The 55,387-nt window shown below is 70.0% G+C and carries 56 protein-coding genes and 3 rRNA genes (2 of these 59 running past the window's edge); 34 read left to right on the top strand and 25 right to left on the bottom strand.

The features are described 5' to 3' along the window. The 4 genes from ACU6WY_RS12350 to ACU6WY_RS12335 form a co-directional block, all read left to right on the top strand. Positions 1-513: ribosomal RNA gene (locus tag ACU6WY_RS12350) — 16S ribosomal RNA — on the top strand; it begins 1,009 nt to the left of the window's first position. 405 nt (positions 514-918) lie between these two features. After that, positions 919-4,029, top strand: a 23S ribosomal RNA gene (locus ACU6WY_RS12345). A gap of 99 nt (positions 4,030-4,128) precedes the next feature. Next, positions 4,129-4,245: ribosomal RNA gene (rrf, locus tag ACU6WY_RS12340) — 5S ribosomal RNA — on the top strand. The 16S, 23S and 5S rRNA genes sit together here, the layout of an rRNA operon. A 295-nt stretch (positions 4,246-4,540) precedes the next feature. After that, entirely contained in the window at positions 4,541-5,863 is a 1,323-nt protein-coding gene (locus ACU6WY_RS12335; protein WP_483819935.1) for a flavin monoamine oxidase family protein, read from the top strand. A 1-nt stretch (position 5,864) separates the two neighbouring features. Here the strand turns inward: ACU6WY_RS12335 and ACU6WY_RS12330 are convergent, their stop codons facing one another. Together ACU6WY_RS12330 and ACU6WY_RS12325 are read right to left on the bottom strand one after the other, a co-directional pair. Further along, positions 5,865-6,773 (bottom strand): sulfurtransferase, encoded by a 909-nt coding sequence (locus tag ACU6WY_RS12330; protein WP_483819934.1) that lies wholly within the window; start codon positions 6,771-6,773, stop codon positions 5,865-5,867. Continuing rightward, positions 6,770-7,060, bottom strand: coding sequence for a DUF4287 domain-containing protein (locus ACU6WY_RS12325; RefSeq protein ID WP_483819933.1), 291 nt, complete (start codon positions 7,058-7,060; stop codon positions 6,770-6,772). The genes ACU6WY_RS12330 and ACU6WY_RS12325 overlap by 4 nt, the downstream gene beginning before the upstream one ends. A 41-nt stretch (positions 7,061-7,101) precedes the next feature. Here ACU6WY_RS12325 and ACU6WY_RS12320 point away from each other — a divergent pair, with 41 nt between their 5' ends. Together ACU6WY_RS12320 and ACU6WY_RS12315 are read left to right on the top strand one after the other, a co-directional pair. Then, the gene (locus ACU6WY_RS12320; protein ID WP_483819932.1) at positions 7,102-7,578 is read left to right on the top strand and encodes a GNAT family N-acetyltransferase; all 477 of its coding nucleotides are present in this window, start codon (positions 7,102-7,104) and stop codon (positions 7,576-7,578) included. Further along, positions 7,578-9,440 (top strand): S16 family serine protease, encoded by a 1,863-nt coding sequence (locus tag ACU6WY_RS12315; RefSeq protein WP_483821924.1) that lies wholly within the window; start codon positions 7,578-7,580, stop codon positions 9,438-9,440. The genes ACU6WY_RS12320 and ACU6WY_RS12315 overlap by 1 nt, the downstream gene beginning before the upstream one ends. Positions 9,441-9,459: 19 nt before the next feature. Here ACU6WY_RS12315 and ACU6WY_RS12310 read toward each other — a convergent pair whose 3' ends face one another. Beyond that, a complete protein-coding gene (locus tag ACU6WY_RS12310) occupies positions 9,460-10,242 on the bottom strand; it encodes a siderophore-interacting protein (protein ID WP_483819931.1) in 783 nt (260 codons plus the stop codon). An 82-nt stretch (positions 10,243-10,324) separates the two neighbouring features. On the opposite strand from ACU6WY_RS12310, the gene ACU6WY_RS12305 reads away from it, so the two are divergent. Genes ACU6WY_RS12305 through ACU6WY_RS12290 form a run of 4 tightly spaced genes read left to right on the top strand, consistent with a single transcriptional unit; the run spans position 10,325 to position 13,991 of the window. Beyond that, positions 10,325-11,299, top strand: coding sequence for a siderophore ABC transporter substrate-binding protein (locus ACU6WY_RS12305; RefSeq protein ID WP_483819930.1), 975 nt, complete (start codon positions 10,325-10,327; stop codon positions 11,297-11,299). Position 11,300: 1 nt separating this feature from the next. Then, positions 11,301-12,242, top strand: coding sequence for an ABC transporter permease (locus ACU6WY_RS12300; protein ID WP_483819929.1), 942 nt, complete (start codon positions 11,301-11,303; stop codon positions 12,240-12,242). Continuing rightward, the gene (locus ACU6WY_RS12295) at positions 12,235-13,236 is read left to right on the top strand and encodes an iron chelate uptake ABC transporter family permease subunit (protein WP_483819928.1); all 1,002 of its coding nucleotides are present in this window, start codon (positions 12,235-12,237) and stop codon (positions 13,234-13,236) included. Before ACU6WY_RS12300 ends, ACU6WY_RS12295 begins: the two co-directional genes overlap by 8 nt. After that, positions 13,233-13,991 (top strand): iron ABC transporter ATP-binding protein, encoded by a 759-nt coding sequence (locus tag ACU6WY_RS12290; RefSeq protein WP_483819927.1) that lies wholly within the window; start codon positions 13,233-13,235, stop codon positions 13,989-13,991. Before ACU6WY_RS12295 ends, ACU6WY_RS12290 begins: the two co-directional genes overlap by 4 nt. Positions 13,992-14,022: 31 nt before the next feature. Here the strand turns inward: ACU6WY_RS12290 and ACU6WY_RS12285 are convergent, their stop codons facing one another. The 3 genes from ACU6WY_RS12285 to ACU6WY_RS12275 form a co-directional block, all read right to left on the bottom strand. Next, entirely contained in the window at positions 14,023-14,244 is a 222-nt protein-coding gene (locus tag ACU6WY_RS12285) for a hypothetical protein (protein WP_483819926.1), read from the bottom strand. 84 nt (positions 14,245-14,328) lie between these two features. Next, positions 14,329-15,318, bottom strand: a complete 990-nt coding sequence (locus tag ACU6WY_RS12280; RefSeq protein ID WP_483819925.1) for a DNA-3-methyladenine glycosylase family protein — start codon at positions 15,316-15,318, stop codon at positions 14,329-14,331. Between the two features lie 64 nt (positions 15,319-15,382). Beyond that, positions 15,383-16,144, bottom strand: a complete 762-nt coding sequence (locus ACU6WY_RS12275) for a winged helix-turn-helix domain-containing protein (protein ID WP_483819924.1) — start codon at positions 16,142-16,144, stop codon at positions 15,383-15,385. A 434-nt stretch (positions 16,145-16,578) separates the two neighbouring features. On the opposite strand from ACU6WY_RS12275, the gene ACU6WY_RS12270 reads away from it, so the two are divergent. The 7 genes from ACU6WY_RS12270 (at position 16,579) to ACU6WY_RS12240 (ending at position 23,496) form a co-directional block, all read left to right on the top strand. After that, entirely contained in the window at positions 16,579-16,869 is a 291-nt protein-coding gene (locus tag ACU6WY_RS12270; RefSeq protein ID WP_483819923.1) for a GNAT family N-acetyltransferase, read from the top strand. Positions 16,870-16,959: 90 nt separating this feature from the next. Beyond that, positions 16,960-17,169 carry a hypothetical protein gene (locus tag ACU6WY_RS12265; protein ID WP_483819922.1) on the top strand — a complete coding sequence of 70 codons (210 nt, stop codon included), beginning with the start codon at positions 16,960-16,962 and terminating at the stop codon, positions 17,167-17,169. 1 nt (position 17,170) lies between these two features. Beyond that, the gene (locus ACU6WY_RS12260) at positions 17,171-17,488 is read left to right on the top strand and encodes a hypothetical protein (RefSeq protein ID WP_483819921.1); all 318 of its coding nucleotides are present in this window, start codon (positions 17,171-17,173) and stop codon (positions 17,486-17,488) included. Between the two features lie 71 nt (positions 17,489-17,559). After that, positions 17,560-18,714 carry an exonuclease SbcCD subunit D gene (locus tag ACU6WY_RS12255; protein WP_483819920.1) on the top strand — a complete coding sequence of 385 codons (1,155 nt, stop codon included), beginning with the start codon at positions 17,560-17,562 and terminating at the stop codon, positions 18,712-18,714. Then, positions 18,711-21,710, top strand: a complete 3,000-nt coding sequence (locus tag ACU6WY_RS12250) for an AAA family ATPase (RefSeq protein ID WP_483819919.1) — start codon at positions 18,711-18,713, stop codon at positions 21,708-21,710. Before ACU6WY_RS12255 ends, ACU6WY_RS12250 begins: the two co-directional genes overlap by 4 nt. Positions 21,711-21,756: 46 nt before the next feature. Then, positions 21,757-21,939 (top strand): hypothetical protein, encoded by a 183-nt coding sequence (locus ACU6WY_RS12245; protein WP_483819918.1) that lies wholly within the window; start codon positions 21,757-21,759, stop codon positions 21,937-21,939. Positions 21,940-22,008: 69 nt separating this feature from the next. Further along, positions 22,009-23,496, top strand: coding sequence for an MFS transporter (locus ACU6WY_RS12240; protein WP_483819917.1), 1,488 nt, complete (start codon positions 22,009-22,011; stop codon positions 23,494-23,496). A gap of 13 nt (positions 23,497-23,509) precedes the next feature. Here ACU6WY_RS12240 and ACU6WY_RS12235 read toward each other — a convergent pair whose 3' ends face one another. From ACU6WY_RS12235 to ACU6WY_RS12220, 4 genes are all read right to left on the bottom strand, one after another. Further along, positions 23,510-24,067, bottom strand: a complete 558-nt coding sequence (locus tag ACU6WY_RS12235; RefSeq protein WP_483819916.1) for a phosphorylase family protein — start codon at positions 24,065-24,067, stop codon at positions 23,510-23,512. Between the two features lie 30 nt (positions 24,068-24,097). Beyond that, a complete protein-coding gene (locus tag ACU6WY_RS12230) occupies positions 24,098-25,042 on the bottom strand; it encodes an aldo/keto reductase (protein ID WP_483819915.1) in 945 nt (314 codons plus the stop codon). Between the two features lie 71 nt (positions 25,043-25,113). After that, positions 25,114-25,254: a hypothetical protein gene (locus ACU6WY_RS12225; RefSeq protein WP_483819914.1), complete on the bottom strand. Its 141-nt coding sequence runs from the start codon at positions 25,252-25,254 to the stop codon at positions 25,114-25,116. Then, positions 25,251-25,448 (bottom strand): hypothetical protein, encoded by a 198-nt coding sequence (locus tag ACU6WY_RS12220; RefSeq protein WP_483819913.1) that lies wholly within the window; start codon positions 25,446-25,448, stop codon positions 25,251-25,253. Before ACU6WY_RS12220 ends, ACU6WY_RS12225 begins: the two co-directional genes overlap by 4 nt. Positions 25,449-25,560: 112 nt before the next feature. On the opposite strand from ACU6WY_RS12220, the gene ACU6WY_RS12215 reads away from it, so the two are divergent. Beyond that, positions 25,561-26,058, top strand: coding sequence for a DUF427 domain-containing protein (locus tag ACU6WY_RS12215; protein ID WP_483819912.1), 498 nt, complete (start codon positions 25,561-25,563; stop codon positions 26,056-26,058). 2 nt (positions 26,059-26,060) lie between these two features. Here the strand turns inward: ACU6WY_RS12215 and ACU6WY_RS12210 are convergent, their stop codons facing one another. Continuing rightward, positions 26,061-28,121 carry an NAD(+) synthase gene (locus ACU6WY_RS12210; RefSeq protein ID WP_483819911.1) on the bottom strand — a complete coding sequence of 687 codons (2,061 nt, stop codon included), beginning with the start codon at positions 28,119-28,121 and terminating at the stop codon, positions 26,061-26,063. Positions 28,122-28,185: 64 nt separating this feature from the next. Continuing rightward, positions 28,186-28,653, bottom strand: coding sequence for a hypothetical protein (locus ACU6WY_RS12205; protein ID WP_483819910.1), 468 nt, complete (start codon positions 28,651-28,653; stop codon positions 28,186-28,188). Between the two features lie 154 nt (positions 28,654-28,807). Here ACU6WY_RS12205 and ACU6WY_RS12200 point away from each other — a divergent pair, with 154 nt between their 5' ends. Beyond that, a complete protein-coding gene (locus ACU6WY_RS12200) occupies positions 28,808-32,395 on the top strand; it encodes a TM0106 family RecB-like putative nuclease (RefSeq protein ID WP_483819909.1) in 3,588 nt (1,195 codons plus the stop codon). Here the strand turns inward: ACU6WY_RS12200 and upp are convergent. Next, on the bottom strand, positions 32,341-32,973 hold the full coding sequence (gene upp / locus ACU6WY_RS12195; RefSeq protein ID WP_483819908.1) for a uracil phosphoribosyltransferase: 633 nt from the start codon (positions 32,971-32,973) through the stop codon (positions 32,341-32,343). The two genes, ACU6WY_RS12200 and upp, sit on opposite strands and share 55 nt — an antisense overlap. Before the next feature lie 86 nt (positions 32,974-33,059). Here upp and tadA point away from each other — a divergent pair, with 86 nt between their 5' ends. Beyond that, a complete protein-coding gene (tadA, locus tag ACU6WY_RS12190) occupies positions 33,060-33,494 on the top strand; it encodes a tRNA adenosine(34) deaminase TadA (RefSeq protein ID WP_483821923.1) in 435 nt (144 codons plus the stop codon). Between the two features lie 5 nt (positions 33,495-33,499). Here tadA and ACU6WY_RS12185 read toward each other — a convergent pair whose 3' ends face one another. Both ACU6WY_RS12185 and ACU6WY_RS12180 read right to left on the bottom strand, forming a co-directional pair. After that, on the bottom strand, positions 33,500-34,429 hold the full coding sequence (locus tag ACU6WY_RS12185; protein WP_483819907.1) for an LLM class F420-dependent oxidoreductase: 930 nt from the start codon (positions 34,427-34,429) through the stop codon (positions 33,500-33,502). A gap of 10 nt (positions 34,430-34,439) precedes the next feature. Next, positions 34,440-35,552, bottom strand: a complete 1,113-nt coding sequence (locus tag ACU6WY_RS12180; RefSeq protein WP_483819906.1) for an alpha/beta fold hydrolase — start codon at positions 35,550-35,552, stop codon at positions 34,440-34,442. A 99-nt stretch (positions 35,553-35,651) separates the two neighbouring features. Here ACU6WY_RS12180 and proC point away from each other — a divergent pair, with 99 nt between their 5' ends. After that, positions 35,652-36,497 carry a pyrroline-5-carboxylate reductase gene (gene proC, locus ACU6WY_RS12175; protein ID WP_483819905.1) on the top strand — a complete coding sequence of 282 codons (846 nt, stop codon included), beginning with the start codon at positions 35,652-35,654 and terminating at the stop codon, positions 36,495-36,497. An 8-nt stretch (positions 36,498-36,505) separates the two neighbouring features. Here proC and ACU6WY_RS12170 read toward each other — a convergent pair whose 3' ends face one another. Together ACU6WY_RS12170 and ACU6WY_RS12165 are read right to left on the bottom strand one after the other, a co-directional pair. Continuing rightward, entirely contained in the window at positions 36,506-37,177 is a 672-nt protein-coding gene (locus tag ACU6WY_RS12170) for a potassium channel family protein (protein WP_483819904.1), read from the bottom strand. Continuing rightward, on the bottom strand, positions 37,170-38,585 hold the full coding sequence (locus ACU6WY_RS12165) for a TrkH family potassium uptake protein (protein WP_483821922.1): 1,416 nt from the start codon (positions 38,583-38,585) through the stop codon (positions 37,170-37,172). Before ACU6WY_RS12165 ends, ACU6WY_RS12170 begins: the two co-directional genes overlap by 8 nt. Before the next feature lie 95 nt (positions 38,586-38,680). On the opposite strand from ACU6WY_RS12165, the gene ACU6WY_RS12160 reads away from it, so the two are divergent. From ACU6WY_RS12160 to ACU6WY_RS12135, 6 genes are all read left to right on the top strand, one after another. Continuing rightward, positions 38,681-39,076 (top strand): ArsR/SmtB family transcription factor, encoded by a 396-nt coding sequence (locus ACU6WY_RS12160; RefSeq protein ID WP_483819903.1) that lies wholly within the window; start codon positions 38,681-38,683, stop codon positions 39,074-39,076. A 139-nt stretch (positions 39,077-39,215) separates the two neighbouring features. Beyond that, positions 39,216-39,407 (top strand): helix-turn-helix domain-containing protein, encoded by a 192-nt coding sequence (locus ACU6WY_RS12155; RefSeq protein WP_056224003.1) that lies wholly within the window; start codon positions 39,216-39,218, stop codon positions 39,405-39,407. 84 nt (positions 39,408-39,491) lie between these two features. Then, on the top strand, positions 39,492-39,590 hold the full coding sequence (locus tag ACU6WY_RS12150; RefSeq protein ID WP_003792170.1) for a 30S ribosomal protein bS22: 99 nt from the start codon (positions 39,492-39,494) through the stop codon (positions 39,588-39,590). Positions 39,591-39,678: 88 nt separating this feature from the next. Continuing rightward, positions 39,679-39,972, top strand: a complete 294-nt coding sequence (locus ACU6WY_RS12145) for a rhodanese-like domain-containing protein (protein ID WP_483819902.1) — start codon at positions 39,679-39,681, stop codon at positions 39,970-39,972. A 30-nt stretch (positions 39,973-40,002) separates the two neighbouring features. Continuing rightward, on the top strand, positions 40,003-40,281 hold the full coding sequence (locus ACU6WY_RS12140; RefSeq protein ID WP_483819901.1) for a glutaredoxin family protein: 279 nt from the start codon (positions 40,003-40,005) through the stop codon (positions 40,279-40,281). Further along, positions 40,278-40,580: a Dabb family protein gene (locus ACU6WY_RS12135; protein ID WP_483819900.1), complete on the top strand. Its 303-nt coding sequence runs from the start codon at positions 40,278-40,280 to the stop codon at positions 40,578-40,580. Before ACU6WY_RS12140 ends, ACU6WY_RS12135 begins: the two co-directional genes overlap by 4 nt. A 22-nt stretch (positions 40,581-40,602) precedes the next feature. On the opposite strand, the gene ACU6WY_RS12130 is transcribed toward ACU6WY_RS12135, so the two are convergent. The 5 genes from ACU6WY_RS12130 to ACU6WY_RS12110 all read right to left on the bottom strand — a co-directional run bounded on the left by ACU6WY_RS12130 (position 40,603) and on the right by ACU6WY_RS12110 (position 46,175). Beyond that, positions 40,603-41,658 carry an ABC transporter ATP-binding protein gene (locus ACU6WY_RS12130; protein WP_483819899.1) on the bottom strand — a complete coding sequence of 352 codons (1,056 nt, stop codon included), beginning with the start codon at positions 41,656-41,658 and terminating at the stop codon, positions 40,603-40,605. Between the two features lie 72 nt (positions 41,659-41,730). Next, positions 41,731-43,071, bottom strand: a complete 1,341-nt coding sequence (aspS, locus tag ACU6WY_RS12125; protein ID WP_483819898.1) for an aspartate--tRNA(Asn) ligase — start codon at positions 43,069-43,071, stop codon at positions 41,731-41,733. Positions 43,072-43,111: 40 nt separating this feature from the next. Next, the gene (locus tag ACU6WY_RS12120) at positions 43,112-43,990 is read right to left on the bottom strand and encodes a carbohydrate ABC transporter permease (protein WP_483819897.1); all 879 of its coding nucleotides are present in this window, start codon (positions 43,988-43,990) and stop codon (positions 43,112-43,114) included. A gap of 2 nt (positions 43,991-43,992) precedes the next feature. Next, positions 43,993-44,940 carry a carbohydrate ABC transporter permease gene (locus ACU6WY_RS12115; protein ID WP_483819896.1) on the bottom strand — a complete coding sequence of 316 codons (948 nt, stop codon included), beginning with the start codon at positions 44,938-44,940 and terminating at the stop codon, positions 43,993-43,995. Then, on the bottom strand, positions 44,937-46,175 hold the full coding sequence (locus tag ACU6WY_RS12110; protein ID WP_483819895.1) for a sugar ABC transporter substrate-binding protein: 1,239 nt from the start codon (positions 46,173-46,175) through the stop codon (positions 44,937-44,939). Before ACU6WY_RS12110 ends, ACU6WY_RS12115 begins: the two co-directional genes overlap by 4 nt. Before the next feature lie 207 nt (positions 46,176-46,382). On the opposite strand from ACU6WY_RS12110, the gene ACU6WY_RS12105 reads away from it, so the two are divergent. Next, positions 46,383-47,372: a nucleoside hydrolase gene (locus ACU6WY_RS12105; protein WP_483819894.1), complete on the top strand. Its 990-nt coding sequence runs from the start codon at positions 46,383-46,385 to the stop codon at positions 47,370-47,372. 12 nt (positions 47,373-47,384) lie between these two features. Here the strand turns inward: ACU6WY_RS12105 and ACU6WY_RS12100 are convergent, their stop codons facing one another. Genes ACU6WY_RS12100 through ACU6WY_RS12090 form a run of 3 tightly spaced genes read right to left on the bottom strand, consistent with a single transcriptional unit; the run spans position 47,385 to position 50,706 of the window. Further along, a complete protein-coding gene (locus ACU6WY_RS12100) occupies positions 47,385-48,683 on the bottom strand; it encodes an amidohydrolase family protein (RefSeq protein WP_483819893.1) in 1,299 nt (432 codons plus the stop codon). Further along, positions 48,680-49,939, bottom strand: a complete 1,260-nt coding sequence (locus tag ACU6WY_RS12095) for an adenosylhomocysteinase (RefSeq protein WP_483819892.1) — start codon at positions 49,937-49,939, stop codon at positions 48,680-48,682. Before ACU6WY_RS12095 ends, ACU6WY_RS12100 begins: the two co-directional genes overlap by 4 nt. Next, the gene (locus ACU6WY_RS12090) at positions 49,936-50,706 is read right to left on the bottom strand and encodes a hypothetical protein (protein WP_483819891.1); all 771 of its coding nucleotides are present in this window, start codon (positions 50,704-50,706) and stop codon (positions 49,936-49,938) included. The genes ACU6WY_RS12095 and ACU6WY_RS12090 overlap by 4 nt, the downstream gene beginning before the upstream one ends. 67 nt (positions 50,707-50,773) lie before the next feature. On the opposite strand from ACU6WY_RS12090, the gene ACU6WY_RS12085 reads away from it, so the two are divergent. From ACU6WY_RS12085 to resB, 6 genes are all read left to right on the top strand, one after another. After that, positions 50,774-51,163 carry a hypothetical protein gene (locus tag ACU6WY_RS12085; protein WP_483819890.1) on the top strand — a complete coding sequence of 130 codons (390 nt, stop codon included), beginning with the start codon at positions 50,774-50,776 and terminating at the stop codon, positions 51,161-51,163. Positions 51,164-51,260: 97 nt separating this feature from the next. After that, a complete protein-coding gene (locus tag ACU6WY_RS12080; RefSeq protein ID WP_483819889.1) occupies positions 51,261-51,947 on the top strand; it encodes a DedA family protein in 687 nt (228 codons plus the stop codon). Between the two features lie 87 nt (positions 51,948-52,034). Then, on the top strand, positions 52,035-52,679 hold the full coding sequence (locus tag ACU6WY_RS12075) for a histidine phosphatase family protein (RefSeq protein ID WP_483819888.1): 645 nt from the start codon (positions 52,035-52,037) through the stop codon (positions 52,677-52,679). Next, positions 52,679-53,272: a TlpA family protein disulfide reductase gene (locus tag ACU6WY_RS12070; RefSeq protein ID WP_483819887.1), complete on the top strand. Its 594-nt coding sequence runs from the start codon at positions 52,679-52,681 to the stop codon at positions 53,270-53,272. The genes ACU6WY_RS12075 and ACU6WY_RS12070 overlap by 1 nt, the downstream gene beginning before the upstream one ends. Continuing rightward, complete coding sequence (locus ACU6WY_RS12065; protein ID WP_483819886.1) at positions 53,269-54,018, top strand: cytochrome c biogenesis CcdA family protein; 750 nt, start codon at positions 53,269-53,271, stop codon at positions 54,016-54,018. The genes ACU6WY_RS12070 and ACU6WY_RS12065 overlap by 4 nt, the downstream gene beginning before the upstream one ends. A gap of 13 nt (positions 54,019-54,031) precedes the next feature. After that, positions 54,032-55,387, top strand: the 5' portion of a protein-coding gene (gene resB / locus ACU6WY_RS12060) for a cytochrome c biogenesis protein ResB (RefSeq protein WP_483819885.1). 354 nt of this gene lie beyond the right edge of the window; only the first 1,356 of its 1,710 coding nucleotides appear in the window; the start codon lies at positions 54,032-54,034; its stop codon lies off the right edge, out of view.

Below are 55,387 nucleotides of genomic sequence, written 5' to 3'. Positions count from 1 at the left end.
GACACTCGTAAACAGGTGGTGCATGGTTGTCGTCAGCTCGTGTCGTGAGATGTTGGGTTAAGTCCCGCAACGAGCGCAACCCTCGTTCTATGTTGCCAGCACGTAATGGTGGGAACTCATGGGATACTGCCGGGGTCAACTCGGAGGAAGGTGGGGATGACGTCAAATCATCATGCCCCTTATGTCTTGGGCTTCACGCATGCTACAATGGCCGGTACAAAGGGCTGCAATACCGTGAGGTGGAGCGAATCCCAAAAAGCCGGTCCCAGTTCGGATTGAGGTCTGCAACTCGACCTCATGAAGTCGGAGTCGCTAGTAATCGCAGATCAGCAACGCTGCGGTGAATACGTTCCCGGGTCTTGTACACACCGCCCGTCAAGTCATGAAAGTCGGTAACACCTGAAGCCGGTGGCCCAACCCTTGTGGAGGGAGCCGTCGAAGGTGGGATCGGTAATTAGGACTAAGTCGTAACAAGGTAGCCGTACCGGAAGGTGCGGCTGGATCACCTCCTTTCTAAGGAGCATCTGACGCCCTGTGATGGGGTTGTTCAGGCGCCGGATCAGACCGAATGTGTCTGCCGGTTAGCTCATGGGTGGAACGTTTGATGAGGTGCTGGTTGGGTTTGCCTGGTCTTTAGTACGCCGTTTGCGGTGGGAATGAGATGGGGTGGGTCTGGTTGGTACATGCACGCTGTTGGGTCCTGAGGGGCCGGGCGCTGATCGCATCTTTGGGTGTGGTTGGTGGTTGTTCCTCTTGGGCCTTGTGCTGCTGCCGGTTGGTGGTGGTGTGGGGTACCGCCCGTACTTTGAGAACTACACAGTGGACGCGAGCATCTTCGACATGATCCTTTTGGGGATGGTGTCGTGAAGATGATCTTAAAGATCATTAGTCAATTTTTTGACGATTCAACTCATGTGATTTCAAGTCTTTAAGAGCAAACGGTGGATGCCTTGGCATCTGGAGCCGAAGAAGGACGTAGCAATCTGCGATAAGCCTCGGGGAACTGATAAGCGAGTTTTGATCCGAGGGTGTCCGAATGGGGAAACCCCGCCAGGGCGCGTGCGTGCCTGGTGACTCCCGCCTGAATATATAGGGCGGGTAGAGGGAACGTGGGGAAGTGAAACATCTCAGTACCCACAGGAAGAGAAAGCAAAAGCGATTCCGTGAGTAGTGGCGAGCGAAACCGGAAGAGGCTAAACCTAGCGTGTGTGATAGCCGGCAGGTGTTGCATGTTGGGGGTTGTGGGACTTTTCTGATTGTTCTGCCGAGCAGTCGACGTGACAAGAGGGTATAGACGAACGGTTTTGAATGGCCGGTCATAGAGGGTGCGAACCCCGTAGTCGAAATGCCTGTTCTTGGCGTGAAGAGTATCCCAAGTAGCACGGGGCCCGAGAAATCCCGTGTGAATCTGTCAGGACCACCTGATAAGCCTAAATACTCCCAGATGACCGATAGCGGACAAGTACCGTGAGGGAAAGGTGAAAAGTACCCCGGGAGGGGAGTGAAATAGTACCTGAAACCGTTTGCTTACAAACCGTTGGAGCCTCCTTAGTAGGGGTGACAGCGTGCCTTTTGAAGAATGAGCCTGCGAGTTAGCGATACGTGGCGAGGTTAACCCGTGTGGGGTAGCCGTAGCGAAAGCGAGTCTGAATAGGGCGATTCAGTCGCGTGTCCTAGACCCGAAGCGAAGTGATCTATCCATGGCCAGGTTGAAGCGACGGTAAGACGTCGTGGAGGACCGAACCCACTTAGGTTGAAAACTGAGGGGATGAGCTGTGGATAGGGGTGAAAGGCCAATCAAACTTCGTGATAGCTGGTTCTCTCCGAAATGCATTTAGGTGCAGCGTTGCGTGTTTCTTGCCGGAGGTAGAGCTACTGGATGGCCGATGGGCCCTACAAGGTTACTGACGTCAGCCAAACTCCGAATGCCGGTAAGTGAGAGCGCAGCAGTGAGACTGTGGGGGATAAGCTTCATAGTCGAGAGGGAAACAACCCAGACCACCATCTAAGGTCCCTAAGCGCGTGCTAAGTGGGAAAGGATGTGGAGTTGCTTAGACAACCAGGAGGTTGGCTTAGAAGCAGCCACCCTTGAAAGAGTGCGTAATAGCTCACTGGTCAAGTGATTCCGCGCCGACAATGTAACGGGGCTCAAGCACGCCACCGAAGTTGTGGCATTGACATTTTTGGTAGGCCTTCGTGGTCCAGCCGTGTTGATGGGTAGGAGAGCGTCGTGTCGCGAGTGAAGCGGCGGGGTGACCCAGCCGTGGACGCGACACGAGTGAGAATGCAGGCATGAGTAGCGAAAGACGTGTGAGAAACATGTCCTCCGAAAGACCAAGGGTTCCAGGGTCAAGCTAATCTTCCCTGGGTAAGTCGGGACCTAAGGCGAGGCCGACAGGCGTAGTCGATGGACAACGGGTTGATATTCCCGTACCGGCGAAGAACCGCCCAAGCTAATCCAGTGGTGCTAAGAGTCCTAGCATGGAATGGTCGGATCCCTTCGGGGTGATGAACGTCTGTGTGAACGCTCGACCCCATGCTGGTGCGGCTAGCGTATTAACAGGTGTGACGCAGGAAGGTAGCCCAAGCCAGGCGATGGTAGTCCTGGTGCAAGTGCGTAGGCCGAGTGATAGGCAAATCCGTCACTCATTGAGGCTGAGACACGATGCGGATAAAAAGTGGGTGATCCTATGCTGCCGAGAAAAGCATCGACGCGAGGTTCTAGCTGCCCGTACCCCAAACCGACTCAGGTGGTCAGGTAGAGAATACCAAGGAGATCGAGAGAATCGTGGTTAAGGAACTCGGCAAAATGCCCCCGTAACTTCGGGAGAAGGGGGGCCATCCACTTATTAGGACTTGCTCCGAAAGGGTGTGGTGGCCGCAGAGACTAGTGGGTAGCGACTGTTTACTAAAAACACAGGTCCGTGCCAAGTCGCAAGACGATGTATACGGACTGACGCCTGCCCGGTGCTGGAAGGTTAAGAGGACCGGTTAGCCGTAAGGCGAAGCTGAGAATTTAAGCCCCAGTAAACGGCGGTGGTAACTATAACCATCCTAAGGTAGCGAAATTCCTTGTCGGGTAAGTTCCGACCTGCACGAATGGCGTAACGACTTCCCAACTGTCTCAACCGCGAACTCGGCGAAATTGCATTACGAGTAAAGATGCTCGTTACGCGCAGCAGGACGGAAAGACCCCGTGACCTTTACTACAGCTTGGTATTGGTGTTCGGTGTGGCTTGTGTAGGATAGGTGGGAGACTGTGAAGCGGACACGCCAGTGTTCGTGGAGTCATTGTTGAAATACCACTCTGGTCACTCTGGATATCTAACTTAGGACCGTGATCCGGTTCAGGGACAGTGCCTGGTGGGTAGTTTAACTGGGGCGGTTGCCTCCCAAAATGTAACGGAGGCGCCCAAAGGTTCCCTCAACCTGGTTGGCAATCAGGTGGCGAGTGTAAGTGCACAAGGGAGCTTGACTGTGAGACTGACAGGTCGAGCAGGGACGAAAGTCGGGACTAGTGATCCGGCAGTGGCTTGTGGAAGCGCTGTCGCTCAACGGATAAAAGGTACCTCGGGGATAACAGGCTGATCTTGCCCAAGAGTCCATATCGACGGCATGGTTTGGCACCTCGATGTCGGCTCGTCGCATCCTGGGGCTGGAGTAGGTCCCAAGGGTTGGGCTGTTCGCCCATTAAAGCGGTACGCGAGCTGGGTTTAGAACGTCGTGAGACAGTTCGGTCCCTATCCGCTGCGCGCGTAGGAAGTTTGAGAGGATCTGACCCTAGTACGAGAGGACCGGGTTGGACGAACCTCTGGTGTGTCAGTTGTTCCGCCAGGAGCACCGCTGATTAGCTACGTTCGGGATGGATAACCGCTGAAAGCATCTAAGCGGGAAGCCGGCCTCAAGATGAGACTTCCATACCCTTCGGGGTGAGAGGCTCCCAGCCAGACTACTGGGTTGATAGGCCGGATGTGGAAGCGTAGTAATACGTGAAGCTGACCGGTACTAATAAGCCGATGACTTGATAACACACCGTTTTTGGTGCTTGCGTCCACTGAGTGGTTCTCGATGTACGGTCGGGAACACAACAATGACATTCGTTGTTGGTTTTTGAAACATCAATAGTGTTTCGGCGGCCATAGCGAGAGGGAAACGCCCGGTTACATTCCGAACCCGGAAGCTAAGCCTCTCAGCGCCGATGGTACTGCAGGGGGGACCCTGTGGGAGAGTAGGACACCGCCGGACTTCTTTTAAGTCGAAATGGCCACCCACTGTTGGGTGGCCATTTCGCATTTACACGGACAGATGATCCGTGGATACAGCGTCGACCGCACCCCGAAACCGGGACGCGGTCGACGCTTTTTTGCGTGGCGCGCGCGATCGTGATGACATCCTGCTCGGCCCGGGGTCTGGATGACCACGAGCGTCCCAAGGACGAGGGCGAGCAGACCCGCCGAGGGGATCATGCCCTCATACGCGCGCGGTGGCGTTGCCGCGAGGACTACTCTCATCCCACGGTCGTCTACCCGAGGGAGCCGTCATGCAGGAATTCGACATCGTCGTCGTGGGAGCGGGCATCGCCGGACTGTCCGCCGCCCGTCTCCTCGCCCGAGCCGGGCGCCGTGTCGTGGTCGTGGAGGCCCGAGACCGCGTCGGCGGACGAGTTCATTCCCAGCGTGACGGGCACCACGTCACCGACCGGGGGGCATCGTGGATCCACGGCATCGACGACAGCCCCGTCGAGGCGGCGGCGCGAGCGTTCGGGATGTCCATGGTGGAGTTCACCGTCGGCGGCTATCAACCCGACAGCCGCCCTTTGGCCTACTTCGGTCCGGACGGTGGGCGCCTCACCGCCGACGAGGTCCGGAGTTTCGCCGACGACGTCCGCGCCCTCAACGTCGATCTCGTCGACGTCATCGCCTCCGCCGCCCCCGACGCGACCTACGCCGAGGTCGTCGAGCAGGCTCTCGCGGCCCGCGGTTGGAGCGAGGAGCGCGCGCAGCGTGTGCGGGAGTACAACGGCCGCCGCGCCGAAGAACAGTACGGCGTGCACATGAGCGTGCTGGGCGCGCACGGTCTCGACGACGACACGGTCAACGGCGATGAGGTCGTCTTCCCGCACGGTTACGACGAGCTCGCCACGCATCTCGCGCAGGGCCTGGATGTACGGCTCGAGCACGTCGTCTCGGCGATCCACTGGTCTGCCGACGGCGCCACCGTAACCACCGACCGTGGCGCGTTCCACGGGGGAGCCGTGGTCGTCACCCTCCCGATCGGTGTCCTGCAGTCGGGCGATGTCGTGATCGCCCCGCCCCTCCCCGGCACACATCAGCGAGTGCTGGGGGTCTTGGCATCCAATGCCTTCGAGAAGGTCGTGCTGCGCTTCGCCGAGAAGTTCTGGGATGCCGGAGTGTATGGCATCCGTCAGTTCGGTGCCGAGGGTGTGTGGTGGCACTCCTGGTACGACCTGGGGCGGATCCACGATGAGGCTGCCCTGCTCACCTTCGCCGCCGGCCCCGCCGCCGTCGCCACCCGCCACTGGAGTGACGAGCAGATCGCCGCCTCGACCCTGGCGCAGCTGCGGCGTCTCTACGGCGACGCGGTGCCCGAGCCCGAGAGCGTGGTCGTGACCCGCTGGCAGGACGACCCGTACAGCCGTGGCTCGTACAGCTATATGAAGCCGGGTTCGGTCGGCCCCGATCACGACGAGCTCGCCGTCCCGATCGGGGGCGTGCTGCACCTCGCGGGCGAGGCCACGTGGGGCGATGACCCCGCCACGGTTCCCGGTGCGATGCTCTCGGGTCACCGGGCCGCCGAGAAGGTGCTCGCGCGTGCGGTCCCGATCGACGACCTTTGGGCCTGAATCAGCGGGGGTCGGACCCCGTGGCCACCGGCAGTTCGGGGTGGTTCGACCACTGGCTCCATGATCCCGGGAACACCCGCGGGGAGAAGCCTGCGAGCGTGAGGGCGACGGCCTCGTGCGCGGCGGTGACCCCGGATCCGCAGTACACGCCCACGTCGTCGCCCGGCTGAGCTCCGAGAGAGACGAAGCGGGCGCGGAGTTCGGTGGCATCCCGGAACTTCCCGTCGGCATCGACGTTGTCGGTCGTCGGAGCGCTCACCGCACCGGGCACGTGCCCCGCGCGGGGATCGATCGGCTCGACCTCGCCGCGGTAGCGATCGCCCGCTCGGGCGTCCAGCAGCAGCGACGACTCGGCGAAGGCCGCGACCTCGTCGAGGGACAGTGTCGGCAGGGCTCCGGACGAAAGGGTCACCGACCCCGGCGGCGGGGGAGCCGTATCGTCCGTCTCGAGCGGGAATCCCGCCGCGATCCAGGCCCGCAGTGCGCCGTCGAGAAGCCGGACGTCGGCGACCCCGGCGTACCGCAGCAGCCACCACGCCCGCGCGCTGGAGAGGTTGTGGAGGTCGTCGTACACGACGACGGTGTCGCCGTCATCGATGCCCCAGCGGCGAGCCGACTCCTGCAGCTCCCCGAGTCGGGGGAGCGGATGCCGTCCGTCGGTGGGGTCGCCGTGGGCGGCGAGCTCGCGATCGAGGTCGACATACTGCGCACCGGGGATGTGCCCCTCCCGGTAGGCGGGGCGGCCCTCGGGGCGGTCGAGTCGCCAGCGCACGTCGAGCACGCGGACGGGGCCGCCGTCGGGGAAGCGCCCGGTGTCGAGGGCGGTCCGGAGCGCGTGCGGCGTGGTGAGGATCCGGCCGGTACCGGACATGTCGTCGCGCGGGTCCGGGAGCGACGGGACGTCACTCATCGGTGCGGGTTGGTCGCGGCGCCGTCGAGCCAGAGCGTGTCGGTCGGGTCGCCGTGAGACCCCGCGCGGCCGACGTGTGTGTCGCTGATCTGCGGCCCCTTCGTGATCACGTGGACCAGAGCCATGCCGTGACCACGGCCGAGGCCGTATTCTTCCTTCGCCCACTCGAGGATCGGTGTGGCCTTCGTGTCTGGGCCGAATCCCCGCTCGTGGGCGTGCGCGATGAGTTCCCGGGGAGTGAGGCCGGTCTTCTTTTCGATGGTGTCGAGGTACGCCTGAAACGACATGCGGTCAGGTTAGCGCTCGGCCCGGGCGGTAGCGTCGAAGAATGGCCGTCACCCTGCATCGGGCCCCCATCGCTGAGATCGCCCCACTCACCCTCTACCGTCTGCTCTGGTTGCGCGTCAGCGTGTTCGTCGTCGAGCAGGAGGCGGCGTACGCCGAGATCGACGGGCGCGACATCGAGCCGGGCGCCGAACTGATGTGGGCCGAGGCCGAGTCCGGCGAGGTGCTGTCGACGCTCCGCCTGCTGCGCGAGGACGCCAACACCCGCATCGGTCGGGTTGCCACGGCCCCGACCGCGCGTGGACGCGGGATCGCGGCCGACCTCATGCGCGCCGCCGTCGACCACTTCGACCGCGAGGCTCCCGGCATCCCCATCCTCCTCGACGCGCAGGCGCACCTCGCCGACTGGTACGGACGGTTCGGCTTCGTCGTGAGCGGCGCCCCGTTCGCCGAGGACGGCATCCCGCACCTGCCGATGCGGCGCACACCTCCGGCGACCGCCGCGGGGCCGCGTCCGTGATGGTGGCGTTCACCCCCGGCCGCACGGCATCCCGGATCGGTGCCGTGGCGCTCGCATTCGTGTGCGCCCTCGCTCTCTCGGGATGCGGGCTGCAGTTCTCTCTGGGCTTCGGTACCGACACCGACGGCCGATTCGACGGCACCGAGATCGAGGTGCCCGTGCTCTACGCCGCGGGTACGTCGGGCGGAGTGACCACGCAACGGATCACCGCCAGCCCGGCCGACGGCGGGGAGCTGCGCATCGACATCACCGAGAACGATGTGAGCGGCGTGGACCCGGTGACCCAGTCGGCCACCTGGACCGCGGTGACCGCGGCCACGCTCCTCACCGGCGCCCGCCCCGACACGGCCTACACGTTCGGTTTCGATGCGCGCATCGCCACGCCGGCAGCCGGGGCGGTCACGGTCGTCGGCGTGCTCGCCCTCTACTACGGCACCGAGATCCAGCCTGGCGTCGCCCTCACCGGCGCGGTGACGCCGTTCGGCGCGATCCGCCCCGTCGCGGGGCTCGCCGCGCAAGTGACCGCTGCGGTCGAGGCGGGCGAGCTTGACACGATCCTGGTGCCGGCGGGACAGCGGCTGGTGCGGGATGCCGACGGGAACACCGTCGATCTCGACCAGCTCGCCGCGACCGGGGGCATGACGGTGACCGAGGTCGCCGACGTCGCCAGCGCGTACGCGGTGATGACCGGGGAGGACCTGCCGGAGGCGACCTTCCCGACACCGCCTCCGTCGTCTTCACCCCTGGCGACTGTCGACGCGGACGCGGGCGAAGACCCGACCGCGGATGACGCGCTCGGCGATGCCGTCGACGCGGTGACCGCCCGTGTCGGCGTGGCCCTGGAGGCCGCCGCCGATCCGGCTCGCGCCGACGCCGCCCGCGCCTTGCTCGCCCGCTCGGCCGACCTGGCTGAGGGGGGAGACGCCGCCGGAGCCTTCGCCGCCGCCGCCGCGGCCGCGGAGGAGGCTTCTCTCGCGGCCGTGCCCGCGACGCCCGTCGAGGAGGCCGCGTCGCTCGCCGCCCGCACGCGCGACGACGCCCGGACTCTCCTCGCCGACCTGGCGGGTCGCACCCCCGCGACCCTCGACGAGGCCGATGCGGTGCTCCGCGCCGGTGCCGACGCGGCCGAGGCGTTCGCTCTCGCCGCGTACGCCGACGGCGCCCTCGGGGGCGATGCGACCGTGGGCGACGACGCCACCGATCCCGACGCGATACGCGCGGCGACGACGGCGGCGCTCCTGGCGGCTTCGACCCTGCAGACCGCGCGCACGGTCGCGGACGTTCCGAGCGAGGATGCCGAGGGGCCCCTGGCCGGCGACGCCGATCTCGACGGGTTGGCGTCGCTCCTCCGGCGCGCCGGGATCGCTGCGAGCGCCGCGTTCGATGCCCGCGTGATCGCCCGGCGCGCCGACGCCGACGCGGTGACCCCGGAGGTCGCCGCGGCGCGGCTGGCTGCCGCCGACACCGCAGCGTTGCGCGCCATTGCACTGAACGACGCCCGAGATGAGCTGACCGCGCTGGCACCCGACGACGAGGGGTGGGTGGCGCTCGGGATCTCCGCGGCCGGGTACACCCGCATCTCGCCCGCGCTCGCCGCCACGCAGACGGTGCGCCCGCCCGCCGACGTCGATACCGCCGCTGCCGCCGCCCGGCGCGTGGCCGTGGGCGACGAGTACACCGTGCGAGCCGTCGAGGTGCTCACCACGACGGGCGCCGACGTTCCGTTCGTCCGCGGAACCCTGACGCAGGCCACGGCCGTCGCCACCTCGGATCCCGCGTCGGCCTCGGGGGCGTCGGCCTACGCCGTGCCGTTCGTGACCGCGCGCGTTCTCGCGTTCGCGGGCGGAGTCGAGCGCTCCTGAGCGCGGCCGCGCCCGGGCGTCAGTGCGGCGCGTGGTACTCGGCGGTGCCGCGCTTCCAGTAGCCCTTCACGATCGTGGCCGCCGGGTCGCCGGCCCACCGATCCAGCAGCAGGGCGCGGCCCGCGCGCACGAGGGACTGCTCGGCGGCGACGAACCCGAAGATGCACCCGTCGGGGCGCTCTTCCACGTCGAGCGCGTCCAGCCAGTCCGCCAGCTCCGTCCCCGCGGGGCGGTCTCCGCGGTGCAGCTGCACGACCTCGACGCCCGCGGGTGCCTCGACCGGGAGGTCGTGCGCGGCGGTCGGAACCTCGACCGCGATGCGGCCGACGGCGTCGGCATCCATCGACGCCGCGAACCGGCGGATCGCCGGAACCGCGGTCTCGTCGCCGGCCAGGAGCCACGCGTCCGGTCGCCCGGTCAGCACGAGTGAGCCGCGCGGACCACCGACGCCGGCCGGAGCCCCGATCGGTGCGTGCTCGGCCCAGCGGCTGCCGACACCGTCGCCGTGGAGCGCGAACTCGAGGTCGAGCCAGCCCGCGTCGGCATCCCAGGCGACGGGGGTGTATTCGCGGCTCGGGGCGGACCGCAGGTCTTCGGATGACGCGGAGGCCTCGGGGAAGAACACGCGCACGTGGTCGTCGGCTCCGGGGGAGTCGAATCCGCGCAGGTCGTCGCCGGCCAGCCGCACGCGGACGTACGTCGGGCTCAGCCGAGTGCGACGCGCAAGCGTCGCCGACCGGAAGACGAGGTCGTGCCGACGGGGCTCGAGCCGGGCGCCGAGGAGCGGGTTGGACTTTCTCATATAGCTAAGGCTAACCTAACTCGCCGAGCGGTTTCGTCTGTCGGCGCGACCGCCCTCGTCACCCCGTACTGGAGAGAATCGCATGAGTTCACGCCTGTTCCGCCCCCTCGCCGCCGCCTCGCTGGCCGCCGCCCTCGCCCTCACGGGGTGCGCCGCGGGGACGACCGCTCCCGCCGCCGAGGACGCGACCGCTGCCCCCACGACGGTCACCGTCGAGGACAACCACGGCGAGATCGAGGTGCCCGTGAACCCCGAGCGAGTGGTGGCGCTGGACAACACGACGTTCCAGACGCTCAGTGATTGGGGCGTCACGCTCGTCGCGGCGCCGAAGCCCCTCATGTACGACCTCTGGCCGCAGCTCTCGGACGGCGACGAGGTGCTCGACGTGGGGCTGCACCGCGAACCCGACATCGAGGCCGTCGTGGCCGCAGACCCCGACCTCATCGTCGGTGGCTACCGCTTCCGCGAAATCTACGATCAGCTGACGCAGATTCAGCCCGCCACCATCGAGACCAGCCCGCGCGAGGGCGAGGATCACACGTCGGAGCTCAAGCGGCAGACCGAGATCCTCGGGAAGGTCTTCGGCCACGAGGACGATGCGGCGAAGCTGAACGCCGATCTGGATGCCGCGATCGCCGACGCTCGTGCGGCGTATGACCCGAGCCAGACCGCGATGGGGCTGATCGCCTCGGGCGGGAAGATCGCGTACGCCGCCCCCGGCGACGGTCGCGGCGTGGGCACCCTGTTCCCGACGCTGGGGCTGACCCCGGCACTCGAACGCGCCGCCGAGGACGCCTCGCACGGCGATGACATCTCGGTCGAGGCGATCGCCGCCGCCCAGCCCGAGTGGCTCTTCGTACTCGACCGCGACGCGATGTTCGGGGAGGACGGCTACGTTCCCGCCAAGGAGTTGGTCGAGAACTCCGAGGCGCTGAAGAACGTCCCCGCCGTCCAGAAGGGGCAGATCGTCTACCTCGACGGCAGCTTCTACCTCGACGAGGGCATCCAGGCCTACACGAAGCTGTACCGCTCCGCCGCCGAGGCGTTCTCGTCCTGAGGTGAGACGCCTCTCTCTTCCGGTCGCCGTCGTCGTCGTCGCCGCACTCGTCGTTCTCTCGCTGTTCGTCGGCGTGTACGACCTCGGCGGCGACGACTTCGGCGCGGAGATGTTCTGGATCTCCCGCGTCCCTCGCACCGCGGCGCTCGTGCTCGCCGGCTGCGCGATGGCGGTGTCGGGGCTGATCATGCAGCTACTCACCCAGAACCGCTTCGTCGAGCCCTCGACCACCGGAACCTCCGAATGGGCGGCGCTCGGGCTCCTCCTCACCGTGATCGTGGCCCCGGCGGCGCCGGTCCCGGTGCGCATGGTCGTCGCCTCGCTCGCCGCCTTCGTCGGCACGATGGTGTTCCTGGCGATCCTCCGCCGGATTTCACTCCGTTCCTCTCTCGTGGTGCCGTTGGTCGGGATCATGCTCGGCGCGGTGGTGTCGTCGTTCACGACCTACATCGCCGTTACGACGAACTCGCTGCAGATGCTCGGCACCTGGTTCATGGGGAGTTTCACCGCGATCGTGCGGGGGCGCTACGAGATCCTCTGGATCGTCGCGATCGTCGTCGTGCTCGTGTTCCTCTTCGCCGATCGGCTCACCGTCGCCGGCCTCGGCCGCGACATCGCGACGTCCGTCGGCCTCGATCACGCACGGGTGCTGCTGGCGGGCACGGCGCTGGTCGCCGTGGCCACGGGCATGACCACGGTCGTCGTGGGCTTTCTGCCCTTCCTCGGGCTGGTGGTCCCGAACCTCGTGTCGATGTGGCGCGGAGACAACGCCCGCGCGAACCTGCCGTGGGTGTGCCTCGGTGGCGTGGCGATCGTCGTCGCGTGCGACATCATCGGGCGGGTGATCCGGATGCCATTCGAGGTCCCCGTCTCGATGATCCTCGGCGTCGTCGGCGCCGCCGTGTTCATCTCCCTGCTGCTGAGGATGCGTGCCCGTGTCTGACACCCTCGTCCGCCCCGCCGTCGTGCGGCGCCCGCGCGTGGCCTGGCGCTTCGCGCTCCTCGGCCTCATCGTCGTGATCGCCACGATCGGCGTGCTCACCTGGGACGTGCCCGGCGTTCCCGGGTCCCGCGGCTACGGGATCGCGATGAACCTGCGCGTGGTGAGCGTCGCCACGATCGCGCTCGTCGCCTGCTGCCAGGCCGCGGCCACGGTGCTGTTCCACACCGCGACGGGCAATCGCATCCTGACCCCCTCGATCATGGGCTTCGACGCGCTTTACGTGGTGATGCAGACCGCCCTGGTGTTCTTCTTCGGCGCTGCCGCGCTGACGGCGACCGACGGCCTGCTGAAGGTCGCGATCCAGAGTGCGCTGATGGTGGGATTCGCCACGCTCCTCTACGGCTGGCTCTTCGCCGGGCGTCGCGGCAACCTCCACATCATGCTGCTGGTCGGCATCGTGCTGGGCATCGGGTTCGGCTCGCTCTCCACCGTCATGCAACGCCTGCTCACTCCCAGCGACTTCGACATCCTCTCGGCCCGGCTGTTCGGCAACCTCTCGAACTCGGATGCCGGCTACCTCCCGTGGGGAGCCCTCGTCGTGGCCGCGGTGCTCGTGGCCGTCTGGCGCGCGCGACACCGGCTCGACGTGCTGGCTCTGGGGCGCGAGGCATCCGTGAATCTGGGTCTGTCGTACCGGCGGGAGGTGACCGTCATCCTTGTTCTCGTGGCGGTGCTGATCTCGGTGTCGACGACGATGGTCGGACCGATGACCTTCTTCGGCTTCCTCGTGGCGACCCTCGCGTACCAGCTCGCCGGGTCGTCGGAGCATCGCATCGTGCTCCCGTTCGCCGTGCTGCTGGGCATGGCGACCCTTCTCGCGGGCTATTTCGTGCTGCGACACGTGTTCTACGCCGCCGGGATGCTCTCGATCATCATCGAGTTCGTCGGCGGCGTGTTCTTCCTCGTCTACCTCCTGCGGAAGGGAGCCCTGTGATCCGTCTCACCGACGTCACGATGACCTACGGCGACCAGACGGTGCTGGGGCCGGTGTCGCTGGACATCCCCGCCGGCGGGGTGACGGCCCTCGTCGGCCCCAACGGGGCGGGCAAGTCGACGATGCTCACGATCGTGGGACGCCTGGCGACGCCGACGTCCGGACGCGTCACGGTGGCCGGACATGACGTGGCCACGACGCCCGGACGAACCCTCGCCCGGGTCGTGTCGATCCTCCGGCAGGAGAACCACTTCGTCACGCGCCTGACCGTGCGCGAACTGGTGGGCTTCGGTCGTTTCCCCCACTCGCGGGGGCGGCTGACCGCCGACGATCATGCCAAGGTCGACGAGGCCATCGCCTTCCTCGACCTCGGGGAGCTCGCCGGGCGCTACCTGGACCAGCTCTCCGGCGGCCAGCGGCAGCGCGCCTACGTGGCGATGGTGCTCGCGCAGGACACCGACTACATCCTGCTCGACGAACCCCTGAACAATCTCGACATGCGGCACGCGGTCGCCATGATGGGGCAGCTGCGGCGCGCCGCCGATGAACTCGGGAAGACGATCGTCATCGTCGTGCACGACATCAACTTTGCCGCCGCGTACGCCGACCGCATCGTCGCCCTGTCCGAGGGACGCGTCGTGCACGAAGGCAGTCCCGCGGAAATCATGACGCCCGAGACGCTGGAGGAGGTCTTCGGCACGCCCGTCGAGGTGCGCCGCGACGGTGCGTACCCGCTCGCCGTGTACTACCGCTGACCGGCGCTGGCGTGAGCGGGAGTGCGGTGCGTCAGAGCTCGACGCCGTTGTCGGGGTCATTGACCCCGACGTTGCGGCCCCGGCTCGACTCGAAGGCGATGAGCCACCCGATCGAGACGATCGCCGCCAGGAGGATCCCCAACCACAGGTTCTGGAAGACGAGCCCGAACAGCACTCCGGCCCCCAGCAGCACGAGGCTGCCCAGGATCCAGTAAGTGCGTCCTCGCGGCCAGCCCGTTCCCGATTGCGTCATGCCGCCCAGCCTACGGGCGTGAACCGCCGCCCGACCACGTCGCCGTACCGGCGATCGCGGTGGCAGGCGATCAGGATCCGCGCGTCAGCGGTCGCGGTGGTCTTCCGGGTGCAGGCGCGGACCGCGCCGGGGTTCGAGAGCGGACCCGGCGGCGATGAGACGGATGACGCGCTGCCGGTGCCCCGCGAACGGCTCGAGCAACTCCAGCATCCCGTCGTCGTCGGTGCGGTGGCCGGTCAGCGCGTAGCCGACCTGGTGCGCGAGATGGTAGTCGCCGATGCTCACGGCATCCGGATCTCCGAAGGCGCGGATGCGCGTTTCGGCACTCGTCCACACACCGACGCCACGGAGGCTGATGAACACCCGGTCGCGCGCCTCGCCGTCGACCGCGGCGGCGGCCGCGCGCGCGATCGTCGCGCCGCGGCGGGCCGCCTCGACGATGGTGCGCGACTGCGGCGGTTCGAGGCCGGCACGGTGCCAGGCCCACGAGGGGACGTGCCGCCACCCCTCGATGTCGGGTGGCGCGAACATCGGGTGGGGCGTGGGACCGGGAGCGCGCTCGCCGTACCAGGTGACGATGCTGCGCCAGGCCGAGAAGGCCTGCATGCCCGTGACCTTCTGCTCCATGATCGCGCTGACGAGCGCGTCGAACACGAGGTCGGTGCGGCCGATGCGCAGATCGGGGTGCCGCCGATGCCACTCGGCGACGGAGGGATGCCGCGACGCGTCGAACCCGTCGGGGTCATCGTGAGCGCCGCACAACGCGGGGAGCTGGTCCAGCGCCCAGCCGGCACCGGGCCCCCACGCGGCGGCGCGGACGGTTCCCGCGGCGGTGGCACGCACAGCCAGCGTCGCAACGCCCGCGGGCGTGCGGCTGACCCGCCAGAGAATTCCGCCGGTGCGCAGCGACCGTGTCACGGTGAAGGTGGGATCGTTGCGGCCATGGCGCTGTGCCCCGATCGCGCGGTCGAGGTCGACGGGCCCTACCGGGCGATACTCGGTCTCGAGAGGGGCGGTGGCGACCGGGCGGGGATCATCTGCCCGCTCTCGCGCGCGCACCCCGGTCGATCTCATGCCGACACCCTACGTCGGCCCACCGACATCGCGGCATCCGAGCAGCGCGTGCGTGCGCGCGGGGTCAGAAGCGGTCGGGCGACGGAGTGCCGTGACCGTAGCGGATCGAGACGTCGGCGTGGCGGTCGAAGCGGTACCCGACCCCGCGCACGGTGCGCACGATGTCTTCGTAGACGCCGAGCTTGGCGCGCAGGCGTCGCACGTGCACATCGATCGTGCGCTCGCCGGGGGCCTCGTCGTCGGTTGCGCCCTCCCAGAGCGAGGCCACGAGCTCGGTGCGCTCGATGGTGCGGCCCTCGCGCAGTACCAGGTACTGCAGCAGCTCGAACTCCTTGAAGGTGAACGCGGCGGACTCCCCGTCGATGAGCACCCGCTTGCGGGAGATGTCGACGACGACCCCGCGGGGCGCGCGGTCCTCCTCGAGGGTTTCGTCCTTCGTCCGGGCGACGGCCGAGGGCTCGTGGAGGGCGAGGCGCACGACGTCGACGTCACGTCCCCCCGCTCCGGCGGGGGCGAGGGCGACCGTCGCGTAGGTCTCGGCGGCGGGGGCGAGCTCGCCGAGCGTGCGACGCAGGGCTTCGACGAGCGTGCCGAGGCTGACACCGGCGGCTGCGGCCTTGGCCTCGTCGATGCCGACGTAGAGCGCGAAACCGCGCGGAGCGGTTCCGGCCGGAACGGCGGGCCGGGCAGCCGGGACCGCGGGGGCGGCAGCGGGCTGGGGGGCCGATGCGGGCACCGCGGCGGCGCGGACCGGCTGCGGGCGGGCGGGGATCGAGGCGGGAGAGGTCACGGTGGTGGGGCGGTCGAGAACGGCGGAGGTCGACATGAGGAAGGTGTCCTTCAGTGGTGAACCCGGGCGTCTCGGGGAGCGGGGTTCGACGGGAGGTGTGTGGCCGAGCGGCCGGAGCGCGGTGTCCGGGTGCGCGTGATCGACGCGAAAGGCGGACGACCGGGCGACGACGCCGGCATGCAGAAGCTCGGGGTCGTCGGAACGAGGGTCGCGGTTAGCGGCACATTCGACAACACATGACAACGCGGCCGGGCATCATCATGCCGGCAGTCCCGTTCGCCTCCCGGGCGGACAGAGAAAGCGCGTTGACAGTCATGGGGGTGATTATGACGCACCGAGTCGAACCGCGTCAAATCATGACGCACGTCGCGGATGGCATCCTGCTCGGTGGCGACGCAGAACCCCGGGCTTCATCGAGCACATTGCTCGGAGAATGCCGATGGCATGGGGGCGGCGTAGCGTGACTTCTCGTGACCAATCTGCTCTTCGCCGACGACCGAGCCGCCTCGCGCTTCACTCTGCACGACGGCGACGACCTCGTGTCGGTTCTCGACTACCGCGACGACGGCCGCACGATCGCGCTCACGCGGGCCTTCACGATCCCGACCTTCCGCGGGCACGGCTACGCGGCGGTCGTCGTCGAACGGGCGGTGGATGCCATCGAGGGCGGGGGCGACCGTGAGATCCTGCCCGTCTGCTGGTACGTCGGGGAGTGGTTCGAGGCGCACCCGGAGCGCAACGGAATCCTGCGCACGCGCTGACCGCGGCGCTACCCACGCGTTGCGGGCACGTCAACCCCTGCGGGCGCGGCCGCCGCGGCGGCGAAGGTGGACACGGTGAAAGGGGATGCCATGACCCACGACCGTGACCTGCCCGAGGGCGTCATCGACGCGAGCCCTCCCGGCGCCTGGGAGAGCGGAGCCGTCGCCGACGGCGAGACCTCCGAGCAGAACGAGCACGCCCAGGGATCGCCCCGCCTGAACGACGCAGCGCCCTCCGATCCGATCGAGGGCGACGCCGCCAGCCAGGGGATCGACCCCGACATGAGTACGGAGGAATGACATGAGCGACAACACCCGTAGCCCCGAGCCCTCGGATGGTCCCGAGGGCGGCTCCGCCGCCGCGGACTCGGTCGGCGGTGCCCTGCACGACGACCGGAAGACGGGCGACCCCGGCGAGCAGTCGGAGCCGTTGATGGACACGCATTCCACCGACGACGGGGCGCGCATCGCGGGCGTCGTCGTGCAGACCCGCGCGGACGTCGGCGACAAGTCCGAGGACCGGATCGTCGAGGTGCTGCGTCAGCGATTCGCCGACATCGGTCTCGATCTCGGAGACGATCGTCTCCGTGCCCTCGCCGCGGAGGTCGCCGGGGGCTGACGCTCCGCCCGCGCGGGTGTCACCCGCGCGGGCTGGCCCCCGATGTCGGAGGCCCGACGTACCGTGTGAGCATGCGCATCCTGCACACCTCCGACTGGCACATCGGGCGGTCCTTTCACGGACACTCCACTCTCGACGCCCTGAGTGAGGTGCTCGACGCCCTCGTGGGGCAGGTACGCGCGCACGACGTCGACGTCGTCATCGTCGCGGGCGACGTGTTCGATTCCGCGGCGCCCTCGGCGGCGTGCTATCCGCTCTTGAGCGCCACCCTCGCGGCGATCGCCGAATCCGGGGCGCGTGTCGTCGTCACCAGCGGGAACCACGACTCCGCCGCCCGACTGGGGTTCCAGTCCGCGCTCCTGCGCGACGAGATCTCGGTCGTCACCGACCCCGCCCGCGTGGGCGAGCCCGTCACGATCGCCGACGCGCACGGCCCGGTGCACTTCTACGGCATCCCCTACCTCGAGCCCGCGATCGTCCGGCACCTGTGGGAGGGCGTCGAGGTGCGCAGCCAGGCGCAGGCCGTCGGCCACGCGATGGATCTCGTCCGCCGCGATGCCGCCTCCCGCGGCGGTCGGTCGGTCGCCGTCGCGCACTGCTTCGCGGCCGGGGTGGAGGCGACGCCGGGGGTGGAACGCGAGATCCGCCAGGGCGGACTCGATGTCGTCCCGATCACCTCTTTCGACGGGCCGGATTACGTGGCGCTCGGTCATATCCACGGGCGCCAGCAGCTCTCCGACCGCGTGCGCTACGCCGGAGCGCCCCTGCACTACAGCTTCGGAGAGGCCGGCAAGCCGCGTGGCTCGTGGCTCGTCGAGCTCGATGCGGCGGGGCTCATCTCGGTGGAGTGGATTGATCTCCCCATTCCTCGGTCGCTGGTGACCCTGCGCGCGTCCTTCGACGAGCTCGTCAACGACGCGCGCTTCGACGCGCACGTCGACGAGTGGGTGCGCGCCGAGTACACCGACCCCACACCTCAGCTCGATCCCATGCGCCGCCTGCAGGCGCGCTTTCCCTGGTGCGCGACGGTCGCACACACCCCCGCCGAGACGCGACCCGACGACGGGCTCGGCTACGCCCGGCGGGTGCGTGCCGCACGAGACGAGGGCGAGATCATCGACGCGTTCCTCTCCCACGTGCGCGAGGGCGAAGGGGCCTCCGAGGCCGAGCGCGCCCTCATTCGCGACCTGCTCGATTTTCGCGCCGTCGTGGAGTCCCGGTCATGAAGCTGCATCGACTCGAACTCGAGGGGTTCGGCCCCTTCCTAGAGCGCCAGATCGTCGATTTCGACGCGTTCGCCGACGACGGCATCTTCCTGATCGCCGGGCGGACCGGCGCTGGCAAGTCGAGCGTGCTCGACGGCGTCTGTTACGGGCTGTATGGCGGCGTCCCGCGGTACGACGGAACCGAGCGACGGTTGCGCAGCGATCACTGCGCCGCCGACGATCCCACGAGCGTCACCGTCGAATTCAGCGCCGAGGGTCGTCGGTGGCGTGTCACCCGATCACCCGAGTACGAGCGACCGAAGCTCCGCGGCGGCGGAACGACGAAGGAACCGCATCGCGCGACCCTGGAGGTGCTCGAACCCGAGGGGTGGACGGGTGTCGCGGCCCGGCCCGTCGACGTGGCGGCCCGGCTCGACGAGATCCTCGGGCTCACGCAGCAGCAGTTTCTGCAGGTGATCCTCCTCGCCCAGAACCGATTCGCCCGCTTCCTGCTAGCCAAGAACGACGAGCGACAGGGGCTGTTGCGCACGCTCTTCGGCACGCGCTCGTTCGAGCAGTATGCCGCGGCACTCGACGACCGTCGCAAGCGCGCCCACGAACGCCTCGCCGCCGAGGGCACCGAGGTGTCCACCCTCCTCGACGAGGCCGAGCGCATGGTCGCGGCGTTCGATGGCGTCGCCCCCGATTCCCCCGGCCCCCGCCCTCTCGCGGATCGGCTCGCCGACGTCGTGCGGGGCGCGGAGCGGGTGCAGTACCGGGTCGAGGCGCTCGTCCACGAGCGAGCGACGGCGAAGACCGCGCTGGATGCCGCTTTGCGCGCGGCCCGAGACGCCGAAACGATGCGCGAGCGTCAGGTCGAGCGCGTGCGCGTCCGGCAGGCGCTGGGGGCGTACGAGGCCGATGCCGGGCGGGTCGATGCGCTGCGGGCCGAGGCCGCTGCGGCCCAGGCCGCGGAAGCCCTTCGGGCACCGGTCGACGCCGCCGCGCGCACCCGCGCCGCCGTCGAGTCGAGCCGACAGCGTGTCCACGGGGCCGCTGACATCGCTCGAGAGCGGGGCGAAGCGCACCTCGACACGGTCGACGCACTCTCCGCCCGCGACGACCAGCTCACGGCGCTGCTCTCCCGGGTCGACGAAGCGTTGGCGGTCGAGAACGATCTCGTCGATCGCGACGCCGCCCTCGCCGTGCGGCGAACCGCGGTCGACTCGGCCGAGCGCGAGAGCGCGGCGCTGGCCGTCCGTCGCGCTGAAGCGCCCGAAGCTCTGCGGGCGCTCGATGACCGGCTCAGCGCGCTCGCCGGAGCGACCGCCCGCCGCGATGCCGGGCGCACCGAGCGCGGCGCCGTGGAGCACCGGCTCGCCGCGGCGCGGGAGGCCGCGCGCCTCGCCGAGGAGCGTGAGCAGGCCGATCTGGCCGCGCTCGTCCGCGCCGACGAACTTCAGCGCGCCGTCGAGTCGTGGAGCGCGCTCCTGCGCCGCCGACTCGCCGGGGCGGCGGGAGAACTCGCCCATTCCCTCGTCGACGGTGAACCGTGCCCCGTGTGCGGAGCGTGCGACCACCCCGCTCCCGCCGCGCCGTCGGACGAACTCGTGACCGACGCCGCGATGACCGCGGCAGAAGAGCGTAAGGCCATCGCGACGGAGCAGGACCGTCTCGCCTCCGACGCCTCCCGGGTGGCGCGCGACGCGCACGCGCTGGCGGCTGCCCGCGCTGGGGGAGAGAGCGTCGCGGCACTGACCGAGCGGCTGCGCGCACTCGACGCCGACCTGGTTATTGCCGAGCGGGAGGTCGCCGAGCATGCCCGCCTCGTCGCCGAGCGCGCAGCACTGACCGACCGCGCGGAGGCGGACGCGCTCGAGAGCGAACGACTCGGGCGGGTGCTCGCCGAGGCGCGGCAGGACCTCGCTCTCGCCGCGCAGCACGCCGACGCTCTGCGCACAGAGGTCGCCGAAGCCCGCGGCGAGTTCGCCACCGTTCTCGACCGGCGAGCCGACGTGCGCGACCGGCGAGATGCGGTGCGCGCCGTGATCGCGGCGCTCGCCGATCTCGACGCGCGCATCCGCGCCGCCGACGACGCCCGTGCGGCGCTCGACGAGCTCCTCGCGGTGAGCGCGTTCGACGACGAGGCCGCGGTTCACGCCGCGCTGCGCGATGAGGCGGTGCGCCGTCGGATCGACGCCGAGATCGCGGAGCACGAGACCGCGCTGGCGGCCACGCGTCGCCGGTTGCTCGACCTCGAGCTGCTCCTCGCCGACGCCCCCGACGAACCGATCGATCTCGCACCGACGACCTCCGCCGTCGAGGATGCCCGCGCGGCCGTCGAGGCGGCGGCCGCCGCGCACGCCGACGCCGCGGCGACCGCGGCGCGCGTCCGCGACCTCGCCGAGCGCGCCGACGCCGGCAGCAGCGCAATCGCGCTGCTCTCACAGGAGCACGCCGTCATCGCGCGTCTGGCCGACACCGTCGCCGGGCGCGCCCCGAACACGCGACGCATGACGCTCGAGACCTTCGTGCTGGCCGCCGAGCTCGAGGAGATCGTGGCCGCGGCCAACCTCCGCCTCGACCACATGTCGTCGGGACGCTACCGGCTGCAGCACACCGACGCGCTCGCCGCCCGCGGCGCCGCGAGCGGCTTGGGGCTCGAGATCATGGATGCCTTCACGGGCCAGTGTCGTCCGCCCCAGTCGCTCTCGGGCGGCGAGACCTTCCTCGCCTCGCTCGCGCTCGCGCTCGGGCTCGCCGAGGTGGTCACGGCGCGGGCGGGTGGCATCCGTCTCGACACGCTGTTCATCGACGAGGGCTTCGGCTCCCTCGACGACGACACCCTCGACCTGGCCATGCGCACGCTCGACGAACTCCGCCAGGGCGGGCGCACCGTGGGCGTGATCAGCCACGTCGCCTCGATGAAGGAGCAGCTCCCGGCGCAGGTGCGCGTCGCCGCCACACCGCGCGGCCCGAGCATCATCCGCCAAGACACCGGGGTCCTCCAGCGCTGAACGATCCGCCGAACCCGACGGCGACGAAGCCGCCTAGGCTGGGGGTATGCGCAAGAGCACCCTGTGGACCATTCTCGGCGTCATTCTCGCTGTGATCATCGCGTGGTTCCTGGTCAACCTGCTCTTCTCGCTGGTTGCCTTCGCGTTCCGCCTCCTCGCGGTCGCCGTGGTCGCGGTCATCGTGTTCTTCGTCCTGCGCGCGGTTTTCGCGCGCCGCGACGTCGACTGAGCCGGCCCGGTCGTCCGCGGAGCGCACGCGGGGCGGTCGTGTCCGACCCCCCGAGTAACGTGATCTCTGATGCCTGAAGAACGTTCGTCCCCCCACCCACCCACACGCGACATCGTTCTCTCGCCGCGCCACCGCTGGCGGGCCTACTGGGTCGCCGTGTCGGTGGCCGCCCTGACGATCCTCGACCTCACGAAGGTCAATGTCGCGCTCCCCTCGATCGAGACGGCGCTGAACGCCGGCCCCACCGAGCTGCAGCTGGTCGTCTCGGGGTACATCCTCACCTTCGGTCTCGTCCTCGTGCCGGCCGGTCGCCTCGGCGATCTGCGCTCGCGCCGCGTGCTGTTCCTGGTCGGGCTGTCCCTGTTCCTCGTGACGAGCCTCGCGTGCGCGCTGGCGCCCACCACCGGAGTGCTGCTGACCGCGCGCCTCCTGCAGGGTGTTGCCGCCGGTATCCAGATGCCGCAGGTGCTCGGGCTCGTTCAGCAGCTCTTTCAGGGGAAGGAGCGCGGGCGCGCCTTCGGCCTCTTCGGAGCCACGATCGGCATCGCGACGGCCTTCGGGCCCACGCTGGGAGGTCTGCTCATCGCCCTCGGCGGAGAGACCGACGGGTGGCGGCTGATCTTCTGGATCAACATCCCGCTGGTGGCGATCGTCATCGTCCTTGCTGCCCGGCTCTTGCCCGACACGCGCACCAAGTCCCACCGCGCGCTCGACCTCGATCCGGTCGGCGTGCTGCTGTTCGCCCTCACGATCATCGCGCTGATGTGGCCGTTCCTGTTCACCACCGGGTCGCCCGACGACGACCCGCGCCGGTGGTGGCTCCTCGTGGTCTCGGCGGTCTTCGCGGCGGCGTTCGTGTTCTGGGAGCGTCGCTACGCCGAACGGGGGCGGATGCCGCTGATGCCGTTCTCGATCTTCACGCTCGGGTCGTATCGCAACGGCGTCCTCATCTCCACCGCCTACTTCGCAGCGATCCCGGCGATGTTCCTGCTCGGAACCCTCTTCCTCCAGGGAGGACTCGGCCTCGAGCCCGTCTTCGCGGGAATGGTCACGATCGGTTTCGCCGTGGCATCCGCATGGAGCTCGTGGATCGGCGGAAATCTCGTCACCCGACTCGGGCGCCCGCTGGTGGTGTGGGGGATCCTCGGCATGGTCGCCACGGCCGGCGGACTGGCTCTCGTCGCCCTGACCACCCCGCCGGCGTGGACGCCGTGGGCGATGGCGGCGGTCATGGTGGGGGGAGGGTTCGCGGGCGGCCTGGTCATTTCACCGAACCAGACCCTGATGCTCGCCGACATCCCCGTCGCCAGTGGCGGCGTCGCCGGATCGGTCGGGCAGCTGGGGCAGCGCATCGGCACCGCGGTGGGCACGGCGATCGCCCTGGCGCTGTTCTACGCCACGGTCTACCGCGAGCAGGGCACGACCGACACGATGGTGGTGTTCCACGACGCGTACGCCACCGGCATGATCGCGGTCGGGGTCTTCCTCGGACTCGCGCTCATCGTCGGAGTGGCCGACCTCGCCGGCCGGGCGCGATCGGGATCGCAGACGCCATGACGGCGACGCGGGCTCAGACGCCGTAGAGCTCGCGGAGCTTGGCGCGCAGCTCGTGGCTGCAGCGCTCGACGACGTCGTCCCACAGCTCGGTCGCGCCGTCTTGCGCGCGGTCGGAGACGGCGCGGAGGATCCGGATCGGCACGTCGAACTGCTGGGCGACCCAGGCGAGAGCGTAGGACTCCATATCGACCATGCGGGCATCCAGTCCCCGGATCAGGGCGACCGCGTCGGCGTCGTCGACGAAGTGGTCGCCGGTGGCGATGACCACTCCCTCGGGGGCGATGTCGACCCGTGCGGGCAGCCACACGTGCTCGCCGAACGTGCCGTCCAGTCCCTTCACGTCGTGCTGGATCGTGGCGGAAATGTCGTAGATGCCGCCCTCAAGGTCGGGGTCGATCGCGCCGGCGGTGCCGACCACGACGATCTCGTCGTACGTGCCCTCGCACAGCGCGCGCGTCAGCGCGTATGCCGCGGGGATCTTGCCGACCCCGGTGAGCAGCCGGTCGAAGCCCGGGATGTCGGGCTCGAAGGCGACGAATTCGGACGCGTGGGCGGCGACGAGAAGCTTCACCCCACCATTCTCGCCGACGCCCGGGCCCGCTCAGTCCTGCGCGGAGTCCGAGACCGCCGCCAGCCGGGCGATCTCGTCGGGGGAGAGTTCCAGTGACATGCTCGCGAGCAGATCAGCCACCTGCTCGGGCTTCGACGCGCTCGCGAGGGGCGCGGCGACGGTCGGCTGCGCGCGTAGCCAGGCCAGGGCCGTCGCGGCGATCGACGCGCCGTGAGCGCGGCCGATCTCCTCCAGCACGTCGATGGCCGCCAGGCCCGCGGGGGTCGCGAGCTTCGCGGCGCCCCCGGCGCGGGGTGATTCGCCGGTGGCATCCGGGGTGCGGTACTTGCCGGTCAGGAACCCGCTCGCCAGGGCGTAGTAGGGCACGAGTGAGAGCCCGAATTCCTCGGCGACGGGAACGATGTCTCGCTCGACCCCGGTGCGATGCACGAGGTTGTAGTGCGGCTGGATGGCGACGGGGAGGTCGGCCCCGGCCGCCTCGGCGAGCGAGATCCACTCGCGGATGCGCGCCGCGCTGAAATTGGAGACGGCGACGTGGCGCACGAGGCCGTCGCTCACAAGGTCAGCGAATGCCCCGACGGTCTCTTCCAGCGGGGTCTCCGGGTCGTCGAAGTGGGCGTAGTAGAGGTCGATGGCATCCACACCCAGGCGCGTCAGCGACGCCTCGGCGGCGGCGCGCACGTTCGCGGCCGACAGCCCGCGGAACTCCGGGTGCGTGCTCACCTTCGTGGCCACCACGACATCGGTGGGCGTGCGGCTCTTCAGCCACTCGCCGATGAGGGTCTCGCTCTCGCCGCCGGAGTTCCCGGGGACCCACGCGCTATAGCCGTCGGCGGTGTCGACGAAGTTGCCACCGCCGGCGTGGAAGGCATCCAGTACCGCGAACGAGGTGTCGCGATCGGCCGTCCAGCCGAAGACGTTGCCGCCCAGAGAGAGGGGACGGATGTCGAGGTCGCTGCGTCCGAGGCGCGTCATGATGCCCTTTCGATCGGTGGTCGGTGACACCTGTGTTCAACGACGTCGATCGGCGCGCATTCCCGGGGCGCTCAGCCCCCGGAGAGGATGCCGACGAGCCCGCTGCCCAGGAGCCACAGCCCGACGGCCGACACGGCGACCCAGATCACGACGGTCCCGGGCGGGTATTTGCGCGGCTTGTCGTCGCGCCCGCCGTTCTCGGGGGCGCTCACGAGCGCACCAACATCACGATCGACACGATGAGCACGGCGAGGCCTCCGATTCCGGCGATGGCGGCGATGATGGGGCCGCCGCCCGCGAACAGCGCTGCGGCACCGAGGCCGAGGAAGAGCGCGCCGACCACGAGGCCGCCGATCTGGTACGCGCGGTACCGTCGGCCGCTGCCGATGCTGTCTTCGCCGCTCACTCGTGCCCCTCCCGCTCCCAGGCTACCCAAAAGCGTGACGGCGCCCTGCCACAGGGGGACCGCCCTCGTCCAGCCGGACAGGGGGAATCGTGCGCGGGCGTACGGTATCGACATGGCGCGACCCGTTCCCGACCCCGTTCGTCCTGGCCAGGAGTCTGTGTGGGACTACCCTCGCCCGCCCCGCGTGGAGCGCGTTTCCGCGCGCGTGCAGATCGACTTCGGCGGTATCCGCATCGCCGACACCGATGACGTCGTGCGCGTGCTGGAGACCAGCCATCCGCCGGTCTACTACCTGCCGATCGCGGCGTTCGGCGACGCCCTCACGCTCGGCCAGGGGGCGTCGTTCTGCGAGTTCAAGGGCGGGGCGCGGTACTTCGACGTCCACGGGGGCGGGGGAGCGCTCGCCGAACGCGCGGCGTGGAACTATCCCAGCCCCCTGCCCGGGTACGAGGTCCTCGCCGACCGTGTCGCGGTGTACGCGGGACCCATGGACCGCTGCATCGTGGCGGGGGAGACCGTGCAGCCGCAGCCGGGCGGCTTTTACGGCGGGTGGGTGACGAGCGACCTCGCGGGACCGTTCAAGGGCGTCCCCGGGTCGATGGGCTGGTGACCTCAGCTGCGGTCGAACGCCTGGGGGATCGCGGCGTGCAGGTCGTCGAGCCAGGCGCGGGCGTTGCCGTCGGACGGTGCCCTCCAGTCGCCGCGCGGTGAGAGCGAGCCCGCGGGCGACACCTTGGGGCCGTTCGGGATCGCCGTGCGCTTGAACTGCGCGAAGCCGAAGAAGCGCTGCAGGAACACCTCCAGCCACCGCGCCACGGTGACGAGGTCGTATGACGGCCGGTCGCCCGCAGGGAACCCTGGCGGCCAGGTCCCGGCATCTGGATCTTGCCACGCCTTCGCGGCGAGGAAGGCGATCTTCGACGGCCGGAAGCCGAAGCGCAGCACGTGGTACAGCGTGAAGTCGTGGAGGTTGTACGGCCCGATGCGGTCTTCGGTGGACTGCATGCGCCCGTCTTGACCTGCGGGGACGAGCTCGGGGCTGATCTCGGTGTCGAGCACCGACTGGAGCACGTCGACGGTCGCGGAGCTGAGTTCGCCCGCCGAGATGACCCAGCGGATGACGTGCTGGATGAGGGTCTTGGGCACGCCGGGGTTCACCGAGTAGTGGCTCATCTGATCGCCCACGCCGTAGGTCGACCAGCCGAGCGCGATCTCGGACAGGTCGCCGGTGCCCACGACGATCCCGCCGTTCTGGTTCGCCAGGCGGAACAGGTAGTCGGTGCGCAGGCCCGCCTGGACGTTCTCGAACGTCACGTCGTGCACGAGCTCCCCCGCGGCGAAGGGGTGACCCATCCGGGAGAGCATCTCGGATGCCGCCGGCCGGATGTCGATCTCGTCGATCGAGGCCCCGACCGCCTCGGCGAGGGCGATCGCGTTGCGCTTGGTCTTCTCGCTCGTGGCGAAGCCCGGCAGGGTGTAGGCGAGGATGTCGCTCCGCGGACGCCCCATCCGGTCCATCGCGCGGGCGATCACGAGCAGTGCGTGCGTCGAGTCGAGCCCGCCGCTCACCCCGATGACCGGCTTCGGTCCGCCGATGGCCTCGAGGCGCTGCACGAGACCGGACACCTGGATGTTGAACGCCTCGTAGCAGTCCTGCGCGAGGCGCGCGGGATCGTCGGGGACGAACGGGAAGCGATCAAGGGCGCGGCGCAGGCCGATGTCGGCGGCCGGGGGCGCGAGCTCGAACGACACGGTGCGCAGCGGGGCTCCCGCCGTGCGGCGGTTGTCGTCGAACGTCCCCTGGCGGAGGCGATCCTGGCGCAGGCGGTCGAGGTCGACGTCGGCGACGCTGCGCCGCGGCCCGTCGGGGAAGCGCTCGGTCGTGGCGAGCAGCTGCCCGCCCTCGTAGATCATCGTCTGGCCGTCCCACGAGACGTCGTTGGTCGATTCGCCCGGCCCGGCCGCGGCGTAGACGTAGGCGGCGAGGCACCGCAGGGACTGCGACTGCGAGAGAAGGGCGCGGTCGTCGGCGCGCCCGATGGTGATGGGGCTGCCCGAGAGGTTGGCCAGCACCGTCGCGCCGGCGAGCGCGGCCGTCGAGGACGGCGGGATCGGCACCCACATGTCTTCGCAGACCTCGGCGTGCAGCGTGAGTCCGGGCACGTCGACGGCGTCGAACAGCAGGTCGGGACCGAACGGAACCGTTTCACCGGCGACCACGATGTGCTGCCCCGTCTGGTCGTCGCCGCGGGCGTACCAGCGATGCTCGTAGAACTCGCGGTAGGTCGGCAGGTACGACTTGGGGGCCACCCCGAGGATCCGGCCGCGGTGGACGACCACCGCGCAGTTGTAGAGGCGGTTGCGGTGACGCAGCGGTGCGCCCACCAGCAGCACGGTCATGAGGTCGGCGGATGCCGCGACGACACGTTCGACGGCGCGCTCGACCGCGTCGAGGAGGGGATCCTGCATCACGAGATCGTCGATCGCGTAGCCCGACAGACACAGCTCGGGGAAGACAGCGACGGCGACACCGTCGGCGTCGCACTCCCGCGCGGAGGCGAGCACGGCGTCGGCATTGGTGGCGGGGTCGGCCACCGCGACGGGGATCGTGCAGGCGGCCACGCGCGCGAACCCGTGCCGGTAGACGCTCTCGAACGGCAGGTCGGTGATCACGGCTCCAGTCTGGCAGGTGAGTCCGACACCGCGGCAGACCGTGCGCGCGGATGCGCACCGGCGTTCAGCGCGAGGCGCACTCCCCGGCGAGGTCCGCGCTGATCCCGGCCGCGGCGGACAGGCGGCCGATGGCGTCGGTCGGGTCGGGCATGCCCTGGAGATCCTCCAGGACGGTGACGAAGGATGCCGAGTCGCGCGCGTCACCGAGATGCTCGAACAGAGTGGCGCCAGCATCGTAGTAGGACGCCACTGTCTCGACGTCGGGACGCACGTCGTCCGACCACGGCGTTGCGGGTTCGCGGAACGCCGACGCACTGCGGCGGAACAGATCGGCTCCCTCGGCGGACATCGACTGCAGGCGCGTCAGCGTCTCCGCCGTCACCTCCTGCCGGCTGAAGTCGAGGAACTCCTGCTGGTAGGAGCGGGTTGCGCACAGGATGGACAGAGTCGTCGCCCGCATCGCCGCATCGTCCTCGCCGGGGGCCGCATCGGGCGCCACCTCTCCGGCACTGCAGCCGGACAGCACCAGCATTCCCCCGACGATCGCCGTCGCAGCCCACAGTCTCATCGCATTCCCCCCGATCATGGACGGTAGGGGTCCGGGGTGAACACGAAGGGGATCAGCGGTCGACGAGATGTGGACGCCGCACCGGCGATGTCGGCGGCCCCGATTAGCGTTGACCATCATGCGGTACATCGAGCAAGAAGCGCGGATCGTCTGGAGTGCCAGCGACCTCAAGGCGGCAGCCGAATGCGAGTTCGCCTGGCTGCGGGCGATCGACGCGAAGATCGGCCGGATCGCTGCTGTGCCCGACCCCGAAGACGCCACTCTCGAGCGGGCCGCGGCCCTCGGAACCGCGCACGAGCTGCGGGTGCTCGACGACTACCGCTCCCGCTGGGGCGCCGCCGTGCGAGAGATCCCGGCGGCCCGCTCCTCCGACGCGGATGCGCTCGCCGAGGCGGTCCGCCTCACCGATGAGGCGCTGGCAGACCCTACGGCCGAGGTCGTGTACCAGGCCGCCTTCGCGACCGACGAGTTCGTCGGGTTCGCCGACTTCCTCGTCCGTGAACCCGATCCCGGCGACGGCGGTGCCCGCCCGTGGATCGTGCAAGACACCAAGCTCGCCCGCCGCGCCCGCGTCACGGCTCTCATGCAGCTGGCTGCCTATGTCGACCAACTCGACCGGCTCGGCGTCGCGCGATCCGGCGAGGTGCAGCTCCTCCTGGGCGACGGGGCCACGAGCACTCACCGCGTCGACGACCTCCTGCCGGTGTTCTCCCTGCGTCGTGCGCGCCTGCGGGCCCTCATCGCCGACCGTCGGGCCGAGCTCGGAACAGCGGGGCCGGTCGTGCCGTGGGGCGACCCCCGCGGCGAGCTCGCCGTGATCGCATGTGGACGCTGCGCGACGTGCGAGATCGAGGTTGTCGCCCACCGCGATCTGCTCCTCGTCGCGGGCATGCGGCCGGTTCAGCGCGACCGTCTGCGCGCGGGCGGAATCGACACGATCGACGCTCTCGCCGCGGCGGGGGCGGCGCCCCCGGCGATGAGTGCCGACACGTTCGCCTCGTTGCGCACCCAGGCCCGGCTGCAGCTCGACAGCCCGGCGGGCGACGGGGCGGCGGGGGAGCACGTCGTTCCGACCTTCGAGGTGGTCGCGCCGAAGGCGCTCGGCGTCCTTCCCCGCCCCGATCACGGCGACCTGTTCTTCGACTTCGAGGGCGATCCGCTCTACACCGAGGGCGACCGCGCGCACTGGGGCATCGACTACCTCTTCGGCTGGGTCGACACCCGCGAGCGCTACGGCGCGCTGTGGGCACACTCCTTCGACGAGGAACGCGCCGCGCTCGAGCGTTTCCTCGACCTGGTGGCGGTGCGCCGCGAGCAGTTCCCCGAAATGCACATCTACCACTACGCCCCCTACGAGCCCACGCACCTGCTGACGATGGCCGCGCGCTACGGCGTCCGCGAGGCCGACGTCGACCGGCTGCTGCGCGACGGTGTCTTCGTCGATCTCTACCCCGTCGTGCGCCGCGCGCTCCGCGTGGGGTCGCGCTCGTACTCGATCAAGAAGCTCGAGCCGCTGTACATGGGCGACGAGGTGCGCACGAGCGACGTGCAGCGCGGCGACGACTCGATCGTCAAGTACGTCGAAGCCCGGGCGCTCGCCGCCGACGGCCAGGCCGAGGCCGCGCAGCGCGTACTCGACGACCTCGCCGACTACAACCGCTACGACTGCGTGTCGACCCGGCGCTTGCGCGACTGGCTGGTCGAACGCGCCCGCGAAGGCGGCGCGACCCCCGCGCGCGGCGCTGAGCCCGACGAGCAGGCCTACGCGCCCTCGCGCCACGCTCTCGACCTGCAGCGGTGGGCGACCGAGGCCCCTGAGCCCGACGCCACCGCGCTGCGGCTGGCAGCCGCAGCGATCGACTACTACCCGCGCGAAGAGAAGACGTACTGGGCTACGCACTTCCTGCGTCTGCGCGAACCGGTCTCCATCTGGGAAGACACCCGTGACGTCGTCGTGGTGGATGCCACTCGCTCGCGCGTGGTCGCCGACTGGCACATCGCCGAATCGGGCCGCGGGGCCGAGCGCCGTCTCGTCGAGGTGCGCGGCGAGGTCGCACCGGGGAGCCGGTTGAGCGCCGACTCCGAGCCCTTCGCGGTCTACGACCTGCCCGCGCCGTTCTCTCTCGACGTGCGCCCGCGGTGGATCCACGGTGCACGCCGGGTCACCGTGCGCGAAGTGCTTGACGACGGTGCCGTGATCGAGGAGGTCGCCGTCGACGGGGTGACCTGGGACACGCTGCCCCTCGCGCTCACGCCGCCCGCCCCGCCCCGCGCCGGCAATCAGCAGAAGGCGATCGACGCATGGGCCGATGCGGTGCTCGCCACCGCTCCGTCCCTGCCCGACGGTCCGGCCGCCGACATTCTGCGCCGGCGACCCCCGCGCACGCGATCCGGGGCGCTCGCGCCCGTCACCGCCGTCGACGGGGGCCCGGGCGACGACGAGGTCGCGGCGATCGCGCGAACCGTGAGTGATCTCGACCACAGCTACCTCGCGGTCCAGGGTCCCCCGGGAACGGGCAAGACCTACGTCGGGTCGCATGTCATCGCGCGCCTGGTCGCCGAGCGCGGCTATCGGGTCGGCGTGGTCGCGCAGTCGCACGCGACGGTCGAGAACATGCTCGAGCGGGTCATCGCCGCCGGGGTGCCGGCATCGCGGGTCGGCAAGGCGCCGAAAGATCCGGCCGCACCCCATGCCTTCACGGTCCTGCCCAAGAACGGGATGCCGGCCTTCGCCGCCGAGAACGCCGCTCAAGGGTTCGTCGTCGGCGGCACGGCCTGGGACTTCAGCCACGAGGGGCGCATCCCGCGTGGCAGCCTCGATCTGCTCGTGATCGACGAGGCGGGGCAGTTCTCGCTGGCGTCGACGATCGCCGTGTCGCTCTCGTCCTCCCGGCTGCTCCTGCTCGGCGACCCGCAGCAGCTACCGCAGGTCAGCCAGGGCACGCATCCCGAACCCGTCGATACGTCGGCGCTCGGCTGGGTCCTCGACGGGGCCGAGGTGGTCCCGGCCGAGTTCGGCTACTTCCTCGCGCGCACGCGGCGCATGCATCCCGCGGTCGCGGGCCCCGTCTCGCGCCTGTCCTACGAGGGCCGCCTGGCCGCCCACCCCTCGACCGCGCTCCGCGAGCTCGCGGGCGTCGAGCCCGGCCTGCACGCGGTGCCGGTGCGTCACACGGGCAACGCGACGTGCTCCCGTGAAGAGGCGACCGAGGTGGTCCGGCTAGTGGCTGACCTCGTCGGCCGCGAGTGGACGGGGGCCGAGGGCGGTGCGGGCGACGACGCGATCGTCCACGAGCCGCGCCCCCTGCGGGCCGACGACATCATCGTCATCACGCCGTACAACGCTCAGCAGGTCGAGGTCGAAGAAGCGCTGGCGGCGGCCGGTTTCGCCGACGTGCCCGTGGGTACCGTCGACCGGTTCCAGGGCAAGGAGGCCGTAGTGGCGATCCTCACCCTCGCGGCGTCGTCCGGGCGCGAAGCCCCCCGTGGGCTGGAGTTCCTGTTGCTGCGCAACCGCATCAACGTCGCGATCTCGCGGGCCATGCAGGCCGCCTACGTCGTTTCCTCGCCGTCGCTCCTCGACGACCTCCCGCGCACGCCCGAGGGCGTCGCGCGCCTGAGTGCCTTCGCGCGGCTCATCGCCGCCGACGCTCAGGCGGTGCCGTACAGGCGGTCGCCCGCGTCGCCGAGGCCGGGCACGATGTAGCCCTTCTCGTTCAGGCGCTCATCGACCGCGCCGAGCACGAGGGTGACGTCGTGCCCTTCGACCTGCTTCTCGATGGCGGCGACGCCCTCGGGAGCGCCGAGCAGGCAGATCGCCGTGACGTCCTGCGCTCCGCGGTCGAAGAGGAAGTTGATCGCCGCGCCGAGCGATCCGCCGGTGGCGAGCATGGGGTCGAGCACGAAGCACTGGCGGTCGCTGAGGTCGTCGGGCAGACGCTCGGCGTACGTCGAGGGCTGCAGGGTCTGCTCGTCGCGCACCATCCCGAGGAAGCCGACCTCGGCGGTGGGGAGGAGCTTGACCATGCCCTCGAGCATGCCGAGACCCGCGCGCAGGATCGGCACCACGATCGGGCGCGGCTCGCTGATCTTCACCCCCTGCGTCGTGGTGACCGGCGTCTGGATCTCGATCGGGTCGACACGGACGTTCCGGGTGGCCTCGTAGGCCAGCAGCGTCACGAGCTCTTCGGTCAGCTGTCGGAAGACCGGCGACGAGGTCTGCCGGTCACGCAGCACCGTGAGCTTGTGGGTGATGAGGGGGTGGTCGGCGACGTGGACACGCATAGGCTCAAGGCTAGCCGCTCGACCCCGACTCGCCGCCCCTGTCTTTTCGGAGCACCGTGACCCCCACCGCCGCCGATCTCGCCGCGATGCGGCGCGCCCTCGTACTCGCGACCGCGGCCTCCGGGCACGACGACGTGCCCGTCGGGGCCGTCGTGCTCGACGCCGAAGGGAACGTCATCGGCGAGGGCCGCAACCTCCGCGAGGTCACGGGCGACCCCACCGCCCACGCGGAGATCGTCGCGATGCGGGAGGCGGCCACCCGTCTCGACTCGTGGAATCTGGCCGGCTGCACGCTCGTGGTCACGCTGGAGCCGTGCGTCATGTGCGCGGGGGCCGTCCTCCAGGCCCGCGTCCCACGGGTGGTGTTCGGATCGTGGGATGCCAAGGCCGGGGCCGCCGGGTCTCTCTACGACGTTCTGCGCGACCGGCGCTTGCCGCACCGCGTCGAGGTGGTCGGCGGGGTCGCCGAGGACGAGGCATCCGCCCTGCTCCGGACGTTCTTCGAGCGTCGCCGCGACTGAGCTCGTCAGCGGGGGAGGAGCGGCAGCAGGTCAGTGCCGATCTCGTCGGCGTGCTCCACGTCGCGCAGGTCGAGCAGCTGGAAGTAGACGCGGTCGGCGCCGAGGGCGCGCAGCCGGTCGACCTTCGCGGCAATCTCGTCGGCGCGGCCGATGAGGTTGGCCCCGTTGTCGAACTGCTCCCGCGTCTGCCCGATCGCGGCGGCACGATGCTCGATGGCACGATCATCGGCGCCGAGGATCGTGGGCAGGGCCACCGAGAACTTGAGGGTCCCCGGGTCGCGGCCGATCTCCTCGCAGGCCGCCCGGACGACCGCGAACTTCTCGGCGACGACGTCTTCGGCCACGAACCCGATGTTGTACTCCGTGGCGAAGCGAGCCGCCAACGCCGGGGTGCGCTTCGGCCCGCCGCCTCCGACGATGACGGGAACGCGTGACTGCACGGGCTTCGGGAGCGCCGGCGCGGCATCCAGTCGATAGTGCGCCCCGTCGAACGAGAAAGTGTCGTCGACGGGGGTCGACCACAGGCCCGTCACGACGGCCAGCTGCTCTTCGAGCAGATCGAAACGCTTCGGGGGGAAGGGGATGCCATAAGCCGCATGTTCGCGTTCGAACCACCCGGTTCCCAGGCCCAACTCGACCCGCCCGCCCGACATCGCGTCGACCTGAGCGACCTGGATCGCCAGGATGGCGGGGACCCGGTAGGTCACCGACGACACGAGGGTGCCGAGGCGAATGCGCGAGGTCTCGCGCGCGAGCCCCGCGAGCGTCGTCCACGCGTCGGTCGGGCCGGGAAGCGCATCGCCGTCACCCATGCGCAGGTAGTGGTCGGAGCGGAAGAACCCGTCGAGTCCGTGGGCCTCGGCCGAGCGCGCGAAGGCGAGCTGGTCGTCGTACGAGAAGCCCTGCTGGGGCTCGGTGAACAGGCAGTACTCCACGCGCACTCCTTCAGTCGGCCGAGCGCAGGATGATCGCCTCGGTGGGCGGCGCGGGGTCGGCGGGGCGTCCCACGTAGCCGATGTGGGTCAACAGGGCCCGGCGGAACGGGGCGGGACGCTCGAGGTGCGGGGCGTGTCCCGCGCCCTCGACGGCGATCTCGGTCACCTCGCCGCCCGCGGCGGCGTAGGCGTCGAGCACGTCGCGCGTCTGCGACACCATGGGCTGAGCCGGAGCCACCTCCGCGCCCGGCCAGTCCGGAGCGATGCCGAGCGCACCCAGGTGGGCGAGGTCGGAGAACGAGGCGTCCGAGACGATGGTGTCGGCGGTGCCGCGGATCCACAGGATCGGGGGCTTCACGGGCAGGTCGACGATTCCCGAGACGTCGAAGTACTTCGGGGCCATCGTGTTGAGCACCCCCGTGGTGCCGGGCGCGAAACCCGGCCAGTTCGGCGAGGCGACCACGTCGCCGGGGTAGTTGCCGCCGGCGGTGGAGGTGGTGAGCATCGACTCCACCCACGTGTCTTCGTGCTCGCTCGTGTAGCCGGCCGCGACGTAGGCGGAGCGGAACACCGACCGCGGCGACGTCGGGGCGGAGTCGGTGGTGTCGTGATCGATGAGCCGCTGCACGAAGTCGGGGTTCGCCGCACTGGCGCCGGTTCCGGCGTCGTCGTCGGTGAGCCGCGACCCGTCGCGGCGCGTGCCGCCGAAGCCGTAGGGCGAGATCGGCGCCTGCAGCGTGAGAGAGAGCACGGGGTGGTCGAGGGCGTATTGCAGCACCACACCGCCGCCCATCGCCCAGCCCACCAGGTGAGCCGTCGGGATGCCGAGGGCCTCGAGGGTCGCGTGCACGTCGTCGCTGAAGTCGCGCACGCCGCGCGTCGCGTCGATGGGGGCGTGCTCGGTGCCGCCGAACCCGCGCAGGTCGATCGCCAGCACCCGCAGGTCGCTGGGGAGGTCTTGCATGATCTCCTGCCAGATCAGCGACGACGAGACGCTGCCGTGCACGAAGACGACGGTGTATTCCGCGGCGGTGGCGGGGTCGTCGCCCGCGCGCTCGAGCGCGGTGACGCTCAGCCGGCCGGTGTCGACCTGACGAGAGGTGATGCCGTCGAAGAGAGTCATGGGGTCCTCCGTGTCGATCGCGCCCGCACCGCTACGGGCGCGTTCCGACTCTAACGCCCGCCCCTTTGAGCCGCACTCAGGCTTCGTAGACTGGCACGCATGACGGATGCCACGACCTCGCTGCCCCCCCTCGCCATCCTGGGCGCCGGCTCGATGGGCGGGGCGATCCTGCACGGTCTCGTCGCCGCGGGCCTCACCGCGGGCGGGGTGACCGCGACCAACCGCTCGATCGCGAAGGCCGCCGAACTCGCCGACCTCCCGGGGGTGACGAGCGTCGCCCTCGAGGCGAACCCGGACGGCAACACCGCCGCGGTGGCATCCGCCGATATCGTCCTCGTCGGCGTGAAGCCGGCCATGGTGCCCGACCTGCTCGACGAGATCGCCCCCCACCTGCGTCCGGGCGCCGTCGTGGTGAGCCTGGCGGCGGGGGTGACGCTCGCGACGTTCGCGCGGCACCTCGGCGAGGGCGTCGCCACCCTGCGCTCGATGCCGAACACCCCGTCGCTCGTGGGCAAGGGCGTGACGGGTCTCGCGGCCGGCCCGGCGGCCTCGGCCGACGATGTCGCTCTCGTGCGCGCGCTGTTCGAGACGGTGGGCGCCGTGCTGGAGGTCCCCGAGTCGCAGATCGACGCGCTGTCGACGATCTCGGGATCCGGGCCCGCGTACGTCTTCCTCCTCGTCGAGGAGTTCACGAAGGCGGCGGTGCGGATGGGCTTCGACGACGACGCGGCCCGCCTCCTCGCCGAGCAGACCTTCGTGGGCGCGACCACGCTGATGGCGGCCTCCGAGGTGGACCCCGCCGAGTTGCGCCGTCGCGTCACCAGCCCCAAGGGCACGACCGAGCGAGCGATCGCGGTGCTGCAGCGCGCGCGCCTCGACGACACGTTCACCGAGGCTGCCGACGCCGCTCTCGCCCGCGCGAAAGAACTCGCCGCGGGCGGCTGATCCCGCGCTCAGCGATCCAGCGCGGCAAACCGTTCGATGTCGCTGTTCGTGCCCGAGACGATGATGAGATCGTGGTTGGTCACCACGGTGTTCGCCTCCGCATAGCGGAACGGGCGGCCCGGGCTCTTCACACCCACGACCGTCACCCGATACTTGGTGCGCACGCCGGATTCGTTCAGGCCCACCCCGCGCACGAGCTTCGGCGGGTACATCTTGGCCAGCACGAAGTCGTCGTCGAAGCGGATGAAGTCGAGCATGCGGCCGCTCACGAGGTGCGCGACGCGCTCGCCAGCCTCGGCCTCGGGGTAGATGACGTGGTTCGCGCCGACGCGGGCGAGGATCTTGCCGTGCGACTGCGACACCGCCTTCGCCCAGATCTGGGGCACCTTCAGGTCGACGAGGTTCGCGGTGATGAGAACGGATGCCTCGATGAGCGAGCCCACCGCGACCACCGCCACCTGGAAGTCCTGCGCACCGATCTGACGCAGGGCGTCGATGTTGCGCGCGTCGGCCTGGACGGCGTGGGTGACGCGCTCCGACCACTTCTGCACGAGTTCGAGGTTGCCGTCGACGGCCAGCACCTCGCGGTCGAGGCGATCGAGCTCGCCCGCGCACGCGGCACCGAAGCGCCCGAGGCCGATCACCAGGACGGGCGCGTCGCTGCGGATCCGTTCAACCAACGATGGGCCTTTCCACGGGCAGCGCGTAAAGCTGCGAACGAGACGAGGCCGCGACGGCCGCGGCGAGTGTCACAGTACCAATGCGTCCCATGAACATCGTCACCGCGAGCACATAGACAGCCGGATCGGGCAGTTCTGCGGTCAAACCGGTCGAGAGCCCGACGGTGGCGAACCCCGAGATCACGTCGAAGAGCACGTACTCGATGGGCGCGTCGGTGATCCGGCTGATCGTCACGGTCGACAGGGCCACGATCGTCGCGCCCCAGGCCACGACCGAGAGGGCCACGCGCTGCACGTCGCTCGGGATGCGTCGGCCGAACGCCTGCACCGACGGGCGGCCCTTGGCCTCCGACCACACGGCGAGGGCGAGGACGGCCAGCGTGGTCACCTTGATGCCGCCGGCGGTGGATGCCGAGCCCCCGCCGACGAACATGAGCATGGAGCCGACCACGAGCGTCGCACCGTTGAGGTCACCGACCTCGACGACCGAGAAACCGCCCGAGCGGGTCATCGCCGAGAGGAAGAACGCCTGGAAGGTGGTGTCCCACGCGTCCATGCTCCCGAAGGTCGCGGGGTTGTCGTATTCCAGCAGCAGAATGACCCCGGCACCGGCGAAGAACAGGACGACCGTGGTGATGATCGTGAGCTTCGCGTGCAGCGACCACAGGCGGAAGCGCCACCAGTGCCGCCACAGCGTGAAGATCACGGGGAAGCCGATCGACCCGAGGAAGACCCCGATCATGAGGACCGTGAGCAGGAAGTAGTCCTGTGCAAAGGGGGCGAGCCCCTCGGCATTGGGGACGAAGCCGGTGTTGGTGAACGCCATCGCGGCGTAGTACGGCGCCTCCCACAGGGCCACGAGCGGGTCGATCCCCCCGATGACGAGCGAGGGGTAGATGAGCACCGTCAGCGCCGCCTCGATCACGAGGGTCGACAGGGCCACCGTCCGTAGCAGCTGACCGACCTCGCCCAGGCGCACCGTCTGGCCTTCGTTCACCGGCCCGCCGTGCGCCCGCAGCGGGTTGCTGTCGCCGGCGGCGATGAGCTTCGCGCGCAGGCCCAGGCGCTTGGAGATCACCAGGCCCAGGATCGAGGCGAGGGTGAGCACGCCGAGAGCGCCGACGTTGACGCCGACATAGGTGATCACGCGTCCGAGCGGCGACCAGTCGCTGTACATGTTCACCGTGGACAGCCCGGTGACGCAGATGGTGGACACCGCGGTGAACAGGGCGTCCGCCAGCGGGGTCTGCTTCCCATCCGCCGCCGCAGCGGGAAGGGAGAAGAGTGCCGTGAAGAGCAGGATGAGCGTGACGAACACCAGCACAGCGAAACGGGCCGGGGATGCCGTGGTGAGATCGCGCAGGCCGTCCCATGCCCGAAAAGCGATACGCCGTACGCGCACCGACATGCGCACGTCGTCGGGCGTCGCTGCCATGCGTCGCTCCCTCCGGCGCCGAACCGCGAATCATGGTACTCGGGCGGGCTCGCGGCTAATCTAATGCCATGGCGGACATCTTCGACGTGATCGCTGACGGCACGCGTCGCGACATCCTTCAGCTCCTGCTCGATCGCGCGACCGCGGGGGAGCGGGGCACGAGTGTCTCGCAGATCGTCTCCGCGCTGGGGGTGAGTCAGCCGACCGTCTCCAAGCACCTCAAGGTGCTGCGCGAGGCCGAGCTCGTCTCCGTGCGCGAAGAGGGGCAGCATCGCTACTACAGCCTCGCCGTCGCCCCGCTCGACGAGGTCGACGACTGGCTGGTCCCGTTCTTCTCGGTCGATGTCGAGAACGAGCCCGCCCTGCCGGAATCGGCGGTCCACGCCGCCGAGGTCGTCGGTCGCGCCGCCGCGTCGGTCAAGCACTCCGTGGCCTCGGCCTTCCGCAAGCTGCCCGGGCGCTGAATCCCGCGACACGCCGGGATCGTGGCATCCGGAAAGCACAGTCGTCACACGCGCCCCACGGGTTTACAGCCGTCGCGCGCAGACCCTAGAGTGTGACCCACATCAGAGGGTGAGGATCACCCGTGACGGAGGGTGATCGATGGCGGAGCTGCCCGACGTGCGTTTCCTGACCGTCGCCGAGGTCGCCGAACTCATGCGGGTGTCGAAGATGACCGTCTACCGTCTCGTGCACGCCGGGGAACTCCCCGCCGTTCGCTTCGGACGCAGCTATCGCGTGCCCGAATCGGCGGTCGCCGAGGCTGTGCAGCGCCCGGTGTCCGACGTCGGCTAGACTGATCCGAGGCCTTTTTTCAAACGCCTGCCTGTTCCCGGGGGCCGACATCGGCACCCAGACCCCGACTTAGTGAGGTTTTCCGTGGGTTCTGTCATCAAGAAGCGCCGTAAGCGCATGGCGAAGAAGAAGCACCGCAAGCTGCTTCGCAAGACTCGTCACCAGCGTCGCAACAAGAAGTAACGCGACCACCACACCGAGCGCCTGTCCCGACGTGACGGGCGCTTCGTGTATCCGGGGCGCCGCGCCCCGCCGTTCCTGGAGGAGAAGCATGCAGTCCATCACGGTCCACGATCTGCACGCCGGACGCGACCGTCCGCTGGTCGACGTGCGGGAGGTCGACGAGTTCGCCGCCGGTCGCGTCCCGGGCGCGATCAACCTGCCCATGTCGACGCTCGGCGACAACCTCGGCGCGCTCCCCGAGGGGCCCTTCGACGTGATCTGCCAGGCCGGTGGCCGTTCGGCGCGCGTCGTCGAGGCGCTGACGTCGCGCGGCCACGATGCCACGAACGTCGAGGGCGGGACCGGCGAATGGATCGCCGCGGGGTACGACGTCGAGTCCTGACACCCCGACGCGCCCTCCTAGGATGAGAGGGTGACGACCCTGACGCTGATCGGCAAGCCCGACTGTCACCTCTGCGATGTCGCAGAGCAGATCGTCGAGACGGTCATCGCCGACCTGCCGTCCGGAATCGCCGACCGCGTGGTCGTCGAGCCGGCATCGATCGCCGACGACCCTGCGCTGTACGAGCGGTGGTGGGAGAAGATCCCCGTCATCCTCATCGACGGGGAACTGCACGCGCACTGGCGCGTCTCCGCCGACCGCCTCCGCGCCGCACTGGTGGCGGCCGACCCCGAAGGAGTCTCCGCGTGAGCATCCGCCACATCGTCCTCTGGAAGCTCGCCGCCGACGATGCCGACACGCGCGCGCTGCACGCGGAGCAGATGGAGGAGCGTCTGATGGCGCTTCCCGGGCAGATCGACGAGATCGAGCACTTCGAGGTGGGCCGCAACGTCGCGTACCCCCAGACCAACTGGGACATCGTGCTCGTCAGCGAGTTCGCCGACGTCGAAGCGCTCGAGCGGTATCAGGTGCACCCGGCCCATCAGGACGTCGCCGTCTTCGTCCGCTCCGTCGTCGCCGAGCGCGCGGGAATCGACTTCCCCGCCTGACGCCGAGGGCCGCGTCGTCGGCTCAGCTGAGCGGCCGGGTCGTCACCGGTACCGGCGCCAGCGCGATCCGCACGTGCGCGTGATCGTCCACTCGTGTGCCGGCCGCATGGTCCACGCGCACGAGGCTTCCGTCGCTGGTGCGCACGACCAGGCGCCGGACGCTGCCCAGGAACGTGCTCTCCTCGACCACGGCATCCACCCCGGGGGCATCGGATGCCACGAGCAGCACGTTCTCGGGTCGGACGATCACCTCGCAGTGACCGTCGTGGGCGGTCCCGGCGAGGGGCAGCTCCTGGCCCCAGACATCGACCATGACGCCTTCGACGATGCCGGGTACGGCGTTGACGGGGCCCAGGACGGCGGCGACCGCGGGCTCCCCGGCGCGGGCGTAGACCTCTTCGGGGGTGCCCTCCGCCGCAATCCGGCCGCGGTACATGACCGCGATCCGATCGGCCACCGAGATCGCTTCGGGGGTGTCGCGGGTGACCCAGACCGTGGTGGTGCCCCGCGCGCGCAGCTCTCGCACGAGGCTCTCGCGCAGACGCTCGCGACCCGAGGTGTGCAGCGCGCTGAGCGCGTCATCGAGGACGAGGGCGGGCGGGGCGGATGCGAGCGCGCAGGCCAGGGCGAGACGCTGGCGGTCGCCACGCGACAGGCGCCGCACCGGTACATCGGGGTCGACGAGTCCGACGACGGCGAGGAGGCGCTCGGCCTCGTCGCGCGCCCGGCTGTTCCGGCGGCCGCCGGCGCGGGCGACGACCTCCCCCGCCCGTCCGAAGCGGGGAGCGGGAGTGTCGTCGAAGACACCGGCGAGCCGAGGGGCTTCGGGGCGGAGGCGTCGGTCGATGCGCACGTCTCCGCTGTCGGGGCGTTCGCGGCCGGCGATGATGCGCGCGAGCGTCGAGGCCCCGCAGCCCGATTCGCCGACGACGGCGAGGATGACCCCCGGCTCGATCTCGAGATCGACGTCGGCGATCACCGTCTCGTCGGCGCGGCTGCGACCGACTCCCGTTAGCCCGATGCTCCAGCCCGCGCGGGGTTCACCGGGGGCGTGAACCGCAGGACTTTCGGCGACCATGACGACACGTTAGGCGGAGCCGATGACCTCTCCCGTCCCAGCGAGTGAACCCCCGGGGTCGGGTGGAGAAACTCAGGGGGCCAGGCGCGTCGGTCCGCGGAAGAGGTAGGTGACCTCGCGGATCGACGACTCGCCCAAGAGGAGCATGAGCACGCGCGCGAGGCCCATGCCGAAGCCGCCGTGGGGAGGAGCGCCGAACCGGAAGAAGTCGAGGTAGAAGTCGAGGTGCTCGGGGTCGAGACCCTTCTCTTTCGCCTGCTCGATCAGCACGTCGACGCGGTGCTCACGCTGGGCGCCGGTGGTGATCTCGACGCCGTTGAACAGCAGGTCGTACGACTTGGTCAGCCCCGTGTCGGCGTCGCGCATGTGGTAGAAAGCGCGGATCTCGGGGTGGTAGTCGGCGATGAAGACGAACTGGTGACCGAAGGTCTCCTGCACGTGCGCGGCGATCTGACGCTCGCCCTCGGGGTCGAGGTCGCCGTCGGTGCGGGGGATCTCGTAGCCGCGGGCCGCGACGATCTCGCGGGCCTCGGCGAGGGGGATACGCGGGAAGGGCAGGCTCGGCACCTGCACCTCGAGACCGAAGAGCTCCTGGATCTCGTCGCCGTGCTTGTCTTTGACCGCCTGGATCGCGGTCTGCAGCAGTTCTTCCTGCATGCGCGCGACGTCTTCGTGCGAGTCGATCCAGCTGATCTCGGCGTCGATCGAGGTGAACTCGGTGGCGTGGCGGCTCGTGAACGAGGGGTCGGCGCGGAAGGCCGGGGCGATCTCGAAGATCTTGCCGAAACCGGCGACCTGGGCCATCTGCTTGAAGAACTGCGGGCTCTGCGCGAGGTAGGCCGTCTTGTCTTCGAAGTAGGGCACCTCGAACAGCTCGGCGTTGGACTCCGAGGGGGATGCCATGAGCTTGGGGGAGTGCACCTCGATGTAGTCGCGCTCGACCCAGTAGGTGCGCATCGCGTGCTCGAGCGTCGTCTGCACGCGGAAGATGAGGTTGTTCCGACGCTGACGCAGGTCGAGGAAGCGCCAGTCCATGCGCTTGTCGAGTCCGCTGTCGGCGGCGATCGGGGTCTCGGGGTTGGCCGCGGCGGCGATCTCGAGCTCGCCGATCTTGATCTCGACGCCGCCGAGCTTCACGCGCTCGTCGTGCTTGAGCTCGCCCCGCACGGTGAGGAACGTGCCGTTGGCGAGAGCGCCGATCGTCTCGGTGAGCGCGAGGGCCGCGGCATCCTGCTCGCCGGCGTCTTCGGAGGGACGCGTCGCCGGGTTCACCAGCTGGACGGCACCGGACTCGTCGCGCAGGACGACGAACTGGACCTTCTTCTGATCGCGCACGGTCTCGACCCACCCCGATACGGAGACGGGGCCGGCGGGAAGGGATTTCAGCTGCTTGACCAGGACGCGTTCGCTCACGAGAAGCCAGTCTACGTGCGGGGCGGCGGGGCCCCGTGCGTCAGCGGCCGGCGCCGGCCGTGAGCCCCGCCTTCACGTGCCGCTGGGCGGCGAGGATCACCACGAGCGCGGGGACGCTCGCGATGAGCGAGGCGGCCATGGTGGCGGCCCACGTGTTCAGGTTCGAGTTGGACAGCGCGAAGATCAGCACCGACATCGGGTACATCTCGTTGCGGTTGACCAGCGTCAGGCCGAACAGCAGGTCGCCCCAGCTGAACAGGAACGCGAACACCCCCGCAGTGACGATCGCGTTGCGTGAGAGCGGCACCACGATGCGCCAGAGCGTGCCGACCGGACCAAGCCCGTCCACGGTCGCGGCCTCGATCACCTCGGTGTCCAGTCGCAGCATGAACGCGCGCATGACGATGACGGCGAAGGGCACACCGGCGGTGGAGTTGGCGAGGATGAGTCCGAGGAACGTGTTCAGCAGCCCCCACGAGTTGAACATCGCGTAGAACGAGGTCGCCAGCACGACGCTCGGGATCATCTGGGCGAGGAGTAGCAGGATCAGCGCGATGCTCACCGCGCGCGAGCGCAAGCGGCTCAGGGCGTACGCGGCCGGGATCGCCACCAGGAGGGTGACCAGGACCGAGCCGAGAGAGACGAGGATCGACACGCGCAACCCGTCGAGGCCGGCGTCATCGAGCGCCTTCTCGTATCCGCCGAGACCGGGGGATGCCGGGAACCAGGCGGTGTCGACGGAGTTGGCCGACGGCTGGAGCGAGGCCGAGACCATCCAGTACACCGGGAAGAGGTAGACGGCGAGGACCGCGACCGTCACGAACGTCCACATCCATCCGCGTCGGCGTCGTCGCGGGACGACCACGACGGCCGGCGCGGGTGTGGGCGAGACGGCCGCGGGGGCGGGGGGCAGGGTCACGGTCATTCGTCACGCTCCCGGCGCATCGACATCACGGTGTACACGATCGCGAACACCACGCTGATTCCCAGGAGCAGCATGCCGTAGGCGCCGCCGAGGCCGAACTCGAACTGCTGGAAGGCCTGGCGGTACGACAGCAGACCGAGTGTCACGGTGCTGTTCGCGGGGCCGCCGGCGGTGAGCACCAGAACCAGGTCGACGATCAGCAGCGTGTAGACGACGCTCATCACCACGAGCACCGAGATCACCGGCCAGATCGTGGGGAGGACGATCGCGGTGAGGCGGCGCCAGGCGCCCGCGCCGTCGAGTTGCGCGGCCTCGAGCTGCTCGGCCGGGACCTGCTTGAGGGCGGCGCCGAGGATCGTGGCCCAGTACGGCAGGCTCGCCCAGACGGCGACCAGGATGACCGCCGGGAGTGCGGTGGCGGGGTTGGCCAGCCAAGCCTCGGCGGGGATGCCGATCGCGCGCAGCACGTCGTTGATCGGCCCGTCGCCCGCCAGCAGCGACTTCCACACGGTCGCCACGACGACTGCCGGCAGCAGCCACGGCAGGAGGATGAGGGTCGGCAGCCATCGGCTCCCGGGGAAGCGGCGCGCGAAGAGCAGCGCCAGCAGCAGTCCCAGCACGAGTTCGATGAGCACCGAGGCGATCGTGATCACCAGGGTGTTCGTCAGGGCGCGGAAGGTCACGGGTTCGGCGAGGATCGCCTCGAAGTTCGCCGTGCCCACGAACGGGGCTCGCCCCGTGATGAAGGTGCCCGTGCGGAAATCGGTCGTGCTCATGAAGACGCCGTACCCGAGGGGGAACAGGAAGAACACGACGAAGAACACGATCGCCGGGGTGAGGAATCCCCACAGTTCACCGCGCCGCCGCGCGGCCAGAGAACGCCGGAACCGGCCGGGGGTGCGTGCCCCCGGCCGGCCGGTCGTCGTCAGCGTGTCTGCCGTCACTGCCCGCTGGCCTGCTCCAGCGCGGCCTGGGCCGTCTGGCCGCCGACGGTCGCGCCCTGGATCGCGTCGACGTACTGCTGCTGCAGCGTGTTCCACTCGGTGCCGAGCTGCGCCGAGTTGTAGGCGCCGTCGACGGCGTCCACGAAGGGAGCCGCCGAGGGAACCTGCTCGACGAAGGCCTCCTGCGCGCTCTGCAGCGCGGGGATGTATCCGCCCTGGATCGCGGTCTCGATCTGGTTCTCTTCCGAGGCGCGGCAGGCCACCAGCGCGGCGGCGGCGGCTTCCTTCTGTGCGTCCGCGTTGGCCGCGACGCCGTAGGCGTAGCCGAGCAGGTTGACCTTCGGCGATTCACCGGCCTCCGCCGTCGGGAAGGGGAACGTGCCCCACTCGAACGGGATGGAGGTGTCCACGAGGTTCCACGGGCCGGACACGGTCAGGGCCGCGGCGCCGGAGGTCCACTGGTCGATGGAGTCCCAGCCCCAGTTGACGAACTCGGACGAGAGCGATCCGTTGGCGACGAGGTTCTTGTAGAGGTCGACGGCCGCGATGGCGCCGGGGCCGGTCGGCTCGGCGGGGTCGCCCCCGGCCGAGAGCAGGAACGGCAGGAAGTAGACGGGGGTGGAGCCGTCGCCGCCGATACCGGGGAGCACGATGCCCTTCTGCGTCGGGGTGGTGAGGGAGCCGGCCAGCGCCACGAGGTCGTCGAAGGTCTCCGGTGCGGTCTCGGGAACACCCGCGGCGGCGAAGGCGGCCTTGTTGTAGAAGACGGCGTAGTCCTCGACCTGGACCGGCAGGCCGTAGAGGGTGCCGTCGTAGCGGCCGAGGTCGGCGGCGCTGTCGGCGAGACCGTCTGTGGCGATGTCGTATGCGCTCAGGTCGGCCAGCACGCCCTGCGAGGCCAGCTGAGGCAGCTGGGTGTCGGTGGAGAGCAGGGCCACGTCGGGGAGCGACTTCGCGCCCGCGGCCTGCAGCAGCCGCGTGGTGTAGTCACCGGACTGGGTCTGGACGTCGACGGTGATGCCGAGATCGGCGGCGCACGCCTCGAAGAACTGCTTCTGCAGCCCCTGGTACGGCTCGAAGTCGATGTTGTTCCACACGGTGAGCTCCACGCCCTCGAAGCCGTCGGTGGCGGCGGGGGTGGACTGGCCGCCGGAGCAGGCGGTCAGGGCGAGGGCGGCGGTGAGACCGACCGCGGGCAGGGCGGCGCGACGCAGGCGCTGCGAGGTGGATGCCATGGTGTGTCCGTTTCCCGGTCGACGCCGACGGCGCCGATCGACCTGTGCTGTGGGGGACGCGGGTCGGGCCGCCCACGTCACCTTTCACTTTGGGGTGTTCGCGTGACGAACAGGGAACAACCGTGTCACGCGATGTAACACCGCGCCGTGTCGCGGGCTCCCGACGGGCAGGGTGAGAACATCCCTTCTTCTGCCCGAGGAGCATTCATGGCATCCGTTTCTTCGCCCGTTCAGCGCGTCCTCGTCGACACCGACACCGGTCTCGACGACGCGCACTCGCTGATGTACCTGCTGGCCCAGCCCGACGTGGAGATCGAGGCGATCACGACGATCTACGGCAACACGCCCGTCGTGGACTCCGCGCGCAACGTCCGCACGGTGCTGCGTCTGGCCGGCCGCGAGGACATCCCGGTGCACCTCGGAGAGGCGGGGCCGATCGAGGGAGAGGCCTCGATCGCCGACTTCGTGCACGGGACGGACGGCCTCGGCGACCGCTTCGAGCGGGCCGAGTTGCGCGTGGAGGACGAGAGCGCGGTGGACGCGATCGTGCGCGTCGCCAACGAGAGCCCTGGCGAGGTCGACCTGCACCCGCTCGGACCACTCACCAACATCGCGCGGGCGCTCGAGCGCGACCCCGACCTGTTCCTGAAGTACCGCTCCGTGGTCATCATGGGTGGGGCGGGGGCCTACCCGGCTCCCGGCGGGGCGACGCTGACGGATGCCAACACCGCCAACGACCGCCGCGCGGCCGAGATCGTCTTCGGCGCCCGCAACACCGGCAACGTCGTGATGGTGGGGGTCAACGTCACCGCGACGGCGATCCTCGACGAGCACGTGCTCGCGGTTCTGCGCGGTGTCGGTACCCCCTGGAGCACGTTCGCCGGCGAGGTGCTCGACGCCTACAACGACTTCTACCAGTACAAGTGGGGGCGCCGGATCTCCTCGGCTCACGACGGCCTCGCCACGGTCGTGCTGCACCGGCCGGAGATCGTCACGGGCTGGATCGAGGGCCCCGTCGACTACACCCCGTACGGCGGATCGCTCGCGACGCGCATCGCGCTGACCCACGACGGTCTGCCGCTGGTGTGGGGGACGCCGGAAGGTCCGAGCGTGCGCGCGGTCACCGCGTTCGACGGCACGGAGTTCCTCCGCCGGTTCGTTCAGGCGCTCTCGACGGGCCCGGCGCCGCGGGGCTGACCCGCGCGGGCGTCAGACGCGGGCCGCGGTCGACTCTGCTTCTCGCGCGGTCGACCAGCGGGCTCGGCCGCCGACGACGGTGAGGGAGGCGTCGTCGGGACCGGACTCCACGAGCTCGGCGAGAGCGTCGCGGGGCGTGGCCACCGAGACGGGGAAGACCGCGAGGTCGGCGCGGGCACCGGCGCGGAGGGCGCCGGTGTCGGCATCCATCCCCAGGGCCCGCGCCCCGCCGAGGGTCGCCGCCGAGAACAGTCGCGCGTGCAGGTCGTCGCCGGCGTAGCCCTGTGCGCGGGCGATGTCGTGCAGCGCCGCGACGTCGTGCCACAGCGACAGGCTCGGCGAGGACGACAGCGAGTCGGTGCCGACGGCGATCGCGTTGCCCTCGCGCAGGTAGTCCGCGACGGGCGCGTGGTCGAGTCCGATCACGGCGTTCGACCGCGGGCACAGCGCGACGCTCACCCCGCGTTCGCGCAGCAGTTGCCGGTCGTCGGCGTCGACGTAGATGCCGTGGGCCAGGTGCGTCTCGGGGGAGAGCGCCCCGAGCCCGTCGAGATAGCGGATGACCCCGGTCCCCGCTCCGCCTTCGCGCAGCAGCGCGAACTCGCCGTGGCCGTTCGCGCGCCAGCGCTCGGCGAGGTCGCCCGTGCCGGTGCGCACGTACGCGTCTTCCCACGCCGACTCGGCCGCGTGGATGTGCTGGCGCACGCCCAGCTCTCGGGCCAGACGAGCGAGGTCGCGGATGACCCCGGTATCGAGCGAGTAGATCGCGTGCGGCGACAGCCCCGCGGCCGGTGGCGTGGGGAGGGCTGCGAGCTCAGCGCGCACGGTGCGCTCGCCGCCCTCGGCCCACGTCCGGTCGGTCCAGCCGAGCACCTCCCAGAACGCGATGCCGTGGAGCCCGGCGTCGTGGACGGCCGACGCCGCGTCGGCGTCGGTGACGATCTCGGCCACCGTGGTGGTGCCCGAGCGTAGACACAGGGCCGCGCCCACCGCCGCCGAGGCGCCCCAGTCGCGGGGGAGCGGGTACAGCTCCATGAATGCGCTCATCCACGACTCGAACCCGGTGTGCGCGGCGCGCCCGACGGCGGCCATGTCGCTGTACTGCAGGTGCGTGTGGGCGTTGACGAGGCCGGGGGTGAGCGCGCCGTCGTGTTCGTGCAGCTCGAGCGCCCGGTCGCCGAGGTCGGCGAGCACATCGTCGGCGGGGCCCACGGCGAGGATCCGCTCGCCCTCGACCGCCACCGCGCCGTCGGCGAGAGGCGGCCGGTCCGCCGAGAGCAGGACCGGGGCGCGGTGGACGGTGACGCTCACTCGTCGCCCTCCTCGTCGGGGTTCCACGAGGCCAGGAACGCCCGCTGCGCGGCGGACGGGGTGTCCAGCGTTCCCCCGAACGAGGCGAGGGCGATCGCCGACACCTCGTCGTCGGCCGCGCGAGGGAGCTCGTGCACGCCCGGCGCGAGTTCCGGCGTCGACAGCAGGTACGCGACCGAGGCCAGCTGCACGCCGAACGAGAGGTCCATGATCTCGACCGGGTTGCCCTCGGCGGCGCTGACGTTGAGGCAGTTGCCGTCGTCGAGCACGCGCACGTCGGCGCCGCTCGGCATCCGCAGGATCGACACGGCATCCGTGCGGGCGATCTCGGTAGCACCGGCCACGCGGGCGGCATCCAGCGCGATCTCCTGCCCGACCCCGCCGCCCACGGCCACGACCGCTCCGCTGCGGAGCGCATCGAGGTGGGCCACGTCGATGGTGTGACGGATGCCGGTGGCCGAGATCACGATGTCGGCGCGGCGCACGGCCTCGAGGAGGGTCTGCACTTCGAACCCGGCGAAGGCGGCCTGGAGCGCCGCGACCGGATCGGTCTCGCTCACGATCACGCGCGCCCCGAGGGCGGCGGCGTGCTGCGCGATCCCGGTCCCGACCCGGCCGAAGCCGACGACCACGACCGTCGCCCCGCGGAAGGAACGGTCGGCCACGTCGGCGACCGCGAAGACGACCGACTGACCCGTGCCGTGCATGTTGTCGAAGAGCGACTTCGACCGCGCGTCGTTCGCGGCCACGACGGGGATGCGCAGCGCCCCCTCGAGCTCCATGCGCCGCAGGGGCCGCACCCCCGAGGTGGTCTGCTCGGTCGCGCCGCGCATGGCGGCGACGACCTCGGGCCGCGCGAGGTGCGCGAGACGGATCGTCGCGGCACCGTCGTCGACGATCACCTCGGGACGGTGGTCGAGCAGCGCCAGCGCGTTCGCGCGATCCTCGGCGCGGTCGGCGGCCTCCCGGGCGTAGACGGGGATGCCGGCGTGCGCCAGCGCCGCGGCGACGGCGTCGTCGGTGTTGCGCCCCGACGAGGTGACGGTCACCTCGGCCCCGGCCTCGGCCAGCGCCAGGGCCACCGTGGCGGTCTTGGGCTCGAGCACGTCGGACACGCCGATGCGGACGCCGGCGACGGTGCGCTCACGCTCCAGCCGGTCGGCGAGGGCGGTGGTGACGGGCATGTGCGCCCGCGCCCACTCGATGCGGTCGCTTCCGGCCCGCCACAGCGACGGATCGGCGATCCGGCCGCTCACGGGGTCACCGCCTCGGCGAAGGTGCCCGCGGGGTCGTCGGGTCCGCCCTCGACGACGAGCGCGGCCACGAGCGCATCAGCGAGATGCCGCTGAGCCGCCGTGGGCGGCTCCGTCTCGGTCGGCAGGGGAGAGGGCATTTCGACCAACGATCCCTTCGGAGTCGTGCGCACGTGGGGACGCGGAGACGGCCACGCCGTGGCATCCCTCTGTCGGGGGGAGGCGTCGGCGACGATCCCGCCGATGTCGGTGATCGCGAGGCCCGCGTGCCCCGTGCCGGTGAGCACCGTGAACGCGGTGTGCCCCTCGGCGCTCGCCGCGGCGGAGACGGGGTCGACCCGGACGCCGTCCAGCCGCGCCGCGAGCCGCTCGACGGGGTCGTCGCTCGCGCGCACGACGGCAGCACCGAGACGGCGCAGAAGCGTCGTCAGGGTCAGGGCCAGCGGGCCATCGCCGACCACGCGCACCGTCGACCCCGCGAGGGTGAGGTTCGTGCGGGCGGACAGGGCCAGGACGACCTGCTCGGCACGCGCGTGGGCGTAGAGGAGGCCGAACGCGCGCGAGGCGAGGGGATCGGGGGCGTCGGCGTCGTGGGCGACATCGAGCTGCCAGTCGGTGCGGAGCGCGCTGCACACGGCCGGAGGCAGCGGCGGCAGAGCACCGCCGTAGACGGCGACGACGGGCCTGCTGTGCCGAGCGTCGACCAGGCGACGCGCGATCGGAAGCAGGCCGTCGAGCCCGCCGGGGAAGGAGGACCAGAAGGACGACACGGGTCGAACGTAGGGCGGGACGGCCTCGGGCGCCAATTCGGGCCGTCTGCTCCCTAGGATGACGCTCGTGACCTTCTCCCTCTCGCCGGAGTCGTACCGCGTCCTGCGGCCGGACCCGGCGCAGCCGCACCGGCGCGGGTGGGACCTCGCGCTCACGGTCGTGCTGCTCCTGCTGCTGCCGCTGCTGGCCGTGGCCTGTTCGTACGCGGGCCTGCTCCTGGCCTTCGCCTCGGACGCGTGCGGCGCCATCCCGTGCGACGACGGTCTGGTGAACGTCGGACTGTGGTCGGCGGTGATCGCTCCGTGGGGCGTCCTGCTGGTCACGGTCGTGGTGGCCATCGTGCGGCTGGTGCGCCGCCGCCTCGCATTCTGGGTGCCGCTGGCGGGAAGTGTGCTGATGATCGCGGTGTGGTTCGTCGCCGCCGCCATCGTGGGCGCCGGGGTCTCGGCATCCTGAGGTCCTCGGCAACCGCCCAGGATGCGCGGAGGGCGCACCCGTAGGCTGACCTCAGGCGTCCGGACGGGCAGCCGATCACCGAGCGCGAAGGCACCCGATGACCGACACCACCCTTTTCCTGGCCGCGGGGTCCGAGAACTCCACGTCGGGCGATCAGTCGTGGCTGACGTCGCTCGCGGACTGGACTGTCTCGCTCATGGAGATCATCGGCCCGGTGGGGGCCGGCGTAGCCATCGCCCTCGAGAACCTCTTCCCCCCGCTTCCGAGCGAGGTCGTGCTGCCCATGGCGGGCCTGACCGCCAGCCGCGGCTCGTTCACGCTGTTCGAGGCGCTGCTGTGGACGACGCTCGGCTCGATCGTCGGCGCCTTCGCGCTGTACGGGCTGGGACGCTGGCTCGGCGCCGCACGGCTGCGCGCGTTCGCCGCGAAGATGCCGCTGCTGCACCCCGAAGACGTCGACCGCACCGTGGCCTGGTTCGAGCGGCACGGCGGCAAGGCGGTGTTCTTCGGGCGCATGGTGCCGATCTTCCGCAGCCTCATCTCGATCCCGGCCGGGGTGGCGAAGATGCCCCTGTGGCGTTTCGGGCTCCTCACCGGGGCGGGCAGCCTCATCTGGAACACGATCTTCGTCCTGGCCGGCTACCTGCTCGGGGAGAACTGGCACGTCATCGAGCAGTACGCCGACATCCTGCAGTACGTCGTGATCGCGGCCGTCGCGCTCGGGGTGGCCTGGTTCCTCTACGCCCGCATCCGGGCGCTCCTCGCCTCTCGCCGCGACGCCTGAGCGCCGTCGTGCGCGGATAGAACGTCGTCGAACCAACGGCGCCGCCCGCTCAGCCCGCCCACAAACCGCGAACGTAGACTGGACGCCGTGCCCGCCGACCGCCTTCATCTCGTGCGCCACGGGGAAGTCCATAACCCTCGCCGCGTGCTCTACGGCCGTCTCCCCGGATTCGGGCTCAGCGTCGACGGCCGCCGCATGGCACGGCAGGCCGCCGAGTACGTGAAGGGCCTCGACCGCCCGGTCTCGGCTCTCGTGGTCTCGCCGCTGCAGCGCACGCGCGAGTCCGCCGAACCGTTCGTGGAACTCTTCGGCATCGAGCCGTACATCGACGACCGCGTCATCGAGCCCACGAATGTGTTCGAGGGGCGCCGGATGAAGCGGGCGCTCGCCAACCCCCTGAACTGGCGCCACCTGTCGCGCCCCGCCGTGCCCAGCTGGGGCGAGCCCTACGAGCGGATCGTCGCCCGGGTGACCGAGGCCATGACCGATGCGTGGGAGCGCGTGCCCGCGGGCGACGTCGTCGTCGTCTCGCACCAGTTGCCCATCTGGGTGACCCACCTCGCCCTCTCCCGCCAACCCACCCGCCACGATCCCCGCAAGCGTCGGTGCGCGCTGTCGAGTGTGACGAGCTTCGAGCGGCGAGACGGCGCCGACGGGTCGTCTCGCTGGGTCGAGGTGGCGTACGCCGAGCCGGCCAGCACCGCCGGAGCCGTCGACGTAGGAGCCGTGTGATGCGCCGAATCCTCTCCGCCGCCGCCGTGGCGGTCTTGGCCGTGGGCCTGGCCGCGTGCAGCGCCGACCCGCTCGCCGAGCAGTACCGCGCCGGCGACAACAAGGGCTACATCGCCGCGAACGGGTTCCAGACCCAGGAGATCGCTCCCGACCAGCGCGGCGAGGCGGTCGATTTCTCGGGCACCCTCGATAACGGCTCCCCGGTCGCCAGCGCGGACTTCGCCGGGCAGGTGCTCGTGGTGAACTTCTGGTACGCCACGTGCGGTCCGTGCATCATCGAGGCGCCCCGCCTCGAGGCGGCGTACCAGTCGTTCGAGGGGCAGGACGTGTCGTTCCTCGGGATCAACACGTACGACCAGCCCTCGACCGCGCTGTCGTTCGCGCGCGACAACGGGGTGTCGTACCCCAGCGCGATGGCGGTGGGTGACGCCGAGCTCAAGCTCGCGTTCGCCGAGAAGACGCCGATCAACGCCACCCCCACGACCCTCGTGCTCGACCGTCAGGGCCGCGTCGCGGCCCGCGTGATCGGCGAACTGCCGGAGGCGTCGATCCTGGAGGCCATGGTGCGCACCGTGGTGGCGGAGAGCGCGTGAACCCCGGAGCCCTCGTCTTCGACGGAGCGCTGTGGCTCGCGATCCCCGTCGCGCTGGCCGCGGGCCTGATCTCCTTCCTCTCGCCGTGCGTGCTCCCGCTCGTGCCCGGATACCTCGGGTTCATCGGCGGTGCCGTCGCGCCGCGCGGGGGCTCGGCATCCGCCCCCGGTCGCTCCCGGCTGGTGTTCGGGACGCTGCTGTTCATCGCCGGCTTCACGCTGGTGTTCATGGCCGTGAACGTCTTCGGCGGCACGGCGGGCCTGTTCTTCCTTCGCTATGCCGACGTCATCACCCGCATCATGGGCGTGGTCATCATCCTGCTCGGGCTGGTGTTCATCGGCCTGTTCGGCCTCGCCCAGCGCTCGGTGCGGTTCCAGGCCCGCGGAAACGTCGGGCTCATCGGGGCGCCGCTCCTGGGGATCGCCTTAGGCATCGGCTGGACCCCCTGCATCGGTCCGACGCTCGCGGCGATCCTCTCGGTGTCGTACAACCTCGGCGACCCCGGCCGGGCCGCCCTCCTGGGCTTGGCGTATTCGCTGGGTCTCGGCATCCCGTTCCTCCTCCTCGCCCTCGGCTTCGGGTGGGCGACGCGCTCGGTGGCGTTCGTTCGTCGTCACATCCGCGTCGTCAACCTCATCGGCGGGGCCCTGCTGATCGCGCTCGGCCTGCTGATGGTGACGGGCGTCTGGGGCACCTGGATGTCGAACCTCCAGGGGGTGATCGGCAGTGTCCAGCTCCCGCTCTGATCGAGGAAACACCGTGACCGAATCCACCGACGGCGTGCTGCGTCCCTCCGACCACGCCGATTCCGCGCCGCCGGAAGGTGACGACATCACCTCGCCCCGTCTGGGCGTCGTCGGATGGCTGCGGTGGGGCTGGCGTCAGCTCACCAGCATGCGCACCGCGCTCGTGCTGCTCCTCCTGCTCGCCATCGCGGCGGTCCCCGGGTCTCTCGTGCCGCAGCGCAGCGCCGACCCCAACGGCGTCACCCAGTACTTCACCGACAACCCCGACCTCGCGCCGGTGCTCGACAATCTGAGCCTGTTCGACGTGTACACGTCGCCGTGGTTCTCGGCGATCTACATCCTGCTGTTCATCTCGCTCATCGGCTGTGTGCTCCCGCGCACGAAGCATCACTGGAAGGCCCTGCGCTCGCAGCCCCCGCGCACGCCCGCGCGGCTCGCGCGCCTGGACGACCACCGGTCGGTCACGGTGCCGGTGCCCACGGGGCAGGATGCCGCCTCCGTCGCGGCCGCGGCGGTCGACAGCGCCGGCGCGCAGCTGCGCAAGGGCGGCTACCGCGTGGCGCGCTACGACGGGCGGGGCGCGTTCTCGGTCTCGGCGGAACGCGGATACCTGCGCGAGACCGGCAACCTCGTCTTCCACGCGGCCCTCGTGGGTGTGCTCATCGCCGTCGGTGTCGGCGGTGGCTTCACGTACACCGGACAGCGGGTGCTCGTGGAGGGGCAGGCTTTCACCAACAGCCTGCTCGACTACTCCTCGTTCAACCCCGGGCGGTTCGTCGACAGCAACGCGCTCGCGCCGTACTCGATGACCCTCGACCGCTTCGACGTGAGTTACGTGCCGCCGGGGCAGCCCGGATCAGGCCAGGCCGGCGACTTCGCGGCCAACGTCACCACGATCGCGCCCGGCGGCGATCGCCGTGAGGGGCAGGTGCGGGTGAACCACCCCCTCGACGTGCAGGGCGACCGCGTGTACCTCCTCGGCAACGGGTACGCGCCGACCGTGACGATCCGCAACGCCGCGGGCGAGGAGGTCTTCCACGACTCGGTCGCCTTCCTCCCGCAGGATGCCAATATGACCTCGCTCGGAGTGATCAAGGTCGCCGACGGCATGCCCGAGCAGCTCGGCCTCATCGGGTTCTTCTACCCCACGATGGACACCCTCGACACCGGGGCGCTCACCTCCACCTACGGTGCTCTCGAGTACCCCGTGCTCACGCTCCGCGTCTACGCCGGCGACCTCGGTATCGACGACGGTACACCGCGGTCGGTGTACACCCTCGACCCGAGCGGCATGACGCAGATCGCCGGCGGTGAGAGCGGCACGCCCGCGCTGCGGCTCATGCCCGGTGAGACGGCGGAGCTGCCGAAC

This window comes from Microbacterium sp. ZW3a (genome assembly GCF_057167165.1).
The sequence above is the reverse complement of the archived record's forward strand: the minus strand, read 5'-3'. Positions and strand labels throughout refer to the sequence as shown.

Excerpts from the sequence above, each read along its gene's own strand:
- ACU6WY_RS12080 (WP_483819889.1), top strand. The coding sequence starts at position 51,261 with ATGACCGACACCACCCTTTTCCTGGCCGCGGGGTCCGAGAACTCCACG.
- ACU6WY_RS12315 (WP_483821924.1), top strand. The coding sequence starts at position 7,578 with ATGGTGGCGTTCACCCCCGGCCGCACGGCATCCCGGATCGGTGCCGTG.
- ACU6WY_RS12305 (WP_483819930.1), top strand. The coding sequence starts at position 10,325 with ATGAGTTCACGCCTGTTCCGCCCCCTCGCCGCCGCCTCGCTGGCCGCC.
- ACU6WY_RS12330 (WP_483819934.1), bottom strand. The coding sequence starts at position 6,773 with ATGAGTGACGTCCCGTCGCTCCCGGACCCGCGCGACGACATGTCCGGT.
- ACU6WY_RS12200 (WP_483819909.1), top strand. The coding sequence starts at position 28,808 with ATGCGGTACATCGAGCAAGAAGCGCGGATCGTCTGGAGTGCCAGCGAC.
- ACU6WY_RS12160 (WP_483819903.1), top strand. The coding sequence starts at position 38,681 with ATGGCGGACATCTTCGACGTGATCGCTGACGGCACGCGTCGCGACATC.
- ACU6WY_RS12110 (WP_483819895.1), bottom strand. The coding sequence starts at position 46,175 with ATGGCATCCACCTCGCAGCGCCTGCGTCGCGCCGCCCTGCCCGCGGTC.
- ACU6WY_RS12335 (WP_483819935.1), top strand. The coding sequence starts at position 4,541 with ATGCAGGAATTCGACATCGTCGTCGTGGGAGCGGGCATCGCCGGACTG.
- ACU6WY_RS12255 (WP_483819920.1), top strand. The coding sequence starts at position 17,560 with ATGCGCATCCTGCACACCTCCGACTGGCACATCGGGCGGTCCTTTCAC.
- ACU6WY_RS12245 (WP_483819918.1), top strand. The coding sequence starts at position 21,757 with ATGCGCAAGAGCACCCTGTGGACCATTCTCGGCGTCATTCTCGCTGTG.
- ACU6WY_RS12155 (WP_056224003.1), top strand. The coding sequence starts at position 39,216 with ATGGCGGAGCTGCCCGACGTGCGTTTCCTGACCGTCGCCGAGGTCGCC.
- ACU6WY_RS12325 (WP_483819933.1), bottom strand. The coding sequence starts at position 7,060 with ATGTCGTTTCAGGCGTACCTCGACACCATCGAAAAGAAGACCGGCCTC.
- ACU6WY_RS12260 (WP_483819921.1), top strand. The coding sequence starts at position 17,171 with ATGAGCGACAACACCCGTAGCCCCGAGCCCTCGGATGGTCCCGAGGGC.
- ACU6WY_RS12165 (WP_483821922.1), bottom strand. The coding sequence starts at position 38,585 with ATGTCGGTGCGCGTACGGCGTATCGCTTTTCGGGCATGGGACGGCCTG.
- ACU6WY_RS12145 (WP_483819902.1), top strand. The coding sequence starts at position 39,679 with ATGCAGTCCATCACGGTCCACGATCTGCACGCCGGACGCGACCGTCCG.
- ACU6WY_RS12070 (WP_483819887.1), top strand. The coding sequence starts at position 52,679 with ATGCGCCGAATCCTCTCCGCCGCCGCCGTGGCGGTCTTGGCCGTGGGC.
- ACU6WY_RS12240 (WP_483819917.1), top strand. The coding sequence starts at position 22,009 with ATGCCTGAAGAACGTTCGTCCCCCCACCCACCCACACGCGACATCGTT.
- ACU6WY_RS12250 (WP_483819919.1), top strand. The coding sequence starts at position 18,711 with ATGAAGCTGCATCGACTCGAACTCGAGGGGTTCGGCCCCTTCCTAGAG.
- tadA (WP_483821923.1), top strand. The coding sequence starts at position 33,060 with ATGCGGCGCGCCCTCGTACTCGCGACCGCGGCCTCCGGGCACGACGAC.
- ACU6WY_RS12215 (WP_483819912.1), top strand. The coding sequence starts at position 25,561 with ATGGCGCGACCCGTTCCCGACCCCGTTCGTCCTGGCCAGGAGTCTGTG.
- ACU6WY_RS12285 (WP_483819926.1), bottom strand. The coding sequence starts at position 14,244 with ATGACGCAATCGGGAACGGGCTGGCCGCGAGGACGCACTTACTGGATC.
- ACU6WY_RS12275 (WP_483819924.1), bottom strand. The coding sequence starts at position 16,144 with ATGTCGACCTCCGCCGTTCTCGACCGCCCCACCACCGTGACCTCTCCC.
- ACU6WY_RS12180 (WP_483819906.1), bottom strand. The coding sequence starts at position 35,552 with ATGACTCTCTTCGACGGCATCACCTCTCGTCAGGTCGACACCGGCCGG.
- ACU6WY_RS12320 (WP_483819932.1), top strand. The coding sequence starts at position 7,102 with ATGGCCGTCACCCTGCATCGGGCCCCCATCGCTGAGATCGCCCCACTC.
- upp (WP_483819908.1), bottom strand. The coding sequence starts at position 32,973 with ATGCGTGTCCACGTCGCCGACCACCCCCTCATCACCCACAAGCTCACG.
- proC (WP_483819905.1), top strand. The coding sequence starts at position 35,652 with ATGACGGATGCCACGACCTCGCTGCCCCCCCTCGCCATCCTGGGCGCC.
- ACU6WY_RS12130 (WP_483819899.1), bottom strand. The coding sequence starts at position 41,658 with ATGGTCGCCGAAAGTCCTGCGGTTCACGCCCCCGGTGAACCCCGCGCG.
- ACU6WY_RS12105 (WP_483819894.1), top strand. The coding sequence starts at position 46,383 with ATGGCATCCGTTTCTTCGCCCGTTCAGCGCGTCCTCGTCGACACCGAC.
- ACU6WY_RS12265 (WP_483819922.1), top strand. The coding sequence starts at position 16,960 with ATGACCCACGACCGTGACCTGCCCGAGGGCGTCATCGACGCGAGCCCT.
- ACU6WY_RS12310 (WP_483819931.1), bottom strand. The coding sequence starts at position 10,242 with ATGAGAAAGTCCAACCCGCTCCTCGGCGCCCGGCTCGAGCCCCGTCGG.
- ACU6WY_RS12280 (WP_483819925.1), bottom strand. The coding sequence starts at position 15,318 with ATGAGATCGACCGGGGTGCGCGCGCGAGAGCGGGCAGATGATCCCCGC.
- ACU6WY_RS12205 (WP_483819910.1), bottom strand. The coding sequence starts at position 28,653 with ATGCTGGTGCTGTCCGGCTGCAGTGCCGGAGAGGTGGCGCCCGATGCG.
- ACU6WY_RS12230 (WP_483819915.1), bottom strand. The coding sequence starts at position 25,042 with ATGACGCGCCTCGGACGCAGCGACCTCGACATCCGTCCCCTCTCTCTG.